Source organism: Solwaraspora sp. WMMD792 (assembly GCF_029626105.1).
Lineage (GTDB): Bacteria > Actinomycetota > Actinomycetes > Mycobacteriales > Micromonosporaceae > Micromonospora_E.
On record NZ_JARUBH010000009.1, the window covers coordinates 7,131,959 to 7,189,629 of the forward strand.

The window sequence follows — 57,671 nt, forward strand, 5'->3', positions numbered from 1 at the left end:
CGGTGCCGTTCACGCTAAAGGCCGCTGGCCGGTGGCGGCAATCGGATTGTCGTCGGTGCGGGCGCCCCGGGCGCGCCGGGAGGCGGCATAGGTGACCGTACGGAGCCGTTGGATCAGCCCGCCGGTGCGCAGCCGCAGCGGAGGGTGACCGGTCGGGTCGAAGGCGAGCGCGGCGTCGACAGCGGACGGCAGTGGCTCGCCGACGTCGATCCGACCGAACGTCCGCCAGCGGCCGGTGCCGGTGGCCGCCGCCAGCCGCAGCACGATCGGGCGACGGGCGGCGACATCGGCTAGCTGCTCGACCGCGCCGCCGAGGCGGCCCGGGGTGGCCGGCGACACGGCCAGGTAGATCCGGTGCCGACCGTGCCGCAACGACAGGATGCTGCCGTACGTGGTGGCGAAGTCGCGCCGGAGCAGTGGCAGGTGACGCAGTACCGGTGCTCGGCCGGCACTGGACACCAGCAGGTCGACCGGGCGGTCCGGGGCGTGGACGCGGACCGCAAGGCCCAGGATGTCCGGCCAGCCGGGCGGGGTCGGGGTGCCCCGGGAGAAGCGGATGACGGCCGGCCAGCGCCCCGCCGGCAGGAACCATTCGGCGAGCGGTCCCCAGAGCTGGACCGCGCCGGTGAACGAGCAGCCGCGCGGGTGCAGCAGCCGACCGCCTCGCACGTGCGCCAGCCAGGCTCCGAAGGTCACGGCGCAAGGCGTACCCAGGTTCGGGGTGATCTACCGCCGATGGTCGGCGTCGGTGCCGTTCTGCTGTGGTTCCGGGCGCTGTTCCCGGCGGCCCCGGACCAGCTCGGTGGCGAGGGCGTCGAGCCGCTGGGCCCAGAAGTGCCGGTAGCGGCCGATCCATTCGTCGACCTCCCGCAGCGGTGCGACATCCACGGCATACAGCCGTCGGGTGCCGGCGGCGCGTACGGTGGTGAATCCGTTGTCCCGCAGCACCCGCAGATGCTGCGACACCGCCGGCTGGGAGATGCCGAACTCGGCCTGGACGACCGCGCCGAGGTCACCGGCGGAGCGCTCGCCGTCGGCGAGCAGCTCCAGGATCCGGCGACGGACCGGGTCGCCGAGGACGTCGAACGCGTGCACCGGTCGAATCTATCCGTGGTGACTTATATAAGCAAAGGTGCCGGGTCAGCCCAGGCCGCCGGTGGCCGCTAGCTGCGGCGCTCACCGGCCGGCCGGGTCCATCGCCGGGTCCGGCCGCGTCGGATCGGCGACCAGCAGGCATGCTGGAGCCTGTTGATCGTGCGGCGTAGCCGACGTGGGTGTCCGGTACGGGCCCTGCCCGGAGGCCACCGAGGCGGGTGTCCGGGTCACCGCCGACCCGGGCACCAGCCAGATCGAGATCGTGCTCAGCGCGTAAGGAGAATCCCGACATGCCCGTATCATCACCGTCCGGCCCGGTCTTCCCCGGCAACTTCCTCTGGGGTACGGCGACCGCGTCGTACCAGGTCGAGGGGGCCGCCGCGGTGGACGGCCGGACGCCCTCCATCTGGGACACCTTCGCGCACACCCCCGGTCTGGTCACCAACGGCGACACCGGTGACGTGGCCTGTGACCACTACCACCGGCTGGAGGAGGACCTGGACATCCTCGCCGAGCTCGGCGTCGGCGCGTACCGGTTCTCGATCTCCTGGTCCCGGGTGCTGCCGGGCGGCGGCAGCCAGCTCAACCAGCGGGGCGTGGACTTCTACTCGGCGCTGGTCGACGGGCTGCGGGCCCGGGGGATCGCACCGGTCGCCACCCTCTACCACTGGGACCTGCCGCAGGAGCTGGAGGACGCCGGCGGCTGGCCGCACCGGGACACCGCCGAGCGGTTCGCCGAGTATGCCGGCCGGATGGGCGAGGTGTTCGGCGACCGGGTGCACACCTGGATCACCCTCAACGAGCCGTGGTGCTCGGCGTACCTGGGCTACGGCTCCGGGGTGCACGCCCCGGCGCGTACCGAGCCGGCCGCCGCGCTCGCCGCGGTGCACCACCTCAACCTCGGGCACGGTCTGGCGGTACGCGCGCTGCGGGCGAGCATCGACCCGGCGGCCCGGGTGAGCGTGACGTTGAACCTGCACCACGTGCGGGGCGAGTCGCCCGGCGACGCCGAGGCGGTCCGCCGGATCGACGCGCTGGCCAACCGGGCTTTCCTCGGGCCGATGCTGGACGGGGCGTACCCACGGGACCTGATCGACGACACCGCCGCGGTGACCGACTGGTCGTTCGTGCGCGACGGCGACGAGGCGGCCGCGCACGCCCCGCTGGACCTGCTCGGGGTGAACTACTACAACCCGGTGCTGGTCCGCCAGTGGGACGGGGTGTCGCCGCGGTCGACCGCCGACGGGCACGCCGACGGGGCGGCCTCGCCGTGGATCGGTGTCACCGACGTCGAGTTCGTCACCCAGCCCGGCCCGTACACCCAGATGGGCTGGAACATCGACGAGACCGGGCTGACCGAGCTGCTGCTGCGGCTGCACCGCGACTACCCGGGGCTGCCGATGATGATCACCGAGAACGGGGCGGCGTTCGACGACGTGCTCGACGACGACGGCCGGGTCCGTGACCCGCGCCGGGTCGACTACCTGCACCGGCACCTGACCGCAGTGGCCGAGGCGATCGACGGCGGCGCCGACGTGCGCGGGTACTTCGTGTGGTCGCTGATGGACAACTTCGAGTGGGCGCACGGGTACGGCAAGACGTTCGGCATCGTGCACGTCGACCGGCAGACGATGCGGCGTACCTGGAAGGAGAGCGCGCACTGGTACCGGCGGGTGGTGGCCGCGAACGCGCTGCCGGCCGCCCGCTGACCGGGCCGGTCGCCCCGGCGCTGCCGGCCGGCCGCTGACCGCGAACTGCCCGGATTCGGTTCACCTATCGACCTGATAATTCCGATCGACATGCTAGACATTGCTGGTCCGGTCCGGCACCCTCGACAGGGTGGACTGGGTATTGGTGCTGGCCGGTTGCGGCATCGGGATCATCGTCGGGCTGACCGGCATGGGCGGCGGGGCGCTGATGACCCCGATGCTGGTGATCTTCTTCGGCGTACCGCCGCTCGCCGCCGTCTCCAGCGACCTGGTGGTCAGCGCGGTGATGAAACCGGTCGGCGGGCTGGTGCACATCCGGCGGCGGACCGTGCACTGGTCGCTGGTCGGCTGGCTCTGCCTGGGCAGCGTGCCGAGCGCGTTCGCCGGCGTCCTGCTACTGCGCTCACTCGGCGACGGCGAGCGACTGCAGCAGGGCATCAAGGTGGCGCTCGGGGTGGCGCTGGTGCTGGCCGCCGCCGGCCTGGTCTTCCGCACCTACACCCGGATGGCCGAGCACGCCGCCCGCCGCCGGACCGGCACCGCCGGCCTGCCCGGCAGCGACACCGCGCCGGCCGAGCCGCCGCTGCGGGCCCGGCCGCTGCCGACCGTGCTGATCGGTGCCGTCGGCGGTCTGATCGTCGGGATGACCAGCGTCGGCTCCGGTTCGCTGATCATCATCGCGTTGCTGATGCTCTACCCGCTGCTGCGGCCCGCCTTCCTGGTCGGCACCGACCTGGTGCAGGCGGTGCCGCTGGTGATCGCCGCCGCCGTCGGGCACCTGCTGTTCGGCGACTTCCGCCTCGACCTGACCACCTCGCTGCTGCTCGGGGCGGTGCCCGGGGCGTGGCTCGGCGCACAGCTGTCGTCGCGGGCACCCGGCGGCCTGGTCCGTCGGGCGTTGACCCTGGTACTGCTGGCCAGTGCCATGAAACTGCTGGGTGTGCCGGACATCCCGCTGCTGGTGGCGCTCGCCGCCGTCGTGGTCGCCGGGTCATTCGGCTGGATGGCGGCCCGCCGCCGGCACGGCCTGCCCGCGCTGGCCCGTACCGAGCTGCGCGAGCCGGACCGGCCGGCCGACCGGGCCGAACCGCTGCGGGTCGGCGGCCGGTGACGGTCGGGATCCCGTGACGGTCGGGACACCGTGACGGTCAGGAAGGCTGCCACGGGCCGCTGACGAACCGGCCGTCCTCGTCGAACGGGTACGGGTTCGGCCGGCAGCCGCCCAGATCGGTGGTCTGCAGGCCCATCACCGGGGCCAACCGGCCCTGCCCGGCGCAGCCCATGTGGTCGAAGCCCAGGTAGTGGCCGATCTCGTGGTTGATCACGCTGGTCTGGTACTCGTCGATGGTCACCGGGTAGCCGTCCGCGCCCTGCAGCCAGCGGCGCAGGTTGATCATGATGGTGGTGCCGAACCGGCAGGAGAAGACGCCGGCCGTGGTCAGCCCGACCTGACCGCACAGCCGGTCGACGGTCTGCGGGGTGGCCAGCCGAATCCGTACGTCGTAGCTGTTCCCGCCGACCCGCCGGAATGACCACGACGCCCGGTTCAACCCGACGCTGCGGTCGGTCACCGGGTGGAACCCCGACTCGGTCCAGCCACGGGAGGCGGCCAGGATGCCGTCCACCCGGTCGGCGAACCGCCGTACCGTCCACGGCTCCAGGCCGCCCCAGTCGATGCCCTGTTCGACCTCGACGCGGTAGGTGACGATCCGGGCACCGATGCCGATCCGGCCCGCCGCCCCGTCGGCGGCGGCGAAGCTGCCACTGGCCGAGCCGGGGATCGCCGAATCCGGCGGCACGGTCGGTGTCGGGCTCGGCGTCGGGCTCGGGCTGGCGCTCGGCGTCGGACTGGACCCGGCGGCGTCCGCCGTCGCGCTCGGGCCGGTCGGATCGGCCGTCGCCGGCCGCCCGCCGGCCGCACCCGGTGCCGGCAGCCACTGTGGTTGAGCCGGGGCGGTGCCACAACCGACCAGTACGCCGGCAGCCAGCACCGCTGTCAGCAGCGCCGCCGGGACCGGATATCGCCCGATACGCACCCTCAGTCAACTCCCCTCGGCGACGTCACGTCACCCAACCACAGCGACGGCGTCCGGCCCACCCCAGGTGACCTGCGGTGATCCGGATCGCACGCGGCCGGACAACCGCCGCGCGGTCACCGCGTGACCGCCGTCCGCCGAGGACGTTGGCTAAGGTCGATCCGATGCACCGGATCGACGACACGGCGCCCGCGGCGCGCTGGGAAGACGCCTTCCTCACCGGCAACGGCGAGTACGGGCTGATGGTGCACGGCGACCCGACCGCCGAACGGATCGTGGTCGACCACCACCGGTTCGTGCTGCCCAACGGCACCCGCGACCTGCGGCCACCGGAGCTGGCCGGGGTCATCGAGCAGGTCCGGGACCTGATCCTGGCCGGCCGACGGGCCGAGGCCGGCCGGCTGCTGGCCGGTGGCCGGCAGCTGGAGTGGACCCAGTCGTTCCACCCCGGCTACGCGCTGACCGTCGACGAACCGACCATCGCCGGCCGGCATGTCGAGCCGGCGCCACTGCCCGCCGACTACCTGCGTACCACGGATTTCACCACCGGTGAGATCACCGTGCGGTGGGCCGGCGGCCGCACCCGGCGAGCCTTCGTCTCCCGCGCGGACCGGGTCGCCGTGGTCCGGCTCGCCGCCGGCGAATGCCTGCTCGGCGCGACCGGCGAGCTGCCCGGCCGGCCGGCCGGCGTCACCTACGACATCACCGCCTACCGGCGGAACGGGTACGCGTTCCTGCGGGTCCGGGGCAGCTATCCGGCCGGCCTCGGGGCGTACGGCTTCGAAGGGCTGACCCTGGTGACCGGCGACACCGAGATCGTCGGCGACCGGATCCTGATCGGCGGGGACGCGTCCGCGCTGACCGTGCTCGACCGCTACGAAGCGCCGGGCTGGGGCACCGAGGCGTTGCACGCCCGACTCGCCGGGCTGGCCGACGCCGACTACCAGCGGCTGCTGGCCCGGCACGTCGCCCTGCACCGGCCGATGTACCAGCGGGTCGAGCTGCGGTTGCGGGTCGACGAGGCCGACCGGCGCCGTCCGGTCGGTGAGCTGCTCGACGCCCAGCGCGCCGATGGCGAGCGGCTGCTCCCCCCGCTGCTGGAACGGCTGTTCCACGCCGGCCGGTACCTGCTGATCAGCTCCAGCGGGGTGCTGCCGCCCCGGCTGACCGGGCTCTGGCTCGGCTCCTGGGACGCCGCCTGGGCCGGCGACTTCACCACCGACGCCAATCTGAACCTGCAGCTGGCCGGGGCGAACATCGGCGCGTTGCCGGAGGTGACGGCGGCGCACCGACGGTTGATCGCCGGCCAGGTCGACGACTGGCGGCGCAACGCGCGGGCGGTGTACGGCGGCCGTGGCCTGCTCGCGCCGGGGCGCACCGACGGCGAGCACGGGCACCTGTTCCACTTCTGCGACGAGTGGCCCTGGCCGGCCTGGCTGCCCGGCGCCCACTGGCTGCTGTACCCGCTGTGGGAGCACCACCTGGTCACCGGGGAGCCGTTGGGGGAGGCAGCCGGTTGGCTGGTCGAGGCGGCCGAGTTCTTCGAGGACTTCCTCACCCGGGTCGGCGACGACGGCCGGTACGTGATCGTGCCGTCGTTCTCCGCCGAGACCGGGCCGCTCGACGAGCACGACGAGCCGGTCTACCCGGCGGTGAACGCCACCACGGACATCGCCGCCGCCCGGCACGCGATGCGGGTCGCGGGCGGGCTGACCGGTGCGTCCCGGTGGGCCGACCTGGCCGCGCGGCTGCCCGGGTACCTGGTGGACGAGCGGGGCGCGCTGGCCGAGTGGGCCTGGCCCGGCTACCGCGCCGACGACGACCACCGGCACGTCAGCCACCTCTACCCGGTCTGGCCGCTGCACGAGATCACCCCGGACGGCACCCCGGAGCTGGCCCGCGCGGCCCACCGGGCCCTGGCGGTACGTGGCGACGAGAACCTGTCCGCGCACGGCAGCCTGCACCGGGCGCTGGTCGCCGCCCGGCTGCGCGACGCCGACCTGGCCGCCGCCAACCTGCGGAAGATCCTCTGCACGGACATGTTCTTCCGGTCGTTGATGAGCGCCCACAATCCGGGTCTGCAGACCTACAACGCCGACGCCGTGCACGCGCTGCCCGGCGTCCTGATCGAGATGCTGGTCGATTCGCGCCCCGGGTCGGTGCACCTGCTGCCGGCCTGGCCGGTCGAGCTGCCCGGCGGCACCCTGCGCGGGGTGACCTGCCGGGGCCGGATCACCGTCGAGGAGCTGACCTGGGACGCCACGACGCTGCGGGTCCGGCTCCGCTCGGCGCTCACCCAACAGGTGACGGTACGCAGCCCGTACGGTGCGAGGGCGGTGGACCTGCCCGCCGATGAGCCGGTGGAGCTTTCCCTGCATACTTAGGCGATGCTTACCTCACTCCGGGCCGGTCGGGGTGAGCGCGCCGGACAAGGCGTGACCCAAAGTGGTGGATGGGTGACTGTTGGTCGGCGGCTTGGTGGGCTGCTGGTCGCCGTACTGCTGCTGGCCCTGACCGTCTTCGCCAGCCTCGCCCTCGGATCCCGGGACATCGCGCTGCCGGTGGTGGTCGAGGCGCTGGTCGACCGCGACCCGGCGGTCAACGACCACGTCGTCATCTGGGACCTGCGGCTGCCCCGGACCGTGATCGGGCTGCTCGCAGGTCTCGCGCTCGGCCTGTCCGGCGGGCTCATGCAGGGACTGACCCGAAACCCGATCGCCGACCCCGGCCTGCTCGGCATCAATGCTGGCGCGTCACTTGCCGTTGTCGTCGCGATCACCTGGCTCGGCATCGGCACCACCGCCGGCTACATCTGGTTCGCGTTCGGCGGGGCGACCCTCGCCGCGCTGCTCGTCTACGGCATCGGGTCGATGGGCGGCGACGGCGCGACCCCGGTGAAACTCGCCATCGCCGGCTCGGCGCTCACCGCCGTGCTCACCTCGCTGATCACCCTGGTGCTGCTGACCAACCTGCAGACCCTGGAACGCTACCGGTTCTGGCAGGTCGGCTCGCTGGTCGGGCGGGACCTCGACACCGCCCGTACGGTGCTGCTGTTCATCGCCGTCGGCACCCTGCTGGCGCTGGTCTCCGGTCGGGTGCTAAACGCGCTCAGCCTCGGCGACGACGTCGCCCACGGGCTCGGCCAGCACGTGGTACGGGACCGGGCGGTCATCATGACCGCGACCGTGCTGCTCTGCGGCTCGGCGACGGCGCTCACCGGGCCGATCGTCTTCGTCGGGCTGGTCGTGCCGCACGCCGCCCGCTGGGTGACCGGGCCGGACTACCGGTGGATCCTCGGGTACAGCGCGGTGCTCGGTGCCGCCCTGCTGGTCGCGGCCGACGTGCTCGGTCGGCTGATCGCGCCGCCCGGCGAGGTCGAGGCCGGCCTGGTCGTGGCGTTCCTCGGCGCACCGGTGCTGATCGCCCTGGTCCGCCGCTCCCGATTGGCCAGCGTGTGACCGGCACCGACACCCGCGATCCCGACCGGAGCGACGCCGACCGGTACGCCGCCGACCGTACCGCTGGTCTCGGGCTTCCCGCGCTGGGCCGGTTGCGGCGTCGCCGACGCCGCCGGGCCACCGTGGTGCTGGCCGGGTTGGCCGGGGTCGTCGCGATCTTCGCCCTGCTCAGCCTCAGTCTCGGCGCCTACCAGATCTCGTTGGACGGGGTGCTCCGCACGCTGATCGGGCAGGGTAGCGGCCGCGACGACTTCATCATCCTCAGTCTGCGGCTGCCCCGACTGGTCGCCGGGATTCTGGCCGGTGCCGCGTTCGGCCTGGCCGGTGGCATCTTCCAGACCCTGCTGCGCAACCCGCTGGCCAGCCCGGACATCATCGGCGTCACCGGCGGGGCCAGCGCCGCCGCGGTGTTCGCGCTGATCACGCTCGGTGCCGGCAGCCTCGGCGTGTCGGTCGCCGCGTTCGTCGGTGCGGCCGGTACGGCGACCGCCGTGTACCTGCTCTCCTGGCGGGGCGGGCTGACCGGGTACCGGTTCGTGCTGGTCGGCATCGCCGCCGCGTTCATGGCGCACGGTGTCCTCGGCTACCTGCTGACCAGGGGAGAGGTACGCGAGGCGCAGACGGCGTTGTCGTGGATGGTCGGCAGCCTGGGCAGCGCCCGCTGGCCGGAGATCGCCGTCCTGGCGACGCTGCTCGGCGTGTTGACCCCGGTGCTGCTGGCGTTGCGTCCGGCGCTCGGGCTGCTGCAGTTCGGCGACGACACCGCGACCGGCCTGGGGGTGCGGCTGGAACGCAGCCGGATCAGTCTGCTGGCGATCGCGGTGGCCCTCGCCGCGGTGGCGACCGCGGTGACCGGGCCGATCGCGTTCGTGGCGTTCGTCGCCATGCCGATCGCCCGGCGGATGATGCGCTCCGGCGCCCCGGTGCTGCTGCCCGCCGCTCTGGTCGGAGTGGTGGTGGTGACCGGGGCGGACCTGGTCGCCCAGCACCTGCTACCCGGCAACATCAAGACCCCGGTCGGCATCGTCACCGCGGTGATCGGCGGGCCGTACCTGCTGTGGTTGCTCGCCACCGCCGGCCGGAATCACGGCTCGGTAACCAGGATTACATAGGCTAGCCAAACCTAACTTGGCCGTGGTTGCATGTGCTGACCTTCGCGGACGACCCCGCGCTCGTAGGAGAGACAGTGATCAGCAGAAAACTCAGCCGCGTCCTTTTCGCCGCCCCGCTTGCCCTCACCATCGGCCTGACCGCATGCGGTTCCGGTGACGATTCCAGCACCGATGACCCCGCGACCGGTGGCAGCTCGGCCGGTTTCCCGGTGACCATCGAGCACGCTCTCGGTGAGACCACTATCGAGGACACTCCGACCCGGGTGGTCGCCTGGGGCTGGGGCAGCGCCGACGCCGCTATCGCGCTCGACGTGGTGCCGGTGGCCATCCCGTTCCAGAGCTACGGCGGTGACGCCAACGGCGTACTGCCGTGGATCGCCGAGAAGCTCGACGAGACCGGCGCCGAGGTGCCCACCGTACTGCCGGACGCCCAGGAACCGCCGTTCGACGAGATCGCCGCCGCCGACCCGGACCTGATCCTCGCCGTCTACTCCGGCATCGACCAGGAACAGTACGACCTGCTCAGCCAGATCGCGCCGACGGTCGCCTACCCGGGTGAGGCGTGGGCCACCCCGTGGCGTGACCTGATCACCACCGTCGGCACCGCGCTCGGCAAGAGCGACGAGGCGCAGACGCTGCTGGACGACATCGACGCGCAGATCGCCACCAAGGCCGAGGAGAACCCGCAGCTGGCCGGCAAGAGCGTCGCCATGGTCTGGGACTCCGCCGGCACCTTCTACGTCTACAAGGAGGCCGACCCGCGGGTCGAGTTCGCCCTCGACCTCGGGATGACCGGCGCGCCCAGCGTCAACGACCTCGGCACCGACGAGTCGACGTTCTACTTCACCATGAGTTACGAGCAGCTCGACCAGCTCACCTCGGATGTGCTGGTGTCGTTCGCCACCACTCAGGAGGAACAGGACGCGTTCCTGTCCTCGCAGGCCGCGCAGACCATGCCGCAGATCCAGTCCGGGGCGGTCGCCTCGCTGGTCGGTGCCGAGTTCATCGCTTCGGTGTCGCCGCCCACCGCGTTGTCGGTCACCTGGGGCCTCGACGAGTACGTCGCCGCACTCGCCGAAGCCGCCGACAAGGTCGACGCCGCTTCCTGAACGACCATCCGGCCCGGCCCGGCCTGGGTAGGTTCGCCCGGGTCGGGTCGGGTCAGAGCTCGTAGTGCCAGATGCTGATCGCGTCGGCGCCGTGTCGGCAGACGATCGTGCTGCGGTCGCCGACACAGCCGCCTACCGGTCCGGGGACGCTACCGACCATGCGTACCGTCTCCGGACCGGCCGGCGCCAGCACCGCGAGCCCGGCCGGCCCGGTCTCGGTCGGCTGCCGGTAGCCGACGAACGTCGCGTCGCCGCGCCCCTCCAACTCCGTCTCCCACGCGCTCAACGGCAGCAGGGTCCGCCCGGTCCCCGGGTCGACGATCCGCCCGCTGCCCGAACCCGCCTCGGCGCTGGTATCCGCCACCGCCACCGACGCGGGATACCCGCGACCGTCGCCGTCCGCCGCGGCACCGGACCTGCCGTCGGCCGAGACGCTGTACGCCACCAGGTAGCTGTCGAAGTCGACCACCAGGTCGGCCGGCACCCGCCAGACCGTCCGGCCGGTCAACGGGTCGACCGCCTCGATCCGGGTGTCGTCCGGGAAGCAGATCAGCTCGCCGCACCCGGTGATCCGGCCCGGTCCGTACCGCACCGGCCGGTGCCACAGCTGCCGCAACGTCGCCGGGTCGTAGCCGGTGACCCCCAGCTCACCGCCGCGCCGCTGGCGCAGCAGCAGCGTGCCGGCCATGCTGTCCGGCCGGGACACCTCACCCAGATCGGCGGTACGCAGCACCGTGCCGTCACGCCCGTCGCGTACCTGCGCCCGGCCGTCGGTGCCGACCAGCAGCGCCTGCCCGGCGGACCCGGCCAGCACCTCGGTCGGCACGGCCAGGTCGGCCCGCCACAGCTCGTCGCCGGTCGCCACGTCGACCGCACGCAGCGTCGACGAGGTGGCGCCGGCGTCGTCCGGCTCGTCGATCAGCGCGGTACGCCCGTCGTCGGTCAGCACCAGCCCGTCGGGTGCCACCCACCGGGTCTGCCCGGTCTGCGCGTCCAGGATCACCGTCGAGCCGGTGCCCGGACCGGACCTCGGGTCGACCAGCACCACGTCACCGGTCCGGCGTACCTGCCGCAGCCGCCAACTCGCCGCGTCGAACGGCACCGTCCACCGCAGCTCGCCGTCCAGTACGTCGTACGCGGACAGCTGCCAGGTGGTCGCCGCGCCCTGCGCGGCGGCCGAGGTGACCAGCAGCCGGTCCCCGGCGAGCACGATGTCCCGGGCCTTCACCTGATGGCTGGCGAGGTGGACGAGCAGCGGGCCGCTGGGCGGGGCCGCGCCGGACAGGCCGGCCAGCAGCGCCAGGCCGGCGACGGCGGCGAGCGGCCGGGCCCGGCCGGCGGCCAGCCGTACCCGCCGCGGTGACCGCCACCACCGTCCGGCTGGCGGCGACGGCGGTGCCTCGGGGTGGCCGGCCAGACCCAGCTCGATGACCATGTGCTCCACACTCTTTCCTGTCGCGGCCGGTGTCCAGCGGCCGGGCGCGAGGTGCCCGTCGACCATAATTACGGTATGGACGACGCCCTGGCTCATCCGTCCCGTCGAACCCGGTGGCTGCGCCGCAAGCTGGCCGTCTGCGCCGCGGCGGCGGTCGCGGTCGCGCTGCTGGTCACCGGCAGCGGCTACTGGGTGCGGGCCTCGGCGGCCGAGCACGTCTACGAGCTGGCCAGCGTGCCGGCCGCGCCGGTCGCCCTGGTCCTCGGTGCGCAGGTCCGGCCGGACGGTACGCCGTCGGAGTTCCTGGCCGGTCGGCTGGAGGTGGCCCGGCGGCTGGTCGAAGCCGACCTGGTCCGGGCGGTGCTGGTCTCCGGCGACCACCGGGAGTGGGACTACGACGAGCCGGGCGCGATGCGGCGCTGGCTGATCGACCGGGGCGTGCCGGCGGACCGGATCGTGCAGGACCACGCCGGTCTGGACACCTACGACTCGTGCCTGCGGGCGCGCCGCGTCTTCGGTGTGGACCAGGCGATCGTGGTGACCCAGAGCTTCCACATCGAGCGGGCGGTCACGGTCTGCCGGCGGGTCGGCGTGGACGCGGTCGGCGTCGGCGACGACTCGGTACGCCGCTTCGAGCGGGCCTGGCGCTGGGGCGCGTTCCGGGAGCGGTTCGCTGCGGTCAAGGCCGCGTACGACGTGCTGGTGGGCCGGGACCCGGCGCTACCCGGCCCACCCGAGACCAGCCTCGACGACGCCCTGCGCGAGTGAGTCTGCGGCATCAGGGGCATTTTGTCCGGTAAAAACCTTGGTTGTCGCGGCTGGTTATGCGCGCCGCGCATCAGCTATGCGCAATGCGTATATGCTGACCGCCAAGCGTGTAGAGCTGTCGTATAGGGAGCTGAATGTCGGAAGTAGGGGCAGCGCCGGATCCGGCTGATTGGATAGCGCGGTTAAGGGGATGCAAGTTGAGGTCAACGAGTTCTTCGCCTATCCGCTTCTCCGGCTGGCCGAGGAATTCTTGCTGCGGTTTCCTGGTGGGCCGGCAAATATTTCGATGACGAGGTGGATGTTGGAGCAGGGAGCAGGAGCGGCTAGGTGCTCCGCTCGGGCTTGGCGAACTTCAGGTGCTTACCGAGTTGGTGCGGGAGCGACAGGCTTCAACACATGACCTCGCCAATCTCGTCCAGCGTACGGAGAGCGAGGCACGGAATCTGCTGGCTCGGATGGTCGAGCGAGGCTGGGTCGAGGCGCGTGGCAGCGGAAAGGGACGTACCTGGCACCTATCTGCCGTAGTATATCGCGTTTTGGGTGTTCCGTCAGGTTACGTTCGAATGAAAGGATTCGAGTCGCTTCAGCAGGAGCAGATGGTTTTGCAGTACGTGTCGGCTCATGGCCGGATTACCCGGGCACAAGCAGCAGATCTCTGCTCTCTCGCACCCGATCAGGCAAGTCGTTTGCTGCGGAGGCTTGCGAGGGAAGGCAAGCTCCTGCAGCAGGGGGAAAGGCGGTGGGCCAGTTACGTTCGGCCGGACGGCTGACCCGTCTTGACTCCCTGTGGTCATGCCTGCCGTTCGGCGCAGCGTGCCGTCCGTTCGTCGCCGGGGTTCCGGTCCGTGCCGGACTGGTCCTCCGATGGGCATCTAGATTGACCTCTGTAGATGCTTATTGGAGGGAGTTTTCCATGACCTCGACCGTCCGTCGATGTACGGCGGCGCTGGCGGCCGCGCTGCTGGTCGCCGTCGCGCTCGCGATCGGCAACGGCGCCAACGCCCAGGCGTCCGCCGTGCGGATCATGCCGCTCGGCGACTCGATCACCGACGGCTTCAACGTGCCCGGCGGCTACCGCATCGACCTGTGGCAGAAGTTCCAGGCCGGTGGGTACACCGTGGACTTCGTCGGATCCCAGTCCAACGGGCCGGCCAGCCTGCCCGACCGGAACCACCAGGGCCACTCGGGCTGGCGGATCGACCAGATCGACGCCAACATCGTCAACTGGCTGAACGCCTCCGACCCGCAGACGATCCTGCTGCACATCGGCACCAACGACATCACCCAGAACCGGGACCTGCCGAACGCGCCGAACCGGCTCGCCGCGCTGATCGACAAGATCACCAACACCGCGCCGGACGCCCACCTGTTCGTTGCCACGATCATCCCGGCCAGCTTCAGCGACGCTCAGTTCCGCGCGTACAACTCGGCGATCCCGCAGATCGTGCAGAGCCGGGCGAACGCCGGCCGCCGGGTGCACCTCGTCGACATGTACTCGGCGCTGACCACCGCCGACCTGGCCGACGGCGTGCATCCGAACGCCACCGGGTACAGCAAGATGGCCACCAAGTGGTACGACGCGCTGCTGTCCGTACCCGGAAGTCTGAACCCCGGCGGCGGACCGAGCCCGAGCCCGACCACCACGCCGGACACGTCACCGACGCCGACCACGCCGCCACCGGCCACCACCCCACCGCCCGCGACCACCCCGCCACCGGGCGGTGGCTGCACCGCCACCGTATCGCTCAACCAGTGGCCCGGCGGGTTCGTGGCGACCGTCCGGGTCACCGCCGGCTCGGCCGGACTCACCGGCTGGACCGTCGGGATGACCCTGCCCGGCGGTGCCACCGTCACCAACGCCTGGAACGCCGACCGCAGTGGCAACAGCGGCCCGGTGCAGTTCCGCAACGTCAGCTACAACGGCCGGGTCGGTGCCGGACAGTCGACCGAGTTCGGCTTCCAGGGCACCGGCAGCGGTTCCGGCATGACCCCGTCCTGCACCGCGAGCTGAGCTACCCGTAGCGGTCCCTTGCTCCCGGAGCGACCGGCGGGTGCCACGGCCGACGTCGGCCGTGGCACCCGCCGGGTCCGGGTCAGTTGGCGAGGTAACCGAGCGGCATCTCGATGATCTGTCCCTCGCAGTCGTCGGTGATGGAGTCGAAGTGGTCCAGACCGTTGTTCGTCCAGCACCGGCGCAACGCCGAATACGAGCCGGCCGGTGGCGAAGTGTAGGCGTACCCGATCAGGCCGACGAATTGCTGTCCTTCGCAGTTCGCGTCGAGCGACGTCATGTAGTCCCAGTTGCCGACCAGACACTGGTAGAGCGGGTGGGTGCCGGGCTCCGGGGTGGTCCGCACCGACCCGGGGGAGTATTCCCGCTGGTAGCCGGGGATCGAGCTGGCGGTGCTGCTGATGTGGTCGGGACCGTTCCAGAACCGGTAGAGGACGGCGGACGGCAGAGGGAAATCCTGAGCGACGAAGAGCAGTCGGTTCGGTGAGCCCGTACCCGGGTTGGTGATCTTGTTCGGCGTCGAGTCGTCGAACATCGTCGTGGCGACCTGTGCCGGGGTCATGTGGGGGCTGGCGGCGAGGATCAGCGCCGCTGTCCCGGCCACGTGCGGGGCGGCCGTGGAGGTTCCGCTGATCGTGTTCGTCGCGGTGTCGCTGGTGTTCCACGCCGAGGTGATGCCCTCGCCAGGAGCGAAGATGTCGGTGCAGGCGCCCCAGTTGGAGAAGGACGCCCGGGCGTCGGTGCGGGTGCTCGCGTTGACGGTGATCGCTTCGGCGACCCGGGCCGGGGTGAAGTCGCAGGCGTCGGCGTCGCTGCTGCCGGAGGCGATCGCGTAGACCACGCCGTCGGCGATCGAGTTGCGGACGGCGTTCTCGACGGTGGCGTTCGGTCCGGCTCCGCCGAGGCTCATGGTGGCCACCGCCGGCACGCCGGTGGCGTGGTGACCGGTCACCCAGTCGACGCCAGCGGCCACCCCGGCGAAGCTGCCCGAGCCGGTGCAGGTGAGCACCTTGACGGCGATCAACGACACGCCCTTGGCGACGCCGTACTGCGATCCGCCGATCGTGCCGGCGACATGTGTCCCGTGGCCGTTGCAGTCGGTGTCGTTGCCGTCCCCGGTGGTGTTGGTGCCCCAGCTGGCGCGGCCGCCGAACGTCGTGTGCGTGACACGGACGCCGGTGTCGATGACGTAGGCGCGGACCCTGGACGCCGTCGTCGGATAGGTGTAGCTGCTGTCCAGCGGCAGGTTGCGTTGATCGATCCGGTCGAGGCCCCAGGACGGCGGGTTGACCTGAGTGGCCTGGGCGCGGACCACCCCGTCCTGCTCGACGTAGGCCACGTCGGGCCGGGCGGCGAGCCGCCGCGCCGCCGATTCGCTCATCGTCGCGGCGAAGCCGGTCAGGGCGTGCGAGTAGACGTGGCGCACCTTCGCGCCGTACCGCGCCGCCAGATCGGTGGTCCGGGCCTGGCTGCTCGCGGTGGCACCGTCGGAGAAGACGACGATGTAGCTGCCCGGGATGGCGTCCGGGCTGTCGGCACCGAGGATCTCGCCGGTGGTGGTGGCGGCGGATGCGGTCGCCGACAGCAGCAGGGCTGCGGCAGCGGCTGCGGCAGCGGCCAGCGTGCCGCGGGAGGCCGTCCTGCGGAACCAGGACGATCCGGGTCCACTCATCTCCGATCCCTTCTGGGTCGTCTGTCCGCGGGCGAACCGCAGGCACGCGGCCGCGACCGCTGGCTCGGGTTCGTGCACCGGACGACCTAGACATTAACCGACGTTAATGTCAGTTGTCCAGTGTCGACGAAGTAGCGGAGGTGCGGGGGGAACTGTTGGTTCGGGCCGGTAACGGGTCAGTGGAATAGTTCGTGCAGCCAGCGCAACTGTCGGCGGACCTGCTCCGCCTCGCCGCCTTCGTGGCCGTTGAACGGATACGGGTGAATTTCCCGAGCCGGTGGCTCCGGGCGTCCATTTCCGGCACCGTACTGGTTGTACGCGGCGAATACCGTGCTCGGTGGGCAGGTGGTGTCGCGCAGCCCGATACCGAAATGCGCCGGAGCCACCGCGGTGCGGGCGAACGACACCCCGTCGAAGTAGGACAGGGTGCGGCGTACCGCCGGCTCGGCGTCGCGGTGCACGGCGAGGTACCGGGCCACATCGCCGTACGGCTCGTTGTCGGTGATCTCGATCGCCCGCTGCCAGTGGCAGCCGAACGGTGCGGTGCAGATCAGCGCGGCCAGGTCGTCGACCAGGCCGGCGACAGCCAGAGCGAGCCCGCCGCCCTGGCTGTTGCCGGCCGCGACCACCCGGGCCGGGTCGACGCCGGGCAGCGCGCGCACCGCGGCCACCGCGCGGACCGCGTCGGTGATCAGCCGGCGGTAGTAGTAGTCGGCCGGGTCGAGAATCCCGCGGGTCACCGGCCCGGGGCCACCGGCGGCGGTGGGGTGCGGATCGGGGGTGTCCCCGCCGTTGCCGTACTGGTCGCCCTGGCCGCGGGCGTCCATCAGCAGGTGCGCGTAGCCGGCGACCGGCCAGGTCAGCCGCTCGTGTGGCAGGCCCCGGCCCCGCCCGTAGCCGAGGTACTCGACGACCGCCGGCAGCGGCGTGTCGACCCCGGCCGGGCGGGTGTACCAGGCGTTGACCGGGTCGCCGCCGAACCCGCGCAACGTCACCTGCCAGGTGTCCAGTAGGCGCAGGTCCGTTGGCTCCGGACGGACGTCGATCAGCACCTCACGGCTGGCGGCATCGTCCAGGGTCGACTTCCAAAATGTCGCAAAGTCAGCTGGTTCGACCACAGATGGGCTGTACGTCGTAAGTTGCGGCAACGGCAGATCAAACGAGGGCACTGAATCTCCCAGGTGAACAAGTGCACGGTGGACATTCGCTCAGGCGGGCGGTGGCGGGGCGGTGCTCTCCCGGATCACCAACTCGGTGACCAGGTCGATGCGGCTGGTCGACAACTCGGCACCGCGGGCCAGGTCCAGCAACATCTGCGCGGCGGTGCCGGCCATGTCGCGCAGCGGTTGGTTGACGGTGGTCAGCGCGGGCACCGTCCAGGCGGCGACCGGCACGTTGTCGTACCCGATCACCGACAGGTCGTGCGGGACGTCCAGGCCGAGTTGGCGGGCGGCCCGGAGTACGCCCAGTGCCTGCATGTCGGATCCGGCGAAGATCGCGGTCGGCCGGTCCGGGCGGTCCAGCAGCGCCATCCCGTGCGCGAAGCCGGCATCGACGTAGAAATCCCCGTGCCGGACGAGGTCGGCCGCGACCGACAGGCCGGCCTCGTCGTGTGCCGACCGGAATCCGGCGGTGCGGGCCTGAGCGCACAGCACGTCCCGTGGCCCGGAGATGATGGCGATCCGCCGATGCCCGAGTTGCAGCAGGTGCCGGGTGGCGATCAGCCCGCCGTTCCAGTTGTTGGATCCGACGGTCGGCACCGACGCCGACGTGGCGCTGTCGGTGTCGATCACCACGAACGGGATGAGCTGGCGGGCGAGTAGTTCCTGTTGTCGTTCGGTGAGGTGACACAGGACGAAGAGCACGCCGAGCGGGCGGCGGGCCACCGTGCCGTCGAGCCAGTCCTCCGGCGGGCTGTGCCGGCCGCCGAGCTGGGTCAGGTTGAGACCGATACCGGCGGCGCTGGCGATGGTCTCCACCCCGTGGATGATCTCCATCGCCCAGAGTGAGTCGAACTCGTGGAAGACCAGATCGATCTGGTCGTGGCGGATCGGCGGGCGCCGGGCCCGCCGACGGTACTGGTGCCGGGCCAGGCTGGCCTCCACCCGGGCCCGGGTCTGCGGCGCCACGTCTGCCTTACCATTGAGAACCTTGGATACGGTGGTGATCGAGACGCCGACCTCGTCGGCGATGGTGGCGATGGTTGTCGGAGACGGTGGGTCGGTGCTCGGGACGGATGTGGGAGTCGGCGGTGCGGTGGGACGCGCTGGGGGCAGTGGCGGCGCTTCTGTCATGTGTACCTCACGTAAGGTAACCGAAACTTCCGGAGCTAAACCTGCTGGTAAGCCCGGGTCAGCGTGTGTCAGGGGTGGCGGTGAGTAGGGGATTGGTGACGTTTGAGCGACCTCAAGCGCACTCTATGCAGTTGAAGGTCCGGTTCGGTGACCCTTGACACACCATGCCGGGGAGTTTAGGTTCCCCGCAAGGTAACGCACATATTTCCGAAAGTTTCGAGGGATGTGTCCCGCGAGGCGTTCCCTGCTGCCGGCAGGGGGCCGGTGGCGGGCCGGACGTGAGGGGCGGCAACTGGGATGAGTACCCCCAGCACGGTCGATGCGTCGCCGCAGGCGCAGGTGCCCTTGCCGCCGGTCGACGAGCTACCGCGACGCGGCCGGAGCCGGCCCCGCTCACGTACCTGGCGGCGGGCGCTGCGCCGCGACTGGCAGCTCTACTCGCTGGTCATCCTGCCGCTGGTGTTCTTCCTGATCTTCCGCTACCTGCCGATGCTGGGAAACGTCATCGCGTTCCGTCGGTTCCAGCCCGGTGGCAGCGTCTTCGGCGAATACTGGGTTGGCCTGCGCTACGTCCGGATGTTCCTCGCCGACCCGACGTTCTGGCAGGTCTTCACCAACACCCTGATTCTCGGCACGCTGACTCTGGTTGTGGTGTTCCCGCTGCCGATCGTGCTCGCCCTACTGCTCAACGAGGTCCGTGCCCGCCGGATGAAGCGGTTCGTCCAATCGGTGTCCTACCTGCCGCACTTCCTGTCGATCGTGATCGTCGCGGCGATGGTGATGCAGATCCTCTCCGTCGACGGCACGGTCAACTCGATCATCCGGGCGCTCGGCGGTGACGCGATTCCGTTCCTGCAGCAGCCGGGCTGGTTCCGCACCATCTACGTCTCCTCCGAGGTGTGGCAGACCGTCGGCTGGGGGACGATCCTCTACCTCGCGGCCCTCACGACGATCGACGAGGACCTCTACGAGGCGGCCCGGATCGACGGGGCGAACCGGTGGCGGCAGACCTGGCACGTGACGCTGCCGGGCATCCGGCCCACCATGATCACCCTGCTGATCCTCAACATCGGCACCTTCATGGCGGTCGGCTTCGAGAAGATCCTGCTGCTGTACAACCCGCTGACCTACCCCACCGCCGACGTGATATCGACGTACCTCTACCGGATGGGTGTCGTCTCCAGCAACTTCAGCTACGCCGCCGCCATCGGCCTGTTCGAGGCGCTGATCGGGCTGACCCTGGTGTTGTCCGCCAACCTGATCGCCCGTCGCACGGTGGGGACGAGCCTGTGGTGACCGTCGACGCCTCCCGCAAGCTGTTCCAGCCGACCCGACGCCGGCCCCGCCGGCCCGACGACACCCGCGGCTACCGGATCTTCCGGGCGGTCAACGGCATCATCCTGACTGGCGTCGTGATCGTCACGCTCTACCCGTTCGCCAACATCATCGCCCGCTCGCTCAGCGACGAGGGCTACATCCGGTCCGGCCAGGTCAACATCATCCCGCGCGGGTTCAACCTGGACACCTACCGGCTGGTGATGTCCGACTCGATGTTCTGGACCAACTACCGCAACACCATCGTCTACACGGTCACCGCCACCGTCATCTCGATCGTGCTCACCACCTGCTACGCCTACGTCCTGTCTAAAAAGGATCTCAAGGGTCGGAGCGCGCTGGTCGGTATCGCCGTCTTCACCATGTTCTTCTCCGGTGGCCTGATCCCCAACTACGTGCTGATCACCAGCCTCGGGCTGAAGAACAGCATCTGGGCGATCGTGCTGCCGAACGCGATCAACGTGTTCAACCTGCTGGTCATGAAGGCCTTCTTCGAAAGCCTGCCGACCGAGCTGGAGGAAGCCGCCGCCGTCGACGGGCTCAACACGTACGGCATCCTCTGGCGCATCGTCATCCCGCTGTCGAAGGCGATCATCGCCACGATGGTGCTCTTCTACGCGGTCTCGTTCTGGAACTCGTGGTTCACCGCATTCCTCTACATGGACCGCTCCGAACTCTTCCCGGTGACCGTCTACCTGCGCAACCTGATCGCCGGGGCGACCACTGCGACCTCCACCGGAAGTAGCAGCGACAGCCTTGCCCAGGCGGCCGCGAACATTCAGGCCGTCACGATCATCCTGACCGTACTGCCGATCATCATGGTCTATCCATTCATTCAGCGCTACTTCGTGTCGGGCATCATGCTCGGCGCGGTCAAGGGGTAGCGCTGCGGACAGGTCCGCCCCATTCAATCGAATGCCTTCCGCACACGAAAGGAAGCCCGATGTTCCAACGATCCCGGCACCGCCACGCAGCGGTCGCCGCTGGTGTCCTTGCCCTCACACTCGGTATCGCCGCCTGTGGCAGCGACGGCGAAACCGAGGCGGAGGACCTGGACGGCAACAGGGTCGGTGCCATGGAGAGCTACGGCGTCGGTGACCAGTTCACCGCCACCGAGGCGCTGAGCTTCTCCCTGCTCTACAACAACCATCCCAACTATCAGATCGACAAGGAGTGGATGTTCTGGGAGGAGCTGACCGAGCGCACCAACGTGTCGCTCGAAACGGTCGAGGTGCCGTTGAGCGACTACGAGCAGAAGCGTGGTCTGCTGATCGGTGCCGGCGACGCGCCGTTCATCATCCCGAAGACCTATCCCGGCCAGGAATCGGCGTACGTCTCCAGCGGCGCGATCCTGCCGATCAGCGACTACGTCGACCTGATGCCGCACTTCCAGGACAAGGTCGCCAAGTGGAACCTGCAGGGTGACATCGACTCGCTGCGCCAGCAGGACGGCAAGTACTACCTGCTGCCCGGTCTGCACGAGGACGTCTGGACCGACTACACCATCGCCGTACGCACCGACATCCTCGCCGAGCTCGGCCTTGAGGAGCCGGCCACCTGGGACGAGTTCCGGGACATGCTACGGGCGATGAAGGCCGCGTACCCGGACGTCTACCCGATGTCGGACCGGTGGAGCATCCCCACCCCGCTGGGCGCGCTGCAGAACATCATCGGCCCGTCGTACGGCTACGACACGATGGGCGGCTGGGGCTACCAGAACGCCACGTTCGACCGGGAGGCCCAGGAGTTCGTCTTCACCGGCACCATGCCGGAGTACAAGGAGATGGTGGAGTTCCTGCACTCGCTGGTCGCCGAAGGTCTCTTCGACCCGGAAAGCGTGACCCAGGACGACGACACCGCGATCCAGAAGCTCGCCACCGGCAAGTCGTTCGTCATCAGCACCAATGCGCAGACCCTGGTCAACGACTACCGGCCGGCGCTGGCGCAGAACAACCCGAACGCCACCATCGCCAAGATCACCCGGCCGGACAGCCCGGTCGGCTCGGTCAAGGCCGGCTCCCGCCTGGAGAACGGCATCATGATCTCCAGCAAGGCGCGGGAGAGCGAGAACTTCGTCGCGATGATGCAGTTCATCGACTGGCTCTGGTACTCCGACGAAGGCCAGGAGTTCGCCAAGTGGGGAGTCGAAGGTGTCACCTACACCAAGGACGCCGACGGCACGTGGATCCTCGACTCCGACATCGACTTCATCGGAATCAACCCCGACGCCAGCAAGCACCTGCAGAAGGACTTCGGGTTCAGCAACGGGGTGTTCGCCTACGGCGGCACCACCGAACTGCTGCAGTCGACCTTCTCCGAAGAGGAGCTGAGGTTCCAGGAGGCGATGGGGCAGAAGGAGACCCTGCCGGTCTCGCCGCCCAAGCCGTTCAGCGAGGAGGAGCGCGAGCAGGCCACGCTCTGGGAGACCCCGCTGAAGGACTACGTCCAGCAGCAGACCCTGCAGTTCATCCTCGGCCAGCGTGACCTGTCCGAATGGGACGCCTACGTCGCCGAGGTCGAGGGCAAGAACGCCCAGCAGTACATCGACCTGGTCAACGGGGCGTACCAGCGATACCAGGAAGAGCACGGCTGACCACCTGGGGGGTGCCGGTCGCGTCCGTGGCAGGGACGCGACCGGCACAGCCGGCACCATCATGAGGAGCGGAGCAGAGTTGACCCGGATCGTCGTACCGCAGCAGGGCACCGGCACCCTGCCGGACGCCTGGCGGGCCTGCGTCGGCACCGGCCGGCTCGACCTCGCGCTGCGCAGCGACTACCGGGAGTCCCTCGCCCTCGTCCAGCAGGAGATCGGCTTCCGCTACATCCGGGGGCACGGGCTGCTCAGCGACGGCGTCGGCATCCACCGGCCGTACGAACACGCCGGCCGACGCGGTGTGCACCACTCGTTCACCTACGCCGACCAGATCGTCGACGCCTACCTCGACCTCGGCATCGCCCCGTTCATCGAGCTCGGCTTCATGCCCGAAGCACTCGCCTCCGGCGACCAGACCGTCTTCTGGTGGCGCGGCAACGTCACCCCGCCCCGCTCCGAAACCGAGTGGGCCGACCTGGTCCGCGCCGCCATCGGCAACCTCGTCGACCGGTACGGCCTGGCGCAGGTCCGCGGCTGGCCGATCGAGGTGTGGAACGAGCCCAACCTGGACATCTTCTGGCAAGGCGCCGACCAGGCCGCCTACCACCGGCTGTACGAGGTGACCGCGCACGCCGTCAAGGAGGTCGACGCCGACCTGCAGGTCGGCGGGCCGGCCATCTCACCCGGTGCCGACGAGTGGCTGGTGCCGTTCGCCGAGTACGTCACCGACCGCGGCGTGCCGGTCGACTTCGTCAGCCGGCACGCGTACACCTCGGGGCCGGCCCAGCACGTGCCGTTCGGCACCTACCAGACCCTGATGCCCGCCGACCACCTGCTGGAACAGTTCGCCAGCCCGCGCAAGCACCTGGCCGGCACCGCCCTGGCCGACCTGCCGGTGCACATCACCGAGTTCAACTCCTCCTACCGGCCGGACAATCCGATCCACGACACCGCGTTCCACGCCGCGTACCTGGCCCCGGTCGTCGCGGCCGGCGGTGACCTGGTCGACTCGTTCTCCTACTGGACGTTCAGCGACGTCTTCGAGGAGGTCGGCATCCCGGCCGCGATCTTCCACGGCGGCTTCGGTCTGCTCACCCACCGGCAGATCAGAAAACCCACCTACCATCTGTACGCGTTCATGGCCCGGATGGGCCGTCAGGCGCTCGCCCGGGGCACCGACCACCTGGTCACCCGCGACGACGACACCGGCCGGGTCACCGTGCTGGCCTGGGCGCCGGTCGACGTCACCGACGTCACGGCCTCCCCGGACCGGCACGTCGTCTCGCTGTCGGTCCCGGTCACCGCCCCGGCCGGCTCGGCGTTCCTGCTGCGCTCGTCGGTCAGCGACGACGCCGGCAACGCCTGGCGGGCCTGGTGCGAGCTCGGCCGCCCCCGGTCACCCCGGCCGGCGCAGCTCGACGCGCTGCGTACCGCCGCCGAACCGGCCCGCAGCCACCGCGCGCTGCCGGCCGTCGACGGCCGGGTCGACGTCGACCTGACCCTGGCCCGGCACGAGGTCACCCTGGTCGAGATCACCCCGGTGGTCGACGAGACGCCACCGTGGACCGACGACCGGCGGCTGCTCGGGCAGGGCGGCCGTGATGAGTGACCTCGCCGCCGCGCAGCGGCAGTTCGGCACCGGCCCACTGTCGCGGGTCGCGGCGATCGTCTACCGGCTGACCGTCGTCGAGCTGCTGCTGCTCGCCGGCGTACTGCCCGGCCTGGTGCCGGCGCTGCTACTGGCCCGCGACCCCAGCAACATCCCGATCTACGCCGCCTGCGCCATCCCGGTCGGCCCGGCGCTGTCCGCCGCCCTGTACGCCATCGCCCGGCACCGTCCCGACATCACCGACCTGACCCCGGCCGTCGACTTCCGGCGCGGCTACCGGGCCAACCTCGGTGGGGTGCTGCGGATCTGGCTGCCGCTGCTGGCCGGGCTGACCGTCGTCGCGGTCAACCTGGCCTACTTCGACGCGGCCGGGGTGCCGCGCTGGTGGGCGGCGCTGCTGGTCCTCGTCGCGGTCGCGGCGACCGTCTGGGGCGGCACCGCGCTGGTGATCACCTCGCTGTTCGCGTTCCGCGCCCGCGACGTGGCCCGGCTCGCCGCGCACTTCCTGACCCGTACGCCCGGCACCTCCCTCGGTGTGCTGGCGCTCGGGGTCGTGGCGACCGGGATCACCGCGTACACCTCGGAGGCGGTGCTGGCGCTGGCCGGCTCGGTGCTGGCGTTGCTGCTGCTGCGCACCAGCCGACCGATGATCACAGCGATCGAGAAGGAGTTCACCAGGTGACGCTGCCCGACGTCGCGAAGATCCCGTACGGCGGGGACTACAACCCGGAGCAGTGGCCCGAGGACGTCTGGAAGGACGACTACCGGCTGTTCGACGCGGCGCGGATCGACACCGTCACCGTCGGCGTCTTCACCTGGGGCCTGACCCAGCCCGGTCCCGGCGTCTACGACTTCTCCACCCTGGACCGCATCGTCGAGCGGGCAGTCGTCGAGGGCCGGCAGATCTGCCTGGCCACCGGTACCGGCGCGCATCCGGCCTGGATGGCCCGCGCCCACCCCGACGTGACCCGCGTCGACTTCTCCGGCCGCCGGCACCGGTTCGGCCAACGGCACAACTCCTGCCCCAACTCGCCGACGTACCGCCGACTCGCCACGGAGCTGGCCCGGCGCGTCGCGCAACGCTACGCACGCACCCCCGGCCTGGTCGCCTGGCACGTCAACAACGAGTACGGCGGCGCCTGCTACTGCGAGCTGTGCGCCGCCAACTTCCGGCTCTGGCTGCGCGAGCGGTACGGCAGCCTCGACGCGCTCAACGCCGCCTGGTACACCACCTTCTGGTCGCACACCTTCACCGAGTGGGGGCAGATCGAGCCGCCGTCGGCGTTGACCGAACACTGGCGCGGGCCCGACCACACCGCGTTCCAGGGCATCACCCTGGACTACCTGCGGTTCATGTCGGACGCGATGCTGGCCAACTTCGTCGACGAGAAGGCAGCGATCCGCGAGTCCAGCCCGGACACCCCGGTGACCACCAACTTCATGGGCATGTACCGGCCGATCGACTACCACCGCTGGGCCGAGCATCTCGACTTCGCCTCCTGGGACAACTACCCACCCGACGACCGGTCGGCGGCCCGGATGGCGCTCACCCACGACCTGATCCGCGGGTTGAAGGGCGGCCAGCCGTTCTGGCTGATGGAGCAGACCCCGAGCGTCACCGCCTGCCGCGACGTCAACCCGCTTAAACGGCCCGGCGTCCTGCGGCTGTGGAGCTGGCAGGCGGTGGCGCACGGCGCCGACGCGGTGCTGTTCTTCCAGATGCGCGCCGGTCGGGGAGCCAGCGAGAAGTACCACGGGGCGGTCATCGGCCATGCCGGCCGCTCCGACACTCGGGTCTTCACCGAGGTCGCCGAGCTGGGTGCGGAGCTGGCGCGGCTCGGCGGCGTCACGCTCGGTGCCCGCACCCCGGCCCGAGTGGCGGTGCTGTTCGACTGGGACAGCTGGTGGGCGCTGGAGATCTCCGACGGCCCGTCCCGGCTGGTCCGTTACCAGCAGGTGGTGCTCGCCTATCACCGGGCACTGTGGGACGCCGGGATCGACGTCGACGTCGTCCCGGTCACCGCCGACCTGACCGGCTACGACGTGGTGCTCGCGCCGGCTCTGCACATGGTCAAGGACGACCTCGCGGCCCGCCTGGCGGAGGTGGCCCAGCAGGGTGGCACCGTGCTGGGAACCTACCTGTCCGGGCGGGTCGACGAGAACGATCAGGCGTTCCTGGCCGATGTGCCGGGGCCGCTGGCCCCGCTGATGGGGATCCGGATCGACGAATGGGACGCCCGGGAAGCCGACGTGGTCAACCCGGTCACCCTGGCGGCGGACGGTGCCCGGTCGGTCGTCTCCGCCGCCACGCTGCTGTTCGAGCTGGTCATCCCGCAGGGCGCCGAGGTGATCGGCACCTACCAGGCCGACTTCTACGCCGGCACCCCGGCGGTGACCCGCAACCGGTTCGGCGCCGGTGAAGGGTGGTACGTCGCCGCCGGGCTCGACCAGGCGGGCGTGAACTGGGTGGTACGCCGGATCCTGGACCGGCACGGACTGCTCGGCCCGTACGCGCACGTGCCGGACCTGGAGTCGGCGGTACGGGTCGCGCCGGACGGCACCCGGATCCGGTTCCTGCTCAACCACGGTGAGGAGCCGGTCGAGCTGCCGGCCTGCGCCGCCGGGATCGACCTGCTGACCGGGGAACGGGTCACCGCCGGTGCGCCGCTGCGCCTGGACCGGTACGGCGTACTCGTGCTCCGCGAGGACGCCTGACGCCGCGCCGCCGTCCGTCGGGGCGTCGCGTCCGTCGGGACGTCGTGTCTCGCGGCGGGTCGAAGGTGGTGCACCCTATCGCGCCAGCTAGGGTGCACCACCCTCCACCCGCCGCGCCGACACGATGATCCAGAACGCTCTGTCGAACCGACACGCCCGGGCCGGTCAGCTGAAGCGCTGTGGATCATGAGAGCGGCTATGACCGGTGTACGCCGGACGGGTGACGTGTGCCTGAGGGACCTGAGTGGCCCCTGACCGGTGGCAGGGTCGGTGCGGTGGCCGGGGCGGAACCGACCGGCTGATCCGGACGGTGCCAGCGGGGGAGCACGGACGATGGTGAGCAGACGTACGGCGTTGCGGGCAGGCGCGGTCGCCGGGCTGGTCCCGGCGGTCGGACTGATCGGGCGACCAGCCACGGCCGTACCGTCGCCGGCCGACGAGCCGACCCGGACCCCGGCCGAGCAGCCGGCCCAGGTCAGGCCGCAGAACCCGGACATCGGACCGGGCACCGGCCGGGACGCCGACCCGTGGCGGGACCTGCCGGACCGGCAGTGGGCGGAGCTGCAGCGGCGGCTGTCGGCGCAGGCCACCCTCTACCGGCGCGGCGGGGCGAGCTACGAGGCACTCAGCATCCCGTTCAACCACCGGTACGCCAACGTACAACCGGCGGCGATCCTGGCCGCCGGGACATCCGAGGACGTCGCGGTGGCGGTCAGCTGGGCGCGGGACGTCGGCATGCCGCTGGTGCCCCGGTCGAGCCTCGGCCACAACTACGCCGGCTACTCGACCACCCACGGACTGTTGGTGGTGATGAGCCGGCTGCGCGGCAGCGTCGTCGCACCGGCCCCGGTGTCCCGGCCGCCGCAGCGGTACGGCCCGGTCGAGGTCACCCCGGACGCCGGCCTGCTCACCGTGGCAGCCGGCGTGGTCAACGCCGACCTGCGGCCACTGCTGCGGCAGCAGGGAATCCTGGTGCCGGCCGGCCGCTGCCCGACGGTCGGGGTGGCCGGGCTGGTCCTCGGCGGCGGCATCGGGTTCAACGACAAGATGTTCGGGCTCACCTGCGACCGGCTGACCGCGACCGAGGTGGTGCTGGCCGACGGCACGACGACCACCTGCGACGAGACCACCGACCCGGACCTGTTCTGGGCCTGCCGGGGCGGGGCCGGCAACAACTTCGGCGTCAACACCTCGTTCACCTTCCGGTACGCGCGGCTGCGCGGCGAGGTGACCTACTTCCAGCTGCGCTGGGGTGCCGACAGCATGGTGCCGGCGCTGTCCGCGATGCAGCAGATCGCCGCCGCGCAGCAGGCCGACCGACGCTTCGACTGCCGGATCGGCGCCGGCACCACCGTCGGTGACGGCGGACAGCATCAGGTGTACGCCGACGCGCTCGGCCAGTTCTACGGGTACGCCGACGAACTCGTCGGCATCCTCGGGCCGGCGCTGGCGGTCGGCACCCGCGCCGAGCGGCAGACCAACCGGGACAGCATCCGTCAGGTGACCCCGGCCGAGGCGGCGCAGCTGCTGTCCTCGACCACCCCGGCGCAGCAGTTCGCGGTCAAGTCGGCGGTGCTGCGGTCCCCGCTGGACGAGGCGCAGCTGCAGACGGTGGCCGCCGGGCTGCGACGGTGGCCGGGCAGTCGCAACCCGGACGGTGCCGGGGTGGCGCTGTTCTGCATGGGCGGGCAGATCAACGACGTACCGCCGGGCGCCACCGCCTTCGTGCACCGCGACGCCCTGTTCGTGCTGGCCGCCGAGGCGAGCTGGGCCGACGACGACCCACCCGAGGTGGGTCTGGCGAACGGCACCTGGTTGACCGGCCTGTACGACGAACTGCTCGGCGGACGGCCGCCGGTCGGGGCGTACCAGAACTTCCCGGATCCGCACCTGGCCGACTGGCGGCGGGCCTACTACGGCGACAACTACCAGCGGCTGGTCGAGGTGAAACGCAAGTACGACCCGACGGACTTTTTCACCTACCCGCAGGGTATCGGTTCCTGCGGCTCCGTTGACGGCTACGCCAACCAGTGGTGTCCCCGCTGACCCGGATACCCGGGTCAGCGGGGCAACAGCCGTCGAACCTGTCGGAAGCCGTCGAACCTTCGATCAGGACAGGTCGAACCGGTCCAGCTCCATGACCTTGACCCAGGCCGCGACGAAGTCGGTGACGAACTTCTCGCCGGCGTCGCTGCTGGCGTACACCTCGGAGAGGGCACGCAGCTGCGAGTTCGAGCCGAAGATCAGGTCGACCGCGGTCGCGGTCCACTTCACCTCGTCGGTGGCCAGGTCACGGATCTCGTACACGTGCTCGCCGGACTCCGCCGCCTTCCACCGGGTGCCGGGGGAGAGCAGGTTGGTGAAAAAGTCGTTGGTGAGCACGCCGGGCCGGTCGGTGAGCACGCCGTGCGGCGTACCGCCGACGTTCGCCCCGAGCGCCCGCAGACCGCCGACGAGCACGGTCATCTCCGGGGCGGACAGGTCGAGCATGTAGGCCCGGTCGACCAGGAGGACCTCCGGCTGGGTCTTTTCGCCCGGCCGCAGGTAGTTACGGAACCCGTCGGCCCGCGGCTCCATCACCGCGAACGACTCGACGTCGGTCTGCTCCTGGCTGGCGTCGGTGCGGCCCGGGTGGAACGGCACGGTCACCTTGACCCCGGCGTCGTGCGCCGCCTTCTCGACGGCGGCCGAGCCGGCCAGCACGATCAGGTCGGCGAGCGAGATCTTCGCGCCGCCGGCCGCGTTGAACTCCTGCTGGATACCCTCCAGGGTGCTCAGCACCGTGGCCAGCTGCTCCGGCTGGTTGACCTCCCAGCTGCGCTGCGGCTCGAGCCGTACCCGGGCCCCGTTGGCGCCGCCACGCTTGTCGGTGGAGCGGAAGCTTGCCGCCGACGCCCAGGCGGTGCTGACCAGCTGCGCGGTGCTCAGCCCGGAGTCGAGGACCTTCGCCTTGAGCGCGGCCACGTCGGCGTCGCTGACCAGTTCGTGGTCGACGGCCGGCACCGGGTCCTGCCACAGCTGGGCCTCGGGAACCCACGGGCCGAGGAACCGGCTGACCGGGCCCATGTCGCGGTGCAGCAGCTTGTACCAGGCCTTGGCGAAGGCCAGCGCGAACTCGTCCGGGTTGGCCAGGAACCGGCGGGAGATCTGCTCGTACGTCGGGTCGAAGCGCAGCGACAGGTCGGTGGTGAGCATCGTCGGCTTGTGCTTCTTCGCCGGGTCGTGCGCGTCCGGAATGATCGCCTCGGCGTCCTTTGCCACCCACTGCTTGGCCCCACCGGGGCTGGTGGTCAGCTCCCACTCGTACCCGAAGAGGATCTCGAAGAAGCGGTTGCTCCACTGCGTCGGCTTGTCGGTCCAGGTGACCTCCAGGCCGCTGGTGATGGCGTCGCCGCCCTTACCGCTGCCGTACGTGCTCAGCCAGCCCAGGCCCTGTGCCTCGATCGGCGCGCCCTCCGGCTCCGGGCCGACGTGGGCGTCGGCGTCGCCGGCACCGTGGGTCTTGCCGAAGGTGTGGCCACCGGCGATGAGAGCGACGGTCTCCTCGTCGTTCATCGCCATCCGGGCGAACGTCTCCCGGATGAAGTGGGCCGCCGCGAGGGGGTCGGCGTTGCCGCGCGGGCCCTCCGGGTTGACGTAGATCAGGCCCATTTCGGTCGCGCCGACCCCGCTGGCCATCTCCTTCTCGGAGAGGTACCGCGCGTCACCGAGCCAGGTGTCCTCCGGACCCCAGAAGATCTCCTCCGGCTCCCAGACGTCCTCCCGGCCGAAGGCGAAGCCGAAGGTCTTGAAGCCCATCGATTCCAGGGCGACGTTGCCGGCCAGCACCAGCAGGTCGGCCCAGGAGATCTTCTGGCCGTACTTTGCCTTGACCGGCCACAGCAGTCGCCGGGCCTTGTCCAGGTTGGCGTTGTCCGGCCAGCTGTTCAGCGGGGCGAAGCGCTGCCCGCCGTCGCCGGCGCCGCCCCGGCCGTCCTCGATCCGGTACGTGCCGGCGGCGTGCCAGCTCAGCCGGATCATCAGCCCGCCGTAGTGGCCGAAGTCGGCCGGCCACCAGTCCTGCGAGGTGGTGAGAACCTTGGTGATGTCCTGCTTGAGGGCCTCGACGTCGAGCTTGGCGAACTCCTTGGCGTAGCTGAAGTCCGCGCCCAGCGGGTTGCCCTTGGGCGAGTGGGCGTGCAGCACCGACAGGTCGAGCTGGTTGGGCCACCAGTCCCGGTTGGTACGCGGCCGTCCACCCGTTTTGGGAGTTGGTGAGTCGATCGCCGGGTTCTCGCTCTCGCTGCCGTGCGCGGTCACCGAGTCGTGGGCGACCGGGCAGCCGGACGCCGCCATCTTGTCCACACCCTGTGCGCTGGTGGGACCGTTGTTCTGGATGTCGCTCATCAGTTCCCTTCCGGATTGGCCGATAACGAAGTGGCGTTGTCGGTCGCACAGCCGGGACAGGTGCCCCAGTAGACGACCTCCGCCTCGTCGACCGTGAAACCGTGGTCGTCGGAGGCGGTGAGACAGGGGGCGGATCCGGTGGCGCAGTCGACGTCGGCGATCACGCCGCAGGAGCGGCAGACGACGTGGTGGTGGTTGTCCCCGACCCGCCGCTCGTAGCGGGCGGTCGCGCCGGCCGGCTGGATGCGCCGCACCAGCCCGGCGTCGGTGAGAACCCGCAGCACATCGTAGACCGCCTGGTGGGACACCGTGGGGTGGTCGGCGCGCACCAGGTCGAGCACCGTGTCGGTGTCGACGTGCGGGCGGTCGCGTAGCGCCGCGAGGACTGCCAGCCTCGGCCGGGTCACCCGCAACGAGGCCGCCCTCAACTGCGCCTCGAGGTCGGATGTCACCGGGCCACGATAGGCCGTTTTCTGGAATCATTCAAGTTTCTGCGCTGTGGGCCGTGCGGGTGTCACGAAGGGCGGAAACCTGCAGGTCAGGCCGGGGGTGGCGGATCTGTCAGGCTGGGGATGACGGACCAGCCGGCGCTATCGGCACGGCGGTGCAGCGGCACGGCGGTGCAGCGACGCGGCGGACCGTGGATCGCTCGATGGCGATCCGCGGTCCGCCGCGTTCAGTGCCGACCTGCTATCCGGCCGTACAGGATCTGATCTGGGGCCGGGCCCAGGAGTTGCCGTTGAACATGGTGGTGAAGCCGAAGGTGTTGCCGTTGCCGTTGGCGCGGATGGTCATCACGTTTCCACTGGAGTCCCAGGTGGGGTTGCCGTTCCAGGTGGCCGAGATGCGCTGTGGCGGGGTGATCGCCACCACGACGGTCCAGTTGCTGGTCCCGGTGACCGTCACGGAGGTGTTGTAGCGGTCGCCCCAGACCTGACCGGTCGACATCGTCGCGGTGCAGGTCCCCGGGCCCGGCGTCGTCGGGTCGGGGGTGGGCGTCGTCGGGCTGGGCGTCGGGGTGGGAGGTGGCGTCGGCTGATCCGGCAGCAGGGGACAGCTGTTGCGGTACCCGGCGATGCCGCTGGAGTCCATCAACGGGCACAGGAACTGGGTGTACCGGGAGTCGCTGTCGACGAAGGTCTTCAGCCAGGGGATCAGGATCCGCATTTCGAGGTTGTTGGGCCGGGTCGGGAAGAGGTGGTCGGCACCGACGAACTCCATGTAGGCGCGCTCCGTCGAGGACGGCAGAGCGTTGTACAGGTCGGTGACGTACGACGGGGCGACCACGGTGTCGTTGGTGCCGGCGATGAGCAACGTCGGCACCTGGTTGTTGGCCGGGGTTCCCGACGGCATGAACGGGGTGAGCCCGATCGCGGCCTTGAGGGAGGACCGCGTACCGGCCGCGTGGAGTGCCCCACCGCCGCCCATCGAGTGGCCGATCACCGATTGACGACTGGCGTCGATCCGGTCTCGGACCGGACTACTGTTGGTGAGCCAGTCCAGAGCGGCGAGCAACTGGGTGCCCCGGGCGGTGTCGAAGTCGTTGGTGCTGTTGGTCTCGACGCCGATGACGACGAAGCCGAAGGACGCCAACCAGTGGCCCATCCAGGCTTCTTCGTCGGCGAACCGCGCGGTGTAGCCGGGCACGATCGCAACCGCACCGAAGGTGCCCTGGCTGGTGTCGGTGGGGTAGTAGATCGATCCGCCGTTGAATCCGTTGCCGGGGGACACGCTCATCTCGGCGGTGGCGAAGGTGCCTCGGTTGGCGGCCACGCTGTCGCGGGTGGGGTCCGGGCCGCGCTGGTACGGGTTGCCGCCCGGCGGTGGGCTGGGTGACGGGCTGGTGGTGGGCGACGGGCCGCTGGTCGGCGAGACCGACGGGGACGGGCTGACCGGGGTGCCGCCGGCGTTGAGTGCGGACAGGGTCGCGTCGTACGCCTGCTTCTTGTTGCCGTTGTTGTCGAACAGTAGTGGGGTGCCGTAGCTGCGCCAGGAGTCGCTGTCGCGGATGCCCCAGACGGTGATGCCGGTGCAGCGGGCGATGGCGAGGCAGTCGTTGACGACGCCGCGGAAGGCGTTGGCCTGGCTGCTGCCGGAGCCTTCGATGTCGAGTTCGGTGATCTGTACGTCGACGCCGAGGGCGGCGAAGCTGGACAGGGTGGTGCGGTAGTTCGAGGGGTAGGGGGACTGGGAGTTGAAGTGTGACTGCAGGCCGACGCAGTCGATGGGTACGCCGCGTTGTTTGAAGTCGCGGACGAGGTTGTAGGCGGCCTGGGTCTTGGCCCAGGACCAGTTGTCGATGTTGTAGTCGTTGTAGCAGAGTTTGGCGCCGGGGTCGGCGGCGCGGGCGGCGCGGAAGGCGGCTTCGATCCAGTCGTTGCCGGTGCGTTGGAGGTTGGAGTTGCGGCGGGCGCCGGAGTTGCCGTCTTCGAAGGCTTCGTTGACGACGTCCCAGGAGTGGATTTTGCCTCGGTAGTAGGAGGCGACGCGGGTGACGTGGTTGAGCATGGCCTGGCGGAGGGCGTTGCCTTCCATCTGTTGCATCCAGCCGGGTTGCTGGGAGTGCCAGGCGAGGGTGTGGCCGCGGACGGCCATGCCGCGGGAGAGGGCGTGGTTGACGATGCGGTCGCCGTTGGTGAAGTTGAACTGGTTCTGTTGTGGTTCGGTGGCGTCGAGTTTCATCTCGTTTTCGGCGGTGACGCTGTTGAACTCCCGGTTGAGGATGTTCACGTAGGTCGAGTCGCCGAGTTTGTTGGCGGCGACGGCGGTGCCGAAGTAGCGGCCGGACTGGGCAGCGGCCGCCCCCAGGGTGGCCTCGTCGGCGTGTGCCGGCGTGGTCGCAGTCAATGCGGCCACGGCCGCGACGAGCACGGCCGCGGCGGCCGACAGCCCGAACGCCAGACGGCGTCCGACGGGTCTTGCCATGGGATACATGACCTTCCCTTCTGACAGAAGTAAGGCCACGCCTGTCGAGGCGTGGTTCAGGGCCGTGCACGTGGTCCGGTCGTCGTTGGACAGGCAGCGTCGAACCGAGCCGCGGCCCGGGATGGACGGAGGCTGCGTCGAACGCCACGCGGGTGAGCGTTAGCGCGCGCGTGGGTGGCGTGGCGGTGGGTGCCCGGCTCCTGGTGGACGACCAGGTTGCAGGGGTGCCTGCCCTCCCTGCATCCATAGACTGTGAGCGATAACACCTCCGGCGTCAATAAGTTCCGGCAAACTTCCGGAAGAAGTTCAGTGCCGTGCCTCGATGTCGTCTGTGGGATGATGCGCAGGAAGGCCGGTCCGCCCGAGTCGAAGAGGTCGTCGCTGCCCGGGCAGGCGACGACAGTGAGTCAGAGCAGCCGATGTGGACTGATCGTTCGTTTCCGGAAGAGTTTCGGTACCAGATTCGATGAGGAGCATGGGCAGCCGGTGGGACGCCCGCCGGATCTGAGCCGGCCCGAGCGCCGAGGAGGGGGCAGGTGCCCCGTCGCGGTAGTCTCGTCGTCAGTGCGACTGGCGGCACGGGATGGTGGACCATCGGGGAGCCGGCCACGGGAGTCGACCGCCTGGGCTCCCGTCCGAAGGGACTCCCATGCCTGCGGATGCTCGACTGCTGCCCGGCGCGCCGGTAGCCGAAGCCGTACTCGCCGATGTCACCCGGCGGGTGGCCGCCCTGCGTGCACGCGGTGTCACGCCCAGCCTCGCCACCATCCTGGTCGGCGACGACGACGCCAGCGCCGGCTACATCCGCCTCAAACAGCGACAGGCCGCCGAGTTGGGCTTCGACTCGCCGCACCGGCATCTGCCCGCCGACGCCACCCAGGACGACCTGCTCAAGGTGATCGCCGGGTTCAACGCCGACCGCCGGGTGCACGCCGTCCTGATCCAGTACCCGATCCCGGGCCACCTCGACTACGACGCCGCCCTGCAGAGCCTCGACCCGGACAAGGACGTCGACGGGATGCACCCGCTCAACATGGGTCGCCTCGCCGTCGGCCTGCCGGGACCTGTGCCGTGTACTCCGGCCGGGATCGAGGCGCTGCTGGACCATCACCGGGTCCCAATCGCCGGCCGGGAGGTGGTCATCCTCGGCCGTGGCGCCACCCTCGGCCGACCGTTGGCGATGCTGCTGGCCCAGAAACGTCCCACCGCCAACGCCGCAGTGACCGTGGTCCACACCGGAGTCGCCGACTGGCCCCGCTACACCCGGCGCGCCGAGATCCTGATCGCGGCGGCCGGCGTACCCGGCATCATTCAGCCCGAGCACGTCCGGCCCGGAGCGGTGGTGATCGGCGCCGGTGTCCGCTACGCCGGCCGCCGCCTCCTGCCCGACGTCGACGAAGCCTGCGCCGAGGTGGCAGCGGCGATCACCCCGCGCGTCGGCGGCGTCGGACCGACCACCGTCGCCATGCTGTTCCGCAACGCCGTACACAGCGCCGAACGCGCGACCAGGTAGCAGCCGACCCGGCCGGCCGACCGGGCTGCTCGCTGGCTTCTGCTCCGGCGTGACGGACGTGCCTCGACCATGGCCGTGGAGCTGTGCCGGTGCTACCGGGTCGGGCGTACGTCGTCGGGGAGCGGCTCACGGCGGGCCAACCACTGCGCCGGGACTCCACCCGGTCCGGAGCCGGTGTACGCGGCCACGATGCCGCCGACGATCGCCGCGGTGGTGTCGACGTCACCGCCGGCCTCGACACAGGCGTGAATCGCCGCCGGGTAGTCGTCGAGTCGGGTCGCGGCGACCCACAGTGCGAACGGGACGGTGTCGAAGGCCAGCACCTGCGCGCCGTTGCCCAACTCGTACGCCGCTTCGGCGACGCCGACCCCCAGCAACCGCCTGGCCCGGACGATGCCGGACATCAGTCGGCCGTCGATCAGGTGGGCCAGCACCACGTCGAGCAGTTCGGCCGGCTCGGGCCGGGACCGGGTCAGCCGGGACCAGCCGGCTTCCGCCGCCGCGACGGCGACGGCGACCGCACCCAGGATCGCCTCGGGGTGGGCGTGGGTGACCTCCGCCGAACGCCAGGCCTGCCGGGCGGCGGTACGGTTGTCGCCCGCGTGGAACGCGCCGAGCGGGGCGACCCGCATCGCGGCGCCGTTGCCCATCGACCCCTGGCCGTCGAACGCCGCACCGGCCGCGTCCCGCCAGGCGACGCCCTGCCGGACCTGGCGCAGCAGGACCACCGCACCGGCACCGTAGCCACGGTACGGCTCGAAGCGCTCGGCGAACCGGGCTGCCAGGCTGTCCTGGTTGATGCCGTCGCGCTCGCGCAATTCGGCGACGATCGAGCAGGCCATCTCGGTGTCGTCGGTCCACGGCCACGGCCCGGCCGGCGGGTCCCCGTCGAGCAACGCGGCAAGGCTGGTGCCGGGGACGAGGAACTGGGCGCCGAGAGCATCACCGACGGAAAGCCCGTCAAGACTGTCGTAGCAGAGGTCGAGCATCGTCATGTCGGGACATGACTCTGCCAGTTGCGGCGGCGGTCGGGAAGGCCGGAACCACTGCGGGCCGGTCAACTCCGCAGCTGTGTGTTGAGCCGGGCGGCCTGTCGCGTGAGGTGGTCGCGCTCGGGCAGGTTGGGCGCTGACCGGGCGGCCTGCGCGTAGAGCCGGGCCGCGGTCACCGGATCACCGTCGCGCTCGTGCAGGTGCGCCGCGACGGCGGCGTACCGAGGCAGGGCCGGGTCGAGGTCTGCCAGGGCAGCCAGACCAGCTCGCGCACCGTCTGCCTCGCCGAGCGCGACGGCCCGGTTGAGTCGGGCCACCGGGCTGTCGGTGCGGCGCACCAGTTCGTCGTACCACTCGACGATCTGCACCCAGTCGGTCTCCTCGACGGTCCGGGCGTCGGCGTGCAGCGCGGCGATGGCCGCCTGGGCCTGAAACTCGCCCAGCCGGTCGCGGGTGAGCGCGGTCTGGAGCACGTCGATGCCCTCGGCGATGAGTACGGTGTCCCACCGGCTGCGGTCCTGCTCGGCGAGCGGCACGAGCCGGCCGTCGGGGCCGGTCCGTGCCGGACGCCGGGCGTGGTGCAGCAGCATGAGCGCCAGCAGGCCGGCGACCTCCTCGTGGTCGATCATGGTCGCCAGCTGGCGGGTGAGCCGAATCGCCTCGGCGGCTAAGTCGACGTCGCCGGAGTAGCCCTCGTTGAAGACCAGGTAGAGCACGCGAAGCACGGTGGCGACGTCACCGGGCTGGTCGAACCGGACGCCGGCGACGGTCCGTTTGGCCCTGCTGATCCGCTGGGCCATGGTCGCCTCCGGCACCAGGTATGCCTGCGCGATCTGCCGCGTGGTCAGGCCGCCGACCGCCCGCAGTGTGAGCGCGACCGCCGAGGCCGAGGTCAGGGCCGGATGCGCGCACAGGAAGTACAGCGCCAGCGTGTCGTCCACTGCGGTGCCCTGCCCGGGCATCGGTTCGGCTTCGACCAGCTCCTCCCGCCGCCGCCGGGAGGTGTCGGCCCGTAGCGCGTCGAGGAACCTGCGCCAGGCCACCGTTACCAGCCAGCCCTTGGGGTCGCGTGGTGGGTCGTCCGACCATCCGCGTACCGCCTCGACCAGGGCGTCCTGCACGGCGTCCTCGGCCGCCGCGAAGTCGGCTCCGCGACGGACGAGAACACCGATCACCGCGGGCACCAGCTCCCGCAGCAGTGACTCGTTCACTCGGTGGCCGTGGGCTGCTCGCCGTAGGCCGGACGCACCTCGAGCCATTCGTGGATCGGCTTGCCACCCGCACCGGGAGCCGCGGACAGCTCACCGGCGAGCTCGATCGCGCGCTCGTAGGTCTCGACGTCGATCACCATCCATCCAGCGACCAGGTCCTTGGTCTCGGCGAACGGCCCGTCGGTGACCGGCGGCCGCCCCTCACCGTCGTACCGGACGAACGTGCCCTCCGGGGAGAGCGCCTGCTCGCCGACGTACTCGCCGGTGCCCTCCAGCCGGGTGGCGAAGTCACGCATGTACTGGATGTGGGCCGTGACCTCCTCCGGCGTCCATTGATCCATCGGTGCGTCGTTGACCGCCGCCGGCGCGCCCCGGTAGTGCTTGAGCAGCAGGTACTTGGCCATCTTGGTCTCCTTGGTGAGGTACGGCCCCATTGTGGCCGTGTTCGCACCTGGGACGGAGCCGCTCCTAGGTTCTCGACATGCCGTCGCGAGATTTCTCAGATTCAACATCGACGACCTCCGCGTGCCGGTCACCCCAGGTTCCTTTCCCGTACGGCGATGAGCAGCCGGTCGGCGGTGGCCCGATCGGGTTGGTCCGGCCGTGCGGGCTGAGACGTCGAGCAGGGCACTGTTGGCGGGCCGTCCGATCGGCGGCAGGTCACCGACCTGGGCGGGCAGATGGCGAGTGCTCATCCGCCTACGGTGGTCCGCTGCCTCATGGCAGTTAGCCGAATGCCGCCGGGACGAGCGTGGCCGGATCGATACTTATGGGTCGACCAGTGGGCGAGCCGGCGGCGTCCGCCGGCAGCGGAGCACGCTCGGCCGCCCACGACGGCACGTCGGCAGTCACGCTAGTTCGGCTCCGCGTCGGGCAGCCCGCGTCCCGTAGGCGTTCCTGCAGATCGCTGGTGCGGCCTGGCAGGGACATCATCGGCCGGCAGGGTCACCGTCACCACCAGGCCGCCCCCGTCGTGCGGCTGGGCTGAGACCGTACCGCCGTGCGCACCGGCAACCGCCCGTACGATCGACAGTCCGAGGCCGAACCCGCGCCCGTCGACGCGGTCCCGGCGCAGCCGCCGGAACGGCTGGAAGATCGTCTCCGTCTCGTACGGCGCCACCACCGGCCCGGTGTTCGTCACCTCCAGCTCCACCTGCCCCCCTGCCCGCCCGGTACGCACCGACAACCAGCCGCCGGCCGGGAGATTGTGCCGCACCGCGTTCTCCACCAGGTTCTGCGTCAGCCGTTCCAGCAGCACCGGGTCGCCAGCGGTCGGTGCCGGGGCCAACTCCCGGTGCACCGCGACCGAGGGGCCCTCGGTCGACAGGTCCAGCACGTGCGCGGCGATCTTCGCCAGGTCTACCGGGATGCGTTCGGTGACCGCGTTCTCCGAATCGGCCAGGGTGAGCAGCCCGTCGATCAACCGTTCATGCCGCTCGTTCACGACCAGCAGGCTTTCGCCCAGCTGCCGCAGCTCGGGCGTAGCGTCCGACCGGGTCACCGCCAGCTCCAGCAGGGCACGGTTCACCGCCAGTGGAGTGCGCAGCTCGTGCGAGGCGTTCGCCACGAACCGGCGCTGCCCGTCGAACGAGCGGTCCAACCGCTCCAGCATCAGGTCGAAGGTGTCGGCCAGCTCCCGGACCTCGTCGGCCGGCCCCTGCAGGGCGATTCGCTCGTGCAGGCCACGACCGGCTCCGTCCGCCCCGGCGATCCGGCTGGCGGTCGCGGTGATCCGGTGCAGCGGCTGGAGCGCCCGCCCGGCGATCAGCCAGCCGGCCGTCACCGCCACCACCGACACCAGCAGCAGCGCCACCCCACCCTGGGTGAGCAGCGACTCCATCGCATTTGCCCGGACCTCCTGTTGCACGTCCAGAACGAGGGCCTGCAGCTGGACCGAGTCCGCTGGGACGACCCGATCCGCGCCGGTCGCGCCGGTCGCGCCGGTCGCGCCGGACGCGCTGGACGCGCTGGACGCGCTGGAGAACGGCCCGGACTGGGTCGCCTCCACGGGTTGCGGCATCCGCTGGTCTACCAGCACATAGGTGACGGCCAGCAGGATCATCCCGGCAAGCAGCAACAAACCGCCGTAGACCACGGTCAGCCGGGCTCGCAGCGTCAGCCGGTTGCGAAGGGGCGGCCAGCCGCGCCCCGGCGGCCGCGTCCGGTTCACCCTGCCGTTCACGGGATCTGGTATCCCACGCCGGGCACCGTCAGGATCAACGGCGGATCGCCGAGCTTGCGCCGCAGCTTCATCATCGTCACCCGCACCACGTTGGTGAACGGGTCGATGTGCTCGTCCCAGGCCCGCTCCAGCAGATCCTCGGCGGAGAGCACCGCCCCGTCCGCCCGCAACAGCTCGGCCAGCACGGCGAACTCCTTGCGGGACAGCGGCACGTACCGGTCGTCGCGGTACACCTCGCGCCGGGCCGGATCCAGCACGATTCCTGCCCGGGCGAGCTTCGGCGGCAGCGGATGCGGTCGCCGTACCAGCGCCTGGACCCGCGCGGACAGCTCCACCATCGCGAACGGTTTGACCAGGTAGTCGTCGGCGCCGAGCTGGAGCCCGGCGACCCGGTCGCGCACCGCCGACGCCGCGGTCAGCATCAGCACCCGCGTCCCACTGCCGCTGTCCACCACCGCCCGGCACACGTCGTCGCCGTGCACCACCGGCAGGTCCCGGTCCAGCACCAGCACGTCATAGGCGTTGACGCCGAGCCGTTCCAGCGCCGCGTCTCCGTCGTAGGCCACGTCGACGGCCAACGCCTCCCGCCGCAGCCACTCGGCGATCGCGTCCGCCAGCAGGGTCTCGTCCTCGGCCACCAGCACTCGCACCGGTCCATGGTGCCGCACGCTCGCGTAACGAACGCGTAACCGGCTTCGGTTACGCCCGGGATACGCCCCGGACGGTGCACTCGTCCCCGTTAGCCGGCGACCCGCGCCGGTGGACGAAGGGAGCGACGACAATGCGACGACACCGGACCGGCCTGCTACTGGCCGTACCGATCAGTCTCGCCCTGGCCCTGGCGGTATCCAGCTGCGCCGGTGCCGCCGACGGCGACCAGGTGGCCACCGCGGACGGCGCGGGACCGACGGCCTCCGCCGGTGCCGGGGACGGGGACGGGGACGGCGTCGACGGGCTCACCGAGGAGGAGCGACAGCTGCGGTTCGCCCGGTGCATGCGGGAGAACGGCGTGGACATGCCGGACCCCGAACCGGGCGAAGGCGGCGCGATGCAGGGTTTTGGGACGGACAGCGACATGGAGAAGGTCGAGGCGGCGATTGAGCAGTGCCGCGAATTCCTGCCGGGCGGCGGCGAGACCGGGCAGTCGGACCCCGAGCAGATCGAACGGGTACGCGAGATAGCCAAGTGCATGCGGGAGAACGGGGTGACGGACTTCCCCGACCCGGACGTCGACGGGCGGATGAACCTCGACCTGAGCATGAGCCCGGACGATCCCACCTTCCAGGCCGCCATGGAGAAATGCGGCCAGGGCATGGCACCGCCCGCCGGAGGTAGCCGGTGACCAGCCAGGAGCAGCCCGCTCCGGCCCCACCGGACCAGGAGCGGATCTCACCGGAGCGGCGGACCAACCGGCCTCGCTGGCGCCGACGGGTGGCCCTGCCCGCCGTCGGCCTGGCCGCCGCCACGGTCCTCGCGGCCGGCGTGGCCGTGGCGGCGGCCGTCGGCTTCGGCAGCGGCCAGACAGATACAGCCACCGCGAGCACCCTTCCTCCCGCGACCGCCACCGTTGCCCGGCAGACCCTCACCGACAGCAAGGCCGTCAGCGGGGAACTGGGGTACGGGCCGAGCCGTACCGTCGTGGCTCGGGCGGCAGGCACTCTTACCGCGCTCACGCCGGTCGGCACCACCGTCAGCCAAGGTCAGGCGCTCTACGCGGTGGACAACGAGAAGATCGTCCTGCTCTACGGCAACCTGCCCGCGTACCGGACTCTGGAATTGGGCCTGACCGGCGCGGACGTCAAACAGTTCGAACAGAACCTGAGCAAGCTCGGCTACACCGGCTTCACGGTCGATGACGAGTACACCTGGGCGACCGCCGAGGTGGTCCGGAAGTGGCAGGCCGACCTCGGCCTGCCGAAGACCGGCCGGGTCGAGCCGGAGCAGATCAGCTACGCCCCCGGGAAGGTACGGGTCGACAGCCACCGGGCCGAGATCGGCGACCTGCTGCAGTCCGGCGGACCGGTGCTGACCACCACCGGCACCGACCGGCTGGTCACCGTCGAACTGGACATCACCGACCTGCGCCTGGCGGAGGTGGACAGTGAGGTCGCCGTCGCTCTGCCGGACCGCACCACCGTACCGGGCACGATCATTGCCAGCGAGTTGGTGATCAGCGGCGGCGACGGGCAGCAGGACGATCCGGAAACCACCGTCGAGGTGACGGTCGCGGTGGACGACCCCGCCGCCATCGAGGAGTACGACCGGGCCTCCGTCGAGGTGTCGTTCACCACCGACCGACGCGAGGACGTGCTCACCGTGCCGGTCGCCGCGCTGCTCGCCCTCGCCGAGGGCGGGTACGGCGTCGAGGTCGTGGACGGGCCGGACACCCGGATCGTGGCCGTGGAGACCGGCCTGTTCGCCGGCGGCCAGGTCGAGATCTCCGGTGACGGCCTGACCGCCGGCCTGACCGTGGGGGTGCCGTCGTGATCGCGCCAGCCGCCGCCGGCGACGTGCCGGTCGTCTGCCTCGACGCCGTCAGCAAGGAGTACGGCGGCGGTGTCCGGGCGCTCGACGATGTCAGCCTCACCATCACCGCCGGTGAGCTGCTCACCATCGTCGGCCCGTCGGGCTCCGGCAAGTCGACCATGCTGAACCTGATCGGCACCCTGGACCGGCCGAGCAGCGGCCGGGTCAGCATCGACGGGTACGACGTGGCCACGCTGACCGACCGGGAACTCTCCGCTCTGCGGGCCAGCCGGATCGGCTTCGTCTTCCAGCAGTTCCACCTGCCGGCTGGTGCGCCCGTCGCGGATGCGGTCGCCGACGGGCTGCTCTACTCCGGCGTACCGCTGGCCACCCGGCGGCGGCGGGCGGCGGCCGCCCTGCGGCGCGTCGGGCTCGGACATCGGCTGGACCACCGGCCTAACGAACTCTCCGGTGGGGAACGGCAACGGGTCGCCATCGCCCGAGCCGTCCTCGGCGAGCCGGCGCTGCTGCTCGCCGACGAGCCGACGGGGAACCTCGACACCGCCTCCGGTGAGTCGGTGCTGACCCTGCTGCACGAACTGCACACCGCCGGGACCACCGTCGTGATCATCACCCACGATCGGGAGCTGGCCGAGCGGATGCCCCGCCGGGTGCGGATGCGCGACGGCCGGATCGTCGAGGACAGCCGTACGCCGGTCGCGGTCGCCGGAGTCTCCCGGTGACCCGGCCCCGCCCCAGCCCGGCCCGGATGCGCCTCGGCGACATCCTGCGGGTAGGCGGCGTCGGGCTGCGTACCCGCCCGATGCGGGCGTTCCTCTCCGCGCTGGGCATCGCGATCGGCATCGCCGCGATGGTCTCCGTCGTCGGCATCTCCGCCTCGTCCCGGGCCGAGATCGACCGTACCCTTGCGGCGCTCGGCACCAACCTGCTCACGGTGGCTCCCGGCAACACCTTGTTCGGTGCTGACGCGAAACTGCCGGCCGATTCGGTGGCCATGATCGGCCGGGTCGGACCGGTCCAGCAGGTCGCCGCCACCGGCCTCGTCCCCGACACGTCGGTCTACCGCAATGACCGGATCCCCAGCGCCGAGACCGGTGGGATCGGCGTACGCGCGGCCGAGCTGGACCTGCTCGACACGGTCGGTGCGACGTTGGCCGGGGGAACCTGGCTCAACGCGGCCACCGAGCAGTACCCGGCGGTGGTGCTCGGTGCCGACGCCGCCGAGCGCCTCGGGATCGGCTCGGCCGGAGTAGACGTGCAGGTCCTTCTCGGCGGCAGGTGGTTCACCGTGGTCGGCGTTCTGGACCCGGTGCGGCTCGCCCCGGAGATCGACTCCTCGGCGCTGGTCGGCTGGCCGGCCGCGCAAACGTACCTCGGTTTCGACGGCCACCCGACCACGGTCTACGCCCGCAGCGCGGACTCGGCCGTGGAGTCGGTCCGGTCGGTGCTGGCCGCCACCGCCAACCCGGCGGCACCGCACGAGGTGAAGGTCTCCCGCCCGTCCGACGCGCTCGCCGCGCAGCAGGCCGCCGACGCGTCCTTCACCGGGTTGCTGCTCGGTATCGGCGCGGTGGCGCTGCTGGTCGGCGGGGTCGGGGTCGCCAACACCATGGTGATCTCGGTGCTGGAGCGGCGCGCCGAGATCGGGTTACGCCGCTCGCTCGGCGCCACCCGGGGCCAGGTGCGCACCCAGTTTCTCGCCGAGTCGCTGCTGCTGTCGGCGCTCGGCGGCACCGCCGGGGTGCTGCTGGGCATCGTGGTCACCACCGGGTACGCCCTCACTCAGGCCTGGCCGGCGGTGGTGCCGGCCTGGGTGAGCGGCGGCGGGATCGCGGCGACACTGCTGATCGGGGCGGTCGCCGGGCTCTACCCGGCGGTACGGGCCGCCCGCCTCGCCCCCACCGAGGCGCTGGCCGCCACCTGACGCGTCCTGGTGTCTCTGGTTGCTGACGCGTCCTGGGGTCTCTGGTTGCGCGCCGGGCGCCGGGTATCTCATCGGGGGACCCGGCGCCCGGCGCGTACTCCGGGCGGCGCAGCGCGTGGGCGATGTCGACCGCCCACGGCGGCACGTCGACGGTCACCCCAGGTTCCGTTCCCGTACGGCGATGAGCAGTCGGTCGACGGCGGCCCGGTCAGGCTGTTCCGGCAGCGTAGTGCGCGCCGCCGCGTCTTCGAGCTCGGCCAGCAGATTCGCCGCCCAGCGGGTGACCGCCGGCCACGGCAGCTCGCCCCGCCGGACCGCGAGCAGCCGGTCCCGCAACGGTCCCATGTCGACTAGGACCTCACCGGCACGCAGCACGTGTGCACCGGCGGTCAGCAGCCGGATCATGTGCATCGCCTGCTTGTGGTTGGTTTCACCGGTGCGTTCCCGGCGGGCCGCCACCCGGTCGAGCTGGTCGCGGGCATAACCGCCGTAGGTCTGGGCCAGCCGGGTCGACAGGAACGCCTGCCGGGCGGCCAGCAACTGCTCGCCGTCTTCGCGCAGCGTCTCGACCAGCGGTGACCAGAGCACCTCCAGGACGGTCGGATTACCTTGCAGGGCCAGGGTGCAGAAGCGTTCGAACTCCCAGGAGAACTGCTCCGGTGCCGGCCCGTCGAGATGGGTGGGCGGCTTGTCCAGCTGCCAGAACGCCCTGGTCGGAGCCACGTACACGCCGCGCCGGTCGTAGTCGGAGTCCGGCTCGTGCAGCCCGTACGCCCGGGATCCGACGACGACGGCGAGGACGGTGTGCCGCTCGACGAGCTCGTTCACGCCGGGCAGGGTACCGCTGTGCAGCCGAGCTGCAGGTAGATATAGCGGGTGCCGACCGGGCCGGGGCGGCTGTGGCCATCGGCCCGCCAGCCACGGGCGGCGTAGAACCGCTGGGCTCGAACGTTACGTCCCCACGCCTCCAGCACCCCGCCGGATCGACCGGTCCGCCGCAGGTACGTGACGAATGCGTCGTGCAGCAGCCCGCCGATCCCTCGACCCCAGCAGTCGGGGAGTACGTGGATCTGGTGCAGTTGGCCGATGTGGGCCGCGTCGACGTGACCGGCGGCGGTACGCGGCTCGCCATGATCACTTGACGTTCTGCTGGGCGACACGCCGACATTCTCCCAGCAGAGCATCAAGTGATCATGGGAGTGCGGGACGCCGGCACCGTCAGGCGAGGTCATCCGGCGTCTCCTCTGGTCAGTTGGCGAAGCTGAGGCCGCGTTCGGCCAGTGCGGTGGCGAGAATGCCGACGGCCTTCGGCCCGACTCCGTGCATGGCCAGCAGGTCGTCCCGACGGTAGGTGGCGACCTGGGCGAGGGTGGTGACGCCGGCTGCCAGCAGGGCACTGTTGGCCGGCCGCCCGATCGGCGGCAGGTCACCGATCTGAGCGGGCAGATCGCGGGTACTCATCAGCCCACCGTAATCCACTATCTCATTGCAGTTCGTCGAATGCTGCTGCGATGAGCGTGGCCGGGTCGATGCTGGCGGGCCGGTCGCTGACCTGTCCGTCGCCCACCTCGATGACTCGCCATTCGCCGTCGGCGCGCAGCGTCAGATCAGCCGTCACGAACGGCAGGCGCAGCGCGTCGATCAGTGGGGCGAGCCAGTCGAGGTCGATCCCGTCCGGCGGTTGATCGTGTGGGGTGTCCGGATGTGGTCCGACCAATGCACATCGACCGTGCACCCACCAGGTACGTACCTCCGCAGTGGTGAACTGCTCGAACTCGCGCAGCACGAATCCGCCGACGAAGTCGTCGTCCCGTAGCTGCTGGAAGCGGCTCGCGACCCTCCATGCGGCGTCACCGTCCTCGACGCTCGGGACGAAGGCTGCCTCGCTCCAGTAGTGCTTCATCGACTTCACGTAGTCGCGGATGACGGCAGGGCCGTCGCCGAGAGCGAGTCGGGCCTTGTCGAAGTCTGTTCGGGCCGCGCCCACGGTCCAGGCTGACTGCGGGGTCACCGTCGCCAGCGTGGGGTACCAACCAGGGAACTCGTGGGCCTGTCGGTACTGCTCGGCGGTGGTACGTAGCGTCACGCCCCGCGCGGCGAGCGCGTCGACGAACCGCGCGTATCGGTGAGCCTCCAGCATCCAGCCTCGGTAGATGGCCGTGCCGTCGCGAGGCACCGATGCCACTGCCCGTACGGCGTCTTTGCCCCTGGCCAGCTCGTCGTGGTCGACTACCGCGACGGCATAGCCGGCTTCCCGGGCGGCTCGGGCCTCCGGCGCGAAGTGCTCGTCCGGGCGGGTCGGCCGCAGCGGGTCGCCGGGCACGAGGAGCATCATGCGTCCGATGCTGCCCGACTCGACCGTGTCGCCTCCAGCGGTTATCGGCCACCGCGCGCCGTCGGCATGAGCGTCTCGGGGCGGCTGGAGCGCTTCGCCGATGTGAGGCTCAGATACCTTACGACGCGGTCGTAGCGTATCTCAGCCTCACATCGGCGTGGCTTTGCCGCCGTCGACTGCGAGCCACTGGCGGAGGGTGGAGAAGTCGGCGTCGGTGAGGCCGAGACGTGGGTCGACGCGGTGCAGCAGCGCCTTGCCTGGGTGGTGCGTGGAGACCCACTGCCGGTCCCGGTCGGTGATCTCGTCGTCGAGCCAGACGAAGGTGCGTCCGGCCGCCCACGTGGTGAGGAACGGCGTCTTCCAGTGCACGCCGCGCGAGGGCTCGTCGTCGGAGTCCGGCCACGGGACGACCGGCAGCTCCGGCAGGCCGAGCAGCGGCGCGACGACGTCGTTCGCCTCGGCCATCCACGTGGTCGCCCAGACGAGCTGGCAGTCGAGCGACAGCAGTCGGCGTCCGTCCTCTGGATCGAGTCGCTCCAGCAGCGGATTACCGATGGCCTCACCGTCAGCCGCAACGTGGGGCGAAGGTGAGCGGCCGGTGGCACGGGCGGCGAAGGGAATCAGTACTCCGTCGACGTCGAGGAAGACGTACGGGCGGCCGGCAGGCGCGGGCGTCTGTCGTCGGAGAGGTAGGCCGGTGGGGTCAGCGGCTGGACACAGTGGTGAGGAACGCCGTCCAAGCTCCGGTGGGGAAGAGCAGCGCCGGGCCGTGCGGGTCCTTGGAGTCCCGTACGCCGATCGTGCCGCCGGCCAGCGTGGCCACCTCGACGCAGGAGCCGCCGTTGTCGCCGCTGCGGCTGCTCTTGCGCCACCGGACGTGCGGCAGGTCCGTGGCGTGCTCGACGTGGCTCATGTCAGCTCCTTCACCAGCTCGGCGATCGTCTTGTGTCGACTGTGCCGGGTCTCGTGCCTCTGCTCGTAGGTAGTCGAACTTCAGCGTATAGTCCCGGATCTCCTCCGGCTTCTCCAGGTACAGGGCGCCGGTCAGGCTCTCGACGAAGATGCAGAGGCGTGGAACTTCAACGAGCCGTTGTTCTGCGGCGTACGCGGCCCGGACGGTGAGGTGTGCGCGGAGGTCCGCTACCACCCGGGGTTCCACCGGGCGGCCGGGCTGGGCGGGTTGTGCTGGGGCGACGGCGACGGCGACGCCGACAACGCCGGCACCGGCGACGCTGACGGCACACTGACGTGACCGGCACCCCGGTCACACCGCCGTACCCGAGGGTTGCGCCGTGCCGGCACTGCTGCCGGCCGGTGTTGCGCGACAACGACGGCGTCTGGATTCACGCCGACCTATCGTACGTCTGCCGCGACCGCTGGGGCGGGATCACCGCCACCACCGCCGCACCCGAACCGCCCGCCTGGTACATCGAGCAGCATGGGACCGTGCGGCGGTCAGAGTAGCCAGCCCGGGGTGGACCAGGCCGGCCACGTACGCGACGAGGATCAACTGGCGGCAGCCTTGGATCGAGCAGACTCCCAACACGCCGATGCGATCGGTGATCCTGCTCCGGGCACGGTTGTTGGTAGTGTCGGCGGCATGGCCATGAGCATCTCGATCACCCTTGACGACGATCTCGGCGAGGAGCTTGTCGCCGCCGTCGCTGGTGGCAACAGGTCGGCTCTGGTCGCTCAGGCGATCCGCGAATACCTCGATCGCCGTGCCGTCGACGCCGCTGCTGCCTGGCACGCCTCCCTCACCGGCGAGGATGCTGCGGCGTTCGCGGAATTCAACGCCGCGTGGTAGCCACAGCAGGCGTGCCCGTACGGGGTGACGTGGTCGACTACACCCTTGGTAGCCGACGGATCCGAGTGCTGGTGGTGAGCGCCGACGTCTATACCCGTAGGTACCCAGTGATCGTGTTGATCCACGATCGCGCTGACGGAGACGTGCCCGGCATCCTCCTACCGCTGCCCAACGACCTGGCCGGTGGCGGCACGATCGATCTGTCCCGGGTCCGATTCGCCGACCCCGAAGCGATCGGTCACCGGCATGGCCGGATCACTCCCGCGCTCGCTGCCAAGGTCGATCAGGGGCTTCGTCGCCTTCTTGGCTTGTAACGGGCGCGCTCTGGTCAGCAGCGCGGCGGGTCAGAAGCGCGGCGGGTCAGGGTAGCCAGCCGGGGCGGACCAGACCGGCCTCGTACGCGAACACGACCAGCTGGGCGCGGTCCCGGGCACCGAGCTTCACCATCGCCCGCGACACGTGGGTTTTCGCCGTCGCTGGGCTGACCACCAGCCGGGCGGCGATCTCGTCGTTGGACAGTCCGGTGCCGACCAGCGCCACCACCTCCCGCTCCCGCTCGGTCAGCTCGGCCAACCGCCGGGGCGCGGCCGGAGTGGCCGTCCGGGCGGCGAACTGCTCGATCACCCGCCTGGTCACGCTCGGCGACAGCAGCCCGTCCCCGGCGGCCACCACCCGTACCCCCTGGATCAGCTCGGCCGGCTGCGTGTTCTTCACCAGGAACCCGGCCGCCCCGGCGCGCAGCGCCTCGCCGACGTACTCGTCCAGCTCGAACGTGGTCAGCACGATGATCCGTACCTGGGACAGCCGCGGGTCGGCGGCGATCTGCCGGGTCGCGGTCAGCCCGTCCACCCCGGGCATCCGGATGTCCATCAGGACCACGTCCGGCCGGGTCTGCCCGGCCAGCCGGACCGCCTGCGCGCCGTCGCCGGCCTCACCGACGACCTCGATGTCCGGCTCGGCGGCCAGCAGCGCCCGGAACCCGGCCCGGACCAGCACCTGATCGTCGACCAGCAGCACCCGGATCACGTCGCCGTCTCCTCAGCCTGCGACTCGGTGGGCAGCGGCAGGCGGGCCCGTACCCGCCAACCGCCGCCACCGTCCGGTGCCGGACCGGCGGTCAACTCGCCGCCCAGCGCGGCGGCCCGCTCCCGCATCCCGGTGATGCCGTTGCCGGCCGGAGCAGGCGCCACCAGCGCAGCCGGTCCCGGCGCACCAGCGCCGTCGTCGTCGATCCGCAGCACCACCGCATCCTGCCGGTAGCCGATGGTGACGGTGGCGGCGGCACCCGGCCCGGCATGCCGCCGCACGTTGGTCAACGCCTCCTGCACGATCCGGTACGCCGCCCGGTCCACGGCGGCAGGCAACGGCCGGGCCGTACCGTCGATCACCGTCCGGGTCGCCACCGCCGCGTCGTCGGTCAGCTCGCCGAGCCGGTCCAACCCCGGTGCCGGGGCGCGCGGCGCGGCCTCACCGCGCGGGTAGAGCGTGTCGAGCACGGTCCGGACCTCACGCAACGCCTCCGCGCTGGACTGCGCGATCGCCTCCAGCGCCGCGCGGGCCTGTTCCGGGTCGCGGTCCATCAGGTGCAGACCGACCCCGGCACGTACGTTGATCAGCGACAGGTGATGCCCGAGTACGTCGTGCAGTTCGGCGGCGATCCGCAGCCGTTGCTCGCTGGCCCGGCGGCGCTGTCGCTCCTCGGAGAGCCGGCGCTGCTCCGCGACGCCCTCGCGGACCCGGTCGGCGACCAGGGTGCCGATCTCGGTGACCAGCCCGGCGGCGACGATCAGCCCCAACGCCAGCACCGCCTGCCGCAGCGTCGCCCCGGTGACCAGCGCCCAGATGCCGTACGCGGTCGTCGTCGCCGCCCCGACCAGCCAGCGGTGCCCGGCGGCCCGCGCCGCCGACGCGGCGATCATCGGCGCCAGCAGGGTCACCCCGGCCGGCTGGTCGAGCAGGTGGTACGCCAGGGTCGCGGCGACCACGATCAGGAAGTTGCGCCGAGGCGACCGGTGCCGGTCGGCCAGCGCCAGCCCGCTGAACACCAGCAGCGCGTACCCGATGATCCCGACGTTGCCCGACTGCCAGCTGGCGGCGATCGCGGTGCCGACCGGCTGCCCGATCGCGGTCAGCACCGCCAGACCGGGCCCGCGTCGCGACCCCGTCGGGCCGGCATTCACTGCCGCCGACTGCCCGTCCGGCGCGGCCGGGCCAGGGTCGGTGTCGGGCTGCGACCGGCTCATGCCCGCACTGTAAGCCGGCCCGCGGCGACTGCGGCAGCCCCGACGGCGGCAGGCCGGCGTACGCCCGGGGGAGTAGGCCGGCCATCGCGCTACCGCGTCGGGCGCAGTAGCGGTGCCGACGCCGCGCCGACGCGCTGCCCCGGCCTTCGCCGACAAGCTGTGGGCACCAGGTAATCCAGTGAGGAGAATCAGCGATGAAGGCGATCCTGCAGCACCGGTACGGCGCACCCGACGTCCTGCGGTTGCGCGACGTCGACACCCCGACCCCCGGCGACGACGAGGTGCTGGTCCGGGTGCACGCCAGCTCGGTCAACGCCTACGACTGGCACGCGATGCGCGGTGACCCGTACCTGGCCCGGTTGTCGTTCGGGCTGCGGCGGCCCCGCGCGGCCGTGCGCGGACAGGACTTCGCCGGCCGGGTCGAGGCGGTGGGCGCGGCGGTGACCCGGTTCGGCCCCGGTGACGAGGTGTACGGCGAGGCCGGCCCTGACGGTGGCGCGTTCGCCGAGTACCTGTGCGTGGCCGAGAACCTGGTCGAGGCGAAACCGGCGAACCTGAGTTTCGCGCAGGCGGCGGCGATCCCGCTGGCCGCCACCACCGCCCTGGTCTGCCTGCGCGATGCCGCCGCTCTGCGGGCCGGGCAGCACGTCCTGATCAACGGGGCGTCCGGCGGGGTCGGCACCTTCGCGGTGCAGCTGGCCAAGGAGTACGGCGCGCTGGTGACCGCAGTGTGCCGGACCCGCAACGTCGCTCTGGTCCGGTCACTCGGTGCCGACCACGTCGTCGACTACACCCGGGAGGACTTCGCGCGTACCGATGCCGTCCGGGCCGGCCGTCGCTACGACGTGCTGCTCGACCTGGTCGGCAACCGCTCGTTGGCCGACTGCCGGCGGGTCCTGACTCGGGACGGGACGCTGCTGCTGTCCGGCGGCGGCGTGTCCACCGGCGGCAGCGTCTTCGGCCCGATGGGTCTGCTGCTGCGAGGGCCGCTGGTGGGGCGGTTCGTCCGGCAGCGCATCGTCGCGCCGTCGGCGACGGCGGGCCGTGGGCACCTGGCGGCGCTGCGGGAGCTGGTCGAGGCGGGCAAGTTGACCCCGGTCGTCGACCGGACGTTCCGGTTGAGCGAGGTGCCGGACGCGATCCGGTACGTCGAGACCGAGCACGCCCGAGCCAAGGTGGTGATCACCGTTTGACGGTGGAGGGGCCAGCGACGATCGACGGTCCGGTCTATCCTCGGTGGATGGTGACGGGGGCGGGTGATGACTAGTCGGATGAGTGAGCTGCTGGCCGAGGCCGAGCGGGCCGGGCAGGTCGACGGGCTGCACGCGGTCGTGGTGGTCCGTCGTGGCCAGGTGCTGTGGGAGCACTACGGCACCGGCGAGGACTTCTCCTGGGAGCACTCCCTGGGGCAGGTCGTCTTCGGCCCGGCGACGCTGCACGACCTACGCTCGGTCACCAAGAGCGTGACCGCCCTGCTGTACGGCATCGCCCTCGGCGACGGGCTCGTCCCGGACCCGGCGCAGCCGCTGCTGCGGCAGTTTCCCGAATATCCCGACCTGGTGGCCGACCCACAGCGGGCCCGGCTGACCGTCGGGCACGCGCTGACCATGTCGCTGGGGCTGGATTGGCGCGAGGACGTCCCGTACGACAGCCCGGACAACGCTGAGATCGCCATGGATCTGGCCCCGGACCGCTACCGGTACGTCCTGGAGCGGCCGATCGTTGAGCCACCCGGCGAGCGTTGGTCCTACTGCGGTGGTGCCACCGCGCTGCTCGGCAAGCTGATCGCCGACGGCACCGGGCAGGCGTTGGAGGCGTACGGCTGGGCGAAGCTGTTCGCGCCGCTCGGCGTCGAGCAGTTCCGCTGGATGGTCGGCGACGACGGGGTGGTCTCGCCCGCGTCCGGGCTGCGGCTCACCCCGCGTGACCTGGCCCGCATCGGCGAGCTGGTGCTGGCCGGCGGGGTCTGGGCCGGCCGTCAGCTGGTGCCGGCCAGCTGGATCAGCGAGATGCTCGAGCCGCGCCTGCCGACCGGGCAGACTGCGGAGTACGGCTACCACTGGTATCTGCAGACCGTCGCCGGTCACCGGACGGCGTCGGCGATGGGCAACGGCGGCCAGCGCCTGACCGTACTGCCCGACCTGGACACGGTCTTCGTGGTGACCGCCGGCAACTACGACGACCCCGAGCAGTGGCGTACCCCGGTCGCGGTGCTGGAGCAGGTCATCCTGGCCGCGCTCGACGTCACCTAGCTACCCGCCGCGAGCCGAACACCAGGTACCTGTCGGCGGGAAGATGAGGTATCTGGTGTTCGGCTCGTCAGGGCTGGGTGCGGCGTTCGTCGATCGCCTGCCGGACATCCTGTACGACTTGCCCACTTCTGCGCAGTACGTGGTCCGCGGTGAAGCGCAACACCAGCCAGCCGGCGGCCCGCAGCGCGTTGTAGCGGTGCACGTCCCGGCGGAAAGTGGCCCTACCCCGATGATGGTCACCCTCATACTCGAGGGCGATCCGCCACTGCGGGTAGGCGAGGTCGACGCGGCCGATGAAGCGTCCCTGCGGATCCGCGACCTTGTGCTGCGGCACCGGTCGGGGCAGGCCGGCGTCGTGCAGCAGCAGTCGCAGCCGGCTCTCCATCGGCGACTCGGCCAACGGCTCGACCAGGCCGACCAGCTCACGTAGTTGCCTGCCGCCGGGCCAGCGCGGATGGCTGTCAAGGTAGCGGGCGAGTGCCTCGGTGCGCAGCAGCCGGCGGTGCAGCAGCGCGTCGACAGCAGCGACCGCGTCTGAGCGTGGCAACGTGCGTCCCAGGTCGAAGGCGGTGCGGACCTCCGTGGTCACCGGCACCGCGTTGAGCAGAACGGCGTCGTCGACGGCCAGCGTCGAGTTGGTGACGGCGATGCGTGGGTGCCGCCGGATCCGACCGGTCCGGGGCAGTACGACATGGACCGGGCTGCGCCGGGGAAGCAGGTCGACTCCCCAGAGGTACGCGGCGCTGAGCCCGCAGACCGCCGCGCCGGCCGGCAGTTTCAGCGCCACCGCGTCGCACCACATCCGATGGTCGTCCGGATCGAACGCCGCGGCGTGCACATAGACATCGGGCAGCAGCCGACACCACGCCGGCCCGGTCAGCATCCGCCTGCTGATCAGGCCGGCGGCGACGGCGCGGCTACCGGAGAAGGGGAGGAAGCTCAGCTGGTTCGGGACACTGGCGGCGCGGGACACCGGCATAGCGTGCCCAGCGGGCGACCACTGTCGCTGCCCTGGCCGGCCGGACGGTCACCCATCCGACACGTTTCGTCCGCAGATCAGCCCGTACCACCCGGAGCGCCTCGTGCGGGGACCAGTTCACGACCCCTTCGGGTGCCAGACGGTCTTGGTCTCCAGGAAGGTTGTCATCCGGCGGGTGCCCGGGTCGGCCGTCCAGTCGACCGATCCGACGGCCGGGCGCAGCACCCGTTTGAGGTTGCCGGCAGCGGCCTGCTCCAACTCGACGGCCAACTGCGGATCGGCCACCCCGGTCAGGTCGAGCGCGTCGACGTCCAGATGCGACGCCAGCCACGGCGCGGTCTCGGTGATCGTGCCGGTCAACACGTTGACCACCCCGCCGGGCAGGTCACTGGTGGCCAGCACCTCGGCCAGGGTGACCGCCGCCAACGGGCGGGTCGGCGAGGCCAGCACCACCGCCGTGTTGCCGCTGACGATCACCGGGGCGACGACGCTGACCACGCCGAGCAGCGACGGCTCGGCCGGCGCGACGACCCCGGCCACTCCGGTCGGCTCCGGCGTCGACAGGTTGAAGTACGGCCCGGCGACCGGGTTGACGCCGCCGTACACCTGGGGGAGCTTGTCGGACCAGCCGGCGTACCAGACCCAGCGGTCGATCGCCGCGTCGACCTCGCCGGCCGGCTCGCCTAGCGCGACGAACTGCTCGCGTCGGCCCTCCAGCATCTCGGCGACCCGGTAGAGAATCTGACCCCGGTTGTACGCGGTCGCGCCCGACCAGCCTTTCACCGCCGCCCGGGCGGCGACCACGGCGTCGCGGAGGTCCTTGCGGGAGGCGAGCGCCACGTTGGAGTCCTGCACCTGGTACGTCCGTCCCGACTCGCTGCGCGGAAACTTCCCGCCGATGAACAGCTTGTACGTCTTGCGCACGGCCACCCGCGCCGGTCCGGCGGCGGCCACGGCAGCACTGTCAGACATCGAGGTACGCCTCCAGCCCGTGCCGGCCGCCCTCGCGGCCGTAGCCCGACTCCTGGTAGCCGCCGAACGGCGACGTCGGGTCGAACTTGTTGAACGTGTTCGCCCACACCACCCCGGCGCGCAGCCGGTCGGCGGCCCACAGGATCCGGGAACCCTTCTCCGACCAGATGCCGGCGGACAGCCCGTACGGTGTGTTGTTGGCCTTGGCGATGGCCTCATCCGGGGTGCGGAAGGTCAGCACGGACAGCACCGGGCCGAAGATCTCCTCGCGGGCGATCCGGTGCGCCTGGCTGACCCCGGTGAACAGGGTCGGCGCGAACCAGAAGCCCTGCTCGGGCAGGTCACACGGCGGCGACCAGGCCTGTGCGCCCTCGTCGGTGCCGGCGGCGGCCAGGGTACGGATCCGGTCCAGCTGGGCGGCCGAGTTGATCGCCCCGACGTCGGTGTTCTTGTCCAGCGGGTCGCCGACGCGCAGCCGGGCCATCCGCCGCTTCAACGACTCCAGTAGCGGCTCGGCGATCGATTCCTGGACCAGCAGCCGGGAACCGGCGCAGCAGACGTGGCCCTGGTTGAAGAAGATGCCGTTGACGATGCCTTCGACGGCCTGGTCGATCGGGGCGTCGTCGAAGACGATGTTGGCGGCCTTGCCGCCCAGCTCCAGGGTGAGCTTCTTGCGGCTGCCGGCGACCGTACGGGCGATCTGCCGGCCGACGTCGGTGGATCCGGTGAAGGCGACCTTGTCGACGTCGGGGTGGCCGACGACGGCCTGCCCGGTGGCGCCGGCGCCGGTGACGATGTTGACCACACCGGGTGGCAGGTCGGCCTGCTGGCAGATCTCGGCGAACAGCAGCGCGGTCAGCGGGGTCGTCTCGGCCGGTTTGAGCACCACGGTGTTGCCGGCGGCCAGCGCCGGGGCGATCTTCCAGGCCAGCATCAGCAGCGGGAAGTTCCACGGGATGACCTGGCCGGCGACGCCGAGCGGGCGCGGGTCCGGGCCGAAACCGGCGTACGGCAGCTTGTCGGCCCAGCCGGCGTAGTAGAAGAAGTGCGCCGACGCCAGCGGCAGGTCGACGTCACGGGACTCGCGGATCGGTTTGCCGTTGTCCAGCGACTCGAGCACGGCCAGCTCGCGGCTGCGTTCGGCGAGCGCCCGGGCGATCCGGAACAGGTACTTGGCCCGGTCGCGGCCGGGCATCGGACCCCAGACCCGCTGGTACGCCGTACGCGCGGCGGCCACCGCCCGGTCGACGTCGCCGGGGCCGGCCTCGGCGACCTCGGCGAGGACCTCCTCGGTGGCCGGGTTGACGGTCTTGCGGGCCCCGCCGTCGGTCGGGTCGACGAACTCGCCGTCGATGAACAGGCCGTACGAGTCGCGGATGGTGACGACCGAGCGGGACTCGGGTGCCGGTGCGTAGTCGAACACGCTGATCAGTCCAGGGTGACGTAGTCGGGACCGGAGTAGACCCCGGTGTGCAGCTTCGACCGCTGCATCAGCAGGTCGTTGAGCAGGGTGGAAGCGCCGAACCGGAACAGGTCGGGGGTGAGCCACTCGTCGCCGGCGGTCTCGTTGACCAGCACCAGGTACTTGATCGCGTCCTTGGTGGTGCGGATGCCGCCGGCCGGCTTGACGCCGATCCGCCGCCCGGTGGCGGCGTAGAAGTCCCGTACCGCCTCCAGCATGATCAGGGTGACGGGCAGGGTCGCGGCGACCGGCACCTTGCCGGTGGAGGTCTTGATGAAGTCGCCGCCGGCCAGCATCGCCAGCCAGGAGGCGCGGCGCACGTTGTCGTAGGTGGCCAGCTCCCCGGTCTCCAGGATGACCTTGAGATGGGCGTCGCCGCAGGCCTGCTTGACCGCGACGATCTCGGCGTACACCTGCTCGTAGCGGCCGGCGAGGAACGCCCCCCGGTTGATCACCATGTCGATCTCGTCGGCGCCGGCGGCGACTGCCGCCCGGGTGTCGGCCAGCTTCACCTCCAGCGGCGCCTGCCCGGACGGGAAGGCGGTGGCCACGCTGGCCAGGTGCACGCCGGAGCCGGTGAGCGCCTCGGCGGCGGTCGGCACCATCGACGGGTAGACGCAGACCGCGGCGACCGGTGGGCAGTCCGGGTCGGTCGGGTCGGGGCGGCGGGCCTTGGCGCACAACGCGCGTACCTTGCCGGGGGTGTCGGCGCCTTCGAGGGTGGTCAGATCGACCATCCGGACGGCCAGGTCGATCGCCCACGCCTTGGCCGTCGTCTTGATCGACCGGGTGCCGAGCGTCGCGGCCCGCTGCCGCGCGCCGACCTCATCGACGCCGGGCAGCCCGTGCAGGAAGCTACGCAGGGTTGCCGCGTTCCGCCCCACCTCGGCCAGATCGTGGCGCGCGGGTGCCGGGGTGCTCACCGCTGCCATGCCGCGAGTCCTGTCATGCCCGCGAGTCTACGTCGCCAGCGAGTTCACGATCTTGGCCGTCGGCTGATCGGACGAGCAGACTTAACGGCGCTGTTGGCCTACCGTTACATCATGTTGG

51 protein-coding genes, 1 pseudogene and 1 riboswitch are annotated in these 57,671 nt (G+C 71.0%); of the genes and pseudogenes, 25 read left to right on the plus strand and 27 right to left on the minus strand.

Going from position 1 to position 57,671, the window contains the following annotated elements; genetic code table 11:
• Nucleotides 1-9: 9 nt before the first annotated feature.
• The gene (locus O7629_RS33165; protein ID WP_278174301.1) at nt 10-696 is read right to left on the minus strand and encodes a phosphodiesterase; all 687 of its coding nucleotides are present in this window, start codon (nt 694-696) and stop codon (nt 10-12) included.
• A gap of 30 nt (nt 697-726) precedes the next feature.
• Nucleotides 727-1,095 carry a metalloregulator ArsR/SmtB family transcription factor gene (locus tag O7629_RS33170; RefSeq protein ID WP_278174303.1) on the minus strand — a complete coding sequence of 123 codons (369 nt, stop codon included), beginning with the start codon at nt 1,093-1,095 and terminating at the stop codon, nt 727-729.
• A gap of 290 nt (nt 1,096-1,385) precedes the next feature.
• On the opposite strand from O7629_RS33170, the gene O7629_RS33175 reads away from it, so the two are divergent.
• Together O7629_RS33175 and O7629_RS33180 are read left to right on the plus strand one after the other, a co-directional pair.
• Nucleotides 1,386-2,804 (plus strand): GH1 family beta-glucosidase, encoded by a 1,419-nt coding sequence (locus tag O7629_RS33175; protein WP_278174305.1) that lies wholly within the window; start codon nt 1,386-1,388, stop codon nt 2,802-2,804.
• Between the two features lie 130 nt (nt 2,805-2,934).
• On the plus strand, nt 2,935-3,915 hold the full coding sequence (locus tag O7629_RS33180) for a sulfite exporter TauE/SafE family protein (protein WP_278174306.1): 981 nt from the start codon (nt 2,935-2,937) through the stop codon (nt 3,913-3,915).
• Nucleotides 3,916-3,952: 37 nt separating this feature from the next.
• Here O7629_RS33180 and O7629_RS33185 read toward each other — a convergent pair whose 3' ends face one another.
• Nucleotides 3,953-4,840 (minus strand): DUF3152 domain-containing protein, encoded by an 888-nt coding sequence (locus O7629_RS33185; protein WP_278174307.1) that lies wholly within the window; start codon nt 4,838-4,840, stop codon nt 3,953-3,955.
• A gap of 164 nt (nt 4,841-5,004) precedes the next feature.
• Here O7629_RS33185 and O7629_RS33190 point away from each other — a divergent pair, with 164 nt between their 5' ends.
• The 4 genes from O7629_RS33190 (at nt 5,005) to O7629_RS33205 (ending at nt 10,519) form a co-directional block, all read left to right on the plus strand.
• Nucleotides 5,005-7,224, plus strand: a complete 2,220-nt coding sequence (locus O7629_RS33190) for a glycoside hydrolase N-terminal domain-containing protein (protein ID WP_278174309.1) — start codon at nt 5,005-5,007, stop codon at nt 7,222-7,224.
• A 72-nt stretch (nt 7,225-7,296) separates the two neighbouring features.
• On the plus strand, nt 7,297-8,298 hold the full coding sequence (locus tag O7629_RS33195) for an iron chelate uptake ABC transporter family permease subunit (RefSeq protein ID WP_278174311.1): 1,002 nt from the start codon (nt 7,297-7,299) through the stop codon (nt 8,296-8,298).
• Nucleotides 8,295-9,410, plus strand: a complete 1,116-nt coding sequence (locus O7629_RS33200; RefSeq protein WP_278174313.1) for an iron chelate uptake ABC transporter family permease subunit — start codon at nt 8,295-8,297, stop codon at nt 9,408-9,410. The genes O7629_RS33195 and O7629_RS33200 overlap by 4 nt, the downstream gene beginning before the upstream one ends.
• A 74-nt stretch (nt 9,411-9,484) precedes the next feature.
• On the plus strand, nt 9,485-10,519 hold the full coding sequence (locus O7629_RS33205; RefSeq protein ID WP_278174314.1) for an iron-siderophore ABC transporter substrate-binding protein: 1,035 nt from the start codon (nt 9,485-9,487) through the stop codon (nt 10,517-10,519).
• A 52-nt stretch (nt 10,520-10,571) separates the two neighbouring features.
• Here O7629_RS33205 and O7629_RS33210 read toward each other — a convergent pair whose 3' ends face one another.
• Nucleotides 10,572-11,954 (minus strand): PQQ-binding-like beta-propeller repeat protein, encoded by a 1,383-nt coding sequence (locus O7629_RS33210; RefSeq protein WP_278174813.1) that lies wholly within the window; start codon nt 11,952-11,954, stop codon nt 10,572-10,574.
• A gap of 75 nt (nt 11,955-12,029) precedes the next feature.
• Between O7629_RS33210 and O7629_RS33215 the strand changes: the two genes are divergently transcribed.
• Complete coding sequence (locus O7629_RS33215) at nt 12,030-12,722, plus strand: ElyC/SanA/YdcF family protein (RefSeq protein ID WP_278174316.1); 693 nt, start codon at nt 12,030-12,032, stop codon at nt 12,720-12,722.
• A 913-nt stretch (nt 12,723-13,635) separates the two neighbouring features.
• Nucleotides 13,636-14,733: a GDSL-type esterase/lipase family protein gene (locus O7629_RS33220; RefSeq protein ID WP_278174317.1), complete on the plus strand. Its 1,098-nt coding sequence runs from the start codon at nt 13,636-13,638 to the stop codon at nt 14,731-14,733.
• An 82-nt stretch (nt 14,734-14,815) separates the two neighbouring features.
• Here O7629_RS33220 and O7629_RS33225 read toward each other — a convergent pair whose 3' ends face one another.
• From O7629_RS33225 to O7629_RS33235, 3 genes are all read right to left on the minus strand, one after another.
• A complete protein-coding gene (locus O7629_RS33225; protein WP_278174319.1) occupies nt 14,816-16,405 on the minus strand; it encodes a S8 family peptidase in 1,590 nt (529 codons plus the stop codon).
• 176 nt (nt 16,406-16,581) lie between these two features.
• On the minus strand, nt 16,582-17,574 hold the full coding sequence (locus tag O7629_RS33230) for an acetylxylan esterase (protein ID WP_278174321.1): 993 nt from the start codon (nt 17,572-17,574) through the stop codon (nt 16,582-16,584).
• 39 nt (nt 17,575-17,613) lie between these two features.
• Nucleotides 17,614-18,681 carry a LacI family DNA-binding transcriptional regulator gene (locus O7629_RS33235; RefSeq protein WP_278174814.1) on the minus strand — a complete coding sequence of 356 codons (1,068 nt, stop codon included), beginning with the start codon at nt 18,679-18,681 and terminating at the stop codon, nt 17,614-17,616.
• A 315-nt stretch (nt 18,682-18,996) separates the two neighbouring features.
• Between O7629_RS33235 and O7629_RS33240 the strand changes: the two genes are divergently transcribed.
• From O7629_RS33240 to O7629_RS33270, 7 genes are all read left to right on the plus strand, one after another.
• Nucleotides 18,997-19,995 (plus strand): ABC transporter permease subunit, encoded by a 999-nt coding sequence (locus O7629_RS33240; RefSeq protein ID WP_278174323.1) that lies wholly within the window; start codon nt 18,997-18,999, stop codon nt 19,993-19,995.
• Entirely contained in the window at nt 19,992-20,918 is a 927-nt protein-coding gene (locus tag O7629_RS33245) for a carbohydrate ABC transporter permease (RefSeq protein WP_278174325.1), read from the plus strand. The genes O7629_RS33240 and O7629_RS33245 overlap by 4 nt, the downstream gene beginning before the upstream one ends.
• 59 nt (nt 20,919-20,977) lie before the next feature.
• On the plus strand, nt 20,978-22,627 hold the full coding sequence (locus O7629_RS33250; protein ID WP_278174327.1) for an extracellular solute-binding protein: 1,650 nt from the start codon (nt 20,978-20,980) through the stop codon (nt 22,625-22,627).
• A 61-nt stretch (nt 22,628-22,688) separates the two neighbouring features.
• Entirely contained in the window at nt 22,689-24,236 is a 1,548-nt protein-coding gene (locus O7629_RS33255; protein WP_278174329.1) for a xylan 1,4-beta-xylosidase, read from the plus strand.
• Complete coding sequence (locus O7629_RS33260; RefSeq protein ID WP_278174330.1) at nt 24,229-24,918, plus strand: hypothetical protein; 690 nt, start codon at nt 24,229-24,231, stop codon at nt 24,916-24,918. The genes O7629_RS33255 and O7629_RS33260 overlap by 8 nt, the downstream gene beginning before the upstream one ends.
• Nucleotides 24,915-26,951, plus strand: a complete 2,037-nt coding sequence (locus O7629_RS33265) for a beta-galactosidase (protein ID WP_278174331.1) — start codon at nt 24,915-24,917, stop codon at nt 26,949-26,951. The genes O7629_RS33260 and O7629_RS33265 overlap by 4 nt, the downstream gene beginning before the upstream one ends.
• Nucleotides 26,952-27,287: 336 nt before the next feature.
• Nucleotides 27,288-28,997 carry an FAD-binding protein gene (locus O7629_RS33270; RefSeq protein WP_278174333.1) on the plus strand — a complete coding sequence of 570 codons (1,710 nt, stop codon included), beginning with the start codon at nt 27,288-27,290 and terminating at the stop codon, nt 28,995-28,997.
• 63 nt (nt 28,998-29,060) lie between these two features.
• Here the strand turns inward: O7629_RS33270 and katG are convergent, their stop codons facing one another.
• The 3 genes and pseudogenes from katG to O7629_RS33290 all read right to left on the minus strand — a co-directional run.
• Entirely contained in the window at nt 29,061-31,337 is a 2,277-nt protein-coding gene (gene katG, locus O7629_RS33275) for a catalase/peroxidase HPI (protein WP_278174334.1), read from the minus strand.
• Nucleotides 31,337-31,789 (minus strand): Fur family transcriptional regulator, encoded by a 453-nt coding sequence (locus O7629_RS33280; RefSeq protein ID WP_278174335.1) that lies wholly within the window; start codon nt 31,787-31,789, stop codon nt 31,337-31,339. Before O7629_RS33280 ends, katG begins: the two co-directional genes overlap by 1 nt.
• 1,366 nt (nt 31,790-33,155) lie before the next feature.
• Nucleotides 33,156-34,262, minus strand: a pseudogene (locus O7629_RS33290) (endo-1,4-beta-xylanase); the annotation flags it as partial.
• 556 nt (nt 34,263-34,818) lie between these two features.
• Nucleotides 34,819-34,898, plus strand: a riboswitch (ZMP/ZTP riboswitch).
• 13 nt (nt 34,899-34,911) lie between these two features.
• On the opposite strand from O7629_RS33290, the gene O7629_RS33295 reads away from it, so the two are divergent.
• On the plus strand, nt 34,912-35,775 hold the full coding sequence (locus tag O7629_RS33295; protein WP_278174338.1) for a tetrahydrofolate dehydrogenase/cyclohydrolase catalytic domain-containing protein: 864 nt from the start codon (nt 34,912-34,914) through the stop codon (nt 35,773-35,775).
• A 92-nt stretch (nt 35,776-35,867) separates the two neighbouring features.
• Here the strand turns inward: O7629_RS33295 and O7629_RS33300 are convergent, their stop codons facing one another.
• The 5 genes from O7629_RS33300 to O7629_RS33320 all read right to left on the minus strand — a co-directional run bounded on the left by O7629_RS33300 (nt 35,868) and on the right by O7629_RS33320 (nt 40,810).
• Nucleotides 35,868-36,770, minus strand: a complete 903-nt coding sequence (locus O7629_RS33300; protein ID WP_278174339.1) for an ADP-ribosylglycohydrolase family protein — start codon at nt 36,768-36,770, stop codon at nt 35,868-35,870.
• Nucleotides 36,771-36,832: 62 nt separating this feature from the next.
• A complete protein-coding gene (locus tag O7629_RS33305; protein WP_278174340.1) occupies nt 36,833-37,978 on the minus strand; it encodes a DUF6596 domain-containing protein in 1,146 nt (381 codons plus the stop codon).
• Nucleotides 37,975-38,382: a YciI family protein gene (locus O7629_RS33310; protein ID WP_278174341.1), complete on the minus strand. Its 408-nt coding sequence runs from the start codon at nt 38,380-38,382 to the stop codon at nt 37,975-37,977. Before O7629_RS33310 ends, O7629_RS33305 begins: the two co-directional genes overlap by 4 nt.
• Nucleotides 38,383-38,831: 449 nt before the next feature.
• Entirely contained in the window at nt 38,832-40,160 is a 1,329-nt protein-coding gene (locus O7629_RS33315; RefSeq protein ID WP_278174342.1) for a HAMP domain-containing sensor histidine kinase, read from the minus strand.
• Nucleotides 40,157-40,810 carry a response regulator transcription factor gene (locus O7629_RS33320; RefSeq protein ID WP_199757716.1) on the minus strand — a complete coding sequence of 218 codons (654 nt, stop codon included), beginning with the start codon at nt 40,808-40,810 and terminating at the stop codon, nt 40,157-40,159. The genes O7629_RS33315 and O7629_RS33320 overlap by 4 nt, the downstream gene beginning before the upstream one ends.
• 131 nt (nt 40,811-40,941) lie before the next feature.
• Here O7629_RS33320 and O7629_RS33325 point away from each other — a divergent pair, with 131 nt between their 5' ends.
• From O7629_RS33325 to O7629_RS33340, 4 genes are read left to right on the plus strand one after another with little or no spacing between them, the layout of a single operon-like run.
• Entirely contained in the window at nt 40,942-41,502 is a 561-nt protein-coding gene (locus tag O7629_RS33325) for a hypothetical protein (RefSeq protein ID WP_278174343.1), read from the plus strand.
• Nucleotides 41,499-42,647 carry a peptidoglycan-binding domain-containing protein gene (locus tag O7629_RS33330; RefSeq protein WP_278174344.1) on the plus strand — a complete coding sequence of 383 codons (1,149 nt, stop codon included), beginning with the start codon at nt 41,499-41,501 and terminating at the stop codon, nt 42,645-42,647. The genes O7629_RS33325 and O7629_RS33330 overlap by 4 nt, the downstream gene beginning before the upstream one ends.
• Nucleotides 42,644-43,369 (plus strand): ABC transporter ATP-binding protein, encoded by a 726-nt coding sequence (locus O7629_RS33335; RefSeq protein ID WP_278174345.1) that lies wholly within the window; start codon nt 42,644-42,646, stop codon nt 43,367-43,369. The genes O7629_RS33330 and O7629_RS33335 overlap by 4 nt, the downstream gene beginning before the upstream one ends.
• Nucleotides 43,370-43,395: 26 nt before the next feature.
• Nucleotides 43,396-44,571: an ABC transporter permease gene (locus O7629_RS33340; protein ID WP_278174816.1), complete on the plus strand. Its 1,176-nt coding sequence runs from the start codon at nt 43,396-43,398 to the stop codon at nt 44,569-44,571.
• Nucleotides 44,572-44,724: 153 nt separating this feature from the next.
• On the opposite strand, the gene O7629_RS33345 is transcribed toward O7629_RS33340, so the two are convergent.
• The 6 genes from O7629_RS33345 to O7629_RS33370 form a co-directional block, all read right to left on the minus strand.
• Entirely contained in the window at nt 44,725-45,399 is a 675-nt protein-coding gene (locus tag O7629_RS33345; RefSeq protein ID WP_278174346.1) for a nucleotidyltransferase domain-containing protein, read from the minus strand.
• Nucleotides 45,396-45,803 (minus strand): GNAT family N-acetyltransferase, encoded by a 408-nt coding sequence (locus O7629_RS33350; RefSeq protein WP_278174347.1) that lies wholly within the window; start codon nt 45,801-45,803, stop codon nt 45,396-45,398. The genes O7629_RS33345 and O7629_RS33350 overlap by 4 nt, the downstream gene beginning before the upstream one ends.
• A 16-nt stretch (nt 45,804-45,819) precedes the next feature.
• Nucleotides 45,820-46,032, minus strand: a complete 213-nt coding sequence (locus tag O7629_RS33355; protein ID WP_278174348.1) for a DNA-binding protein — start codon at nt 46,030-46,032, stop codon at nt 45,820-45,822.
• A 22-nt stretch (nt 46,033-46,054) separates the two neighbouring features.
• Complete coding sequence (locus O7629_RS33360) at nt 46,055-46,906, minus strand: ATP-grasp domain-containing protein (protein ID WP_278174349.1); 852 nt, start codon at nt 46,904-46,906, stop codon at nt 46,055-46,057.
• A 147-nt stretch (nt 46,907-47,053) separates the two neighbouring features.
• A complete protein-coding gene (locus O7629_RS33365) occupies nt 47,054-47,530 on the minus strand; it encodes a hypothetical protein (protein ID WP_278174817.1) in 477 nt (158 codons plus the stop codon).
• A 79-nt stretch (nt 47,531-47,609) separates the two neighbouring features.
• The gene (locus O7629_RS33370; RefSeq protein WP_278174350.1) at nt 47,610-47,819 is read right to left on the minus strand and encodes a DUF397 domain-containing protein; all 210 of its coding nucleotides are present in this window, start codon (nt 47,817-47,819) and stop codon (nt 47,610-47,612) included.
• 210 nt (nt 47,820-48,029) lie between these two features.
• Here O7629_RS33370 and O7629_RS33375 point away from each other — a divergent pair, with 210 nt between their 5' ends.
• From O7629_RS33375 to O7629_RS33385, 3 genes are all read left to right on the plus strand, one after another.
• On the plus strand, nt 48,030-48,158 hold the full coding sequence (locus O7629_RS33375; protein ID WP_278174351.1) for a hypothetical protein: 129 nt from the start codon (nt 48,030-48,032) through the stop codon (nt 48,156-48,158).
• A 222-nt stretch (nt 48,159-48,380) separates the two neighbouring features.
• Nucleotides 48,381-48,713 carry a ribbon-helix-helix domain-containing protein gene (locus O7629_RS33380; protein ID WP_278174352.1) on the plus strand — a complete coding sequence of 111 codons (333 nt, stop codon included), beginning with the start codon at nt 48,381-48,383 and terminating at the stop codon, nt 48,711-48,713.
• A 29-nt stretch (nt 48,714-48,742) separates the two neighbouring features.
• Nucleotides 48,743-49,027 carry a type II toxin-antitoxin system PemK/MazF family toxin gene (locus O7629_RS33385; protein ID WP_278174353.1) on the plus strand — a complete coding sequence of 95 codons (285 nt, stop codon included), beginning with the start codon at nt 48,743-48,745 and terminating at the stop codon, nt 49,025-49,027.
• Nucleotides 49,028-49,073: 46 nt separating this feature from the next.
• Here O7629_RS33385 and O7629_RS33390 read toward each other — a convergent pair whose 3' ends face one another.
• Nucleotides 49,074-49,739, minus strand: a complete 666-nt coding sequence (locus O7629_RS33390; protein ID WP_278174354.1) for a response regulator transcription factor — start codon at nt 49,737-49,739, stop codon at nt 49,074-49,076.
• Nucleotides 49,736-50,956, minus strand: a complete 1,221-nt coding sequence (locus O7629_RS33395) for a sensor histidine kinase (protein ID WP_278174355.1) — start codon at nt 50,954-50,956, stop codon at nt 49,736-49,738. Before O7629_RS33395 ends, O7629_RS33390 begins: the two co-directional genes overlap by 4 nt.
• Before the next feature lie 194 nt (nt 50,957-51,150).
• Here O7629_RS33395 and O7629_RS33400 point away from each other — a divergent pair, with 194 nt between their 5' ends.
• Complete coding sequence (locus tag O7629_RS33400) at nt 51,151-52,149, plus strand: NAD(P)-dependent alcohol dehydrogenase (protein WP_278174356.1); 999 nt, start codon at nt 51,151-51,153, stop codon at nt 52,147-52,149.
• A gap of 66 nt (nt 52,150-52,215) precedes the next feature.
• Nucleotides 52,216-53,208, plus strand: a complete 993-nt coding sequence (locus O7629_RS33405; RefSeq protein WP_347403711.1) for a serine hydrolase — start codon at nt 52,216-52,218, stop codon at nt 53,206-53,208.
• 67 nt (nt 53,209-53,275) lie between these two features.
• On the opposite strand, the gene O7629_RS33410 is transcribed toward O7629_RS33405, so the two are convergent.
• The 4 genes from O7629_RS33410 to deoC all read right to left on the minus strand — a co-directional run bounded on the left by O7629_RS33410 (nt 53,276) and on the right by deoC (nt 57,553).
• On the minus strand, nt 53,276-54,181 hold the full coding sequence (locus O7629_RS33410) for a DUF559 domain-containing protein (protein ID WP_278174358.1): 906 nt from the start codon (nt 54,179-54,181) through the stop codon (nt 53,276-53,278).
• Between the two features lie 123 nt (nt 54,182-54,304).
• Nucleotides 54,305-55,159, minus strand: coding sequence for an aldehyde dehydrogenase family protein (locus O7629_RS33415; RefSeq protein WP_278174359.1), 855 nt, complete (start codon nt 55,157-55,159; stop codon nt 54,305-54,307).
• Complete coding sequence (locus O7629_RS33420; protein ID WP_278166974.1) at nt 55,152-56,582, minus strand: aldehyde dehydrogenase family protein; 1,431 nt, start codon at nt 56,580-56,582, stop codon at nt 55,152-55,154. The genes O7629_RS33415 and O7629_RS33420 overlap by 8 nt, the downstream gene beginning before the upstream one ends.
• 5 nt (nt 56,583-56,587) lie before the next feature.
• A complete protein-coding gene (gene deoC, locus O7629_RS33425; protein ID WP_278166973.1) occupies nt 56,588-57,553 on the minus strand; it encodes a deoxyribose-phosphate aldolase in 966 nt (321 codons plus the stop codon).
• Between the last annotated feature and the right edge of the window lie 118 nt (nt 57,554-57,671).

Excerpts from the sequence above, each read along its gene's own strand:
- O7629_RS33250 (WP_278174327.1), top strand. The coding sequence starts at position 20,978 with ATGTTCCAACGATCCCGGCACCGCCACGCAGCGGTCGCCGCTGGTGTC.
- O7629_RS33240 (WP_278174323.1), top strand. The coding sequence starts at position 18,997 with ATGAGTACCCCCAGCACGGTCGATGCGTCGCCGCAGGCGCAGGTGCCC.
- O7629_RS33350 (WP_278174347.1), bottom strand. The coding sequence starts at position 45,803 with ATGACCTCGCCTGACGGTGCCGGCGTCCCGCACTCCCATGATCACTTG.
- O7629_RS33295 (WP_278174338.1), top strand. The coding sequence starts at position 34,912 with ATGCCTGCGGATGCTCGACTGCTGCCCGGCGCGCCGGTAGCCGAAGCC.
- O7629_RS33405 (WP_347403711.1), top strand. The coding sequence starts at position 52,216 with ATGACTAGTCGGATGAGTGAGCTGCTGGCCGAGGCCGAGCGGGCCGGG.
- O7629_RS33400 (WP_278174356.1), top strand. The coding sequence starts at position 51,151 with ATGAAGGCGATCCTGCAGCACCGGTACGGCGCACCCGACGTCCTGCGG.
- deoC (WP_278166973.1), bottom strand. The coding sequence starts at position 57,553 with ATGGCAGCGGTGAGCACCCCGGCACCCGCGCGCCACGATCTGGCCGAG.
- O7629_RS33255 (WP_278174329.1), top strand. The coding sequence starts at position 22,689 with ATGAGGAGCGGAGCAGAGTTGACCCGGATCGTCGTACCGCAGCAGGGC.
- O7629_RS33395 (WP_278174355.1), bottom strand. The coding sequence starts at position 50,956 with ATGAGCCGGTCGCAGCCCGACACCGACCCTGGCCCGGCCGCGCCGGAC.
- O7629_RS33370 (WP_278174350.1), bottom strand. The coding sequence starts at position 47,819 with ATGAGCCACGTCGAGCACGCCACGGACCTGCCGCACGTCCGGTGGCGC.
- O7629_RS33260 (WP_278174330.1), top strand. The coding sequence starts at position 24,229 with ATGAGTGACCTCGCCGCCGCGCAGCGGCAGTTCGGCACCGGCCCACTG.
- O7629_RS33310 (WP_278174341.1), bottom strand. The coding sequence starts at position 38,382 with ATGGCCAAGTACCTGCTGCTCAAGCACTACCGGGGCGCGCCGGCGGCG.
- O7629_RS33220 (WP_278174317.1), top strand. The coding sequence starts at position 13,636 with ATGACCTCGACCGTCCGTCGATGTACGGCGGCGCTGGCGGCCGCGCTG.
- O7629_RS33215 (WP_278174316.1), top strand. The coding sequence starts at position 12,030 with ATGGACGACGCCCTGGCTCATCCGTCCCGTCGAACCCGGTGGCTGCGC.
- O7629_RS33325 (WP_278174343.1), top strand. The coding sequence starts at position 40,942 with ATGCGACGACACCGGACCGGCCTGCTACTGGCCGTACCGATCAGTCTC.
- O7629_RS33175 (WP_278174305.1), top strand. The coding sequence starts at position 1,386 with ATGCCCGTATCATCACCGTCCGGCCCGGTCTTCCCCGGCAACTTCCTC.
- O7629_RS33300 (WP_278174339.1), bottom strand. The coding sequence starts at position 36,770 with ATGACGATGCTCGACCTCTGCTACGACAGTCTTGACGGGCTTTCCGTC.
- O7629_RS33190 (WP_278174309.1), top strand. The coding sequence starts at position 5,005 with ATGCACCGGATCGACGACACGGCGCCCGCGGCGCGCTGGGAAGACGCC.
- katG (WP_278174334.1), bottom strand. The coding sequence starts at position 31,337 with ATGAGCGACATCCAGAACAACGGTCCCACCAGCGCACAGGGTGTGGAC.
- O7629_RS33355 (WP_278174348.1), bottom strand. The coding sequence starts at position 46,032 with ATGAGTACCCGCGATCTGCCCGCTCAGATCGGTGACCTGCCGCCGATC.
- O7629_RS33340 (WP_278174816.1), top strand. The coding sequence starts at position 43,396 with ATGCGCCTCGGCGACATCCTGCGGGTAGGCGGCGTCGGGCTGCGTACC.
- O7629_RS33360 (WP_278174349.1), bottom strand. The coding sequence starts at position 46,906 with ATGATGCTCCTCGTGCCCGGCGACCCGCTGCGGCCGACCCGCCCGGAC.
- O7629_RS33415 (WP_278174359.1), bottom strand. The coding sequence starts at position 55,159 with ATGTCTGACAGTGCTGCCGTGGCCGCCGCCGGACCGGCGCGGGTGGCC.
- O7629_RS33210 (WP_278174813.1), bottom strand. The coding sequence starts at position 11,954 with ATGGTCATCGAGCTGGGTCTGGCCGGCCACCCCGAGGCACCGCCGTCG.
- O7629_RS33225 (WP_278174319.1), bottom strand. The coding sequence starts at position 16,405 with ATGAGTGGACCCGGATCGTCCTGGTTCCGCAGGACGGCCTCCCGCGGC.